55 protein-coding genes and 1 tRNA gene (2 of these 56 running past the window's edge) are annotated in these 57,671 nt (G+C 39.9%); 28 read left to right on the top strand and 28 right to left on the bottom strand.

Translation table 11 applies throughout. The annotated features are described in order from the left end of the window. From feoB to ABJN95_RS03350, 3 genes are all read right to left on the bottom strand, one after another. Positions 1–1,050: the 5' end (the start) of a ferrous iron transport protein B gene (gene feoB / locus ABJN95_RS03360; protein WP_348368582.1), read on the bottom strand. 1,188 nt of this gene lie to the left of the window's left edge; 1,050 of the gene's 2,238 nt are visible here — the first part of the coding sequence; it begins with the start codon at positions 1,048–1,050; its stop codon lies off the left edge, out of view. Next, on the bottom strand, positions 1,047–1,292 hold the full coding sequence (locus ABJN95_RS03355) for a FeoA family protein (RefSeq protein WP_348368581.1): 246 nt from the start codon (positions 1,290–1,292) through the stop codon (positions 1,047–1,049). The genes feoB and ABJN95_RS03355 overlap by 4 nt, the downstream gene beginning before the upstream one ends. 111 nt (positions 1,293–1,403) lie before the next feature. Continuing rightward, positions 1,404–2,087 (bottom strand): SCO family protein, encoded by a 684-nt coding sequence (locus ABJN95_RS03350; RefSeq protein ID WP_348368580.1) that lies wholly within the window; start codon positions 2,085–2,087, stop codon positions 1,404–1,406. Positions 2,088–2,247: 160 nt separating this feature from the next. Between ABJN95_RS03350 and rseP the strand changes: the two genes are divergently transcribed. Both rseP and ABJN95_RS03340 read left to right on the top strand, forming a co-directional pair. After that, positions 2,248–3,564, top strand: coding sequence for an RIP metalloprotease RseP (gene rseP / locus ABJN95_RS03345; RefSeq protein WP_348368579.1), 1,317 nt, complete (start codon positions 2,248–2,250; stop codon positions 3,562–3,564). Positions 3,565–3,730: 166 nt separating this feature from the next. Next, positions 3,731–3,804: transfer RNA gene (locus ABJN95_RS03340), tRNA-Asn, on the top strand. A gap of 165 nt (positions 3,805–3,969) precedes the next feature. On the opposite strand, the gene ABJN95_RS03335 is transcribed toward ABJN95_RS03340, so the two are convergent. From ABJN95_RS03335 to ABJN95_RS03310, 6 genes are all read right to left on the bottom strand, one after another. Further along, positions 3,970–4,359, bottom strand: coding sequence for a hypothetical protein (locus ABJN95_RS03335; protein ID WP_348368578.1), 390 nt, complete (start codon positions 4,357–4,359; stop codon positions 3,970–3,972). A 589-nt stretch (positions 4,360–4,948) separates the two neighbouring features. Then, the gene (locus ABJN95_RS03330) at positions 4,949–6,448 is read right to left on the bottom strand and encodes an aminotransferase class V-fold PLP-dependent enzyme (RefSeq protein WP_348368577.1); all 1,500 of its coding nucleotides are present in this window, start codon (positions 6,446–6,448) and stop codon (positions 4,949–4,951) included. Between the two features lie 25 nt (positions 6,449–6,473). Next, positions 6,474–6,989 carry a MarR family transcriptional regulator gene (locus ABJN95_RS03325; RefSeq protein WP_348368576.1) on the bottom strand — a complete coding sequence of 172 codons (516 nt, stop codon included), beginning with the start codon at positions 6,987–6,989 and terminating at the stop codon, positions 6,474–6,476. A 56-nt stretch (positions 6,990–7,045) separates the two neighbouring features. Beyond that, positions 7,046–7,972 (bottom strand): nitrilase-related carbon-nitrogen hydrolase, encoded by a 927-nt coding sequence (locus ABJN95_RS03320; RefSeq protein ID WP_348368575.1) that lies wholly within the window; start codon positions 7,970–7,972, stop codon positions 7,046–7,048. Positions 7,973–8,174: 202 nt separating this feature from the next. Beyond that, positions 8,175–9,233: a hypothetical protein gene (locus ABJN95_RS03315; protein ID WP_348368574.1), complete on the bottom strand. Its 1,059-nt coding sequence runs from the start codon at positions 9,231–9,233 to the stop codon at positions 8,175–8,177. A gap of 16 nt (positions 9,234–9,249) precedes the next feature. Then, positions 9,250–10,245 (bottom strand): NADP-dependent oxidoreductase, encoded by a 996-nt coding sequence (locus tag ABJN95_RS03310; RefSeq protein ID WP_348368573.1) that lies wholly within the window; start codon positions 10,243–10,245, stop codon positions 9,250–9,252. A gap of 90 nt (positions 10,246–10,335) precedes the next feature. On the opposite strand from ABJN95_RS03310, the gene ABJN95_RS03305 reads away from it, so the two are divergent. From ABJN95_RS03305 to ABJN95_RS03295, 3 genes are read left to right on the top strand one after another with little or no spacing between them, the layout of a single operon-like run. After that, the gene (locus ABJN95_RS03305) at positions 10,336–11,364 is read left to right on the top strand and encodes an alpha/beta fold hydrolase (RefSeq protein WP_348368572.1); all 1,029 of its coding nucleotides are present in this window, start codon (positions 10,336–10,338) and stop codon (positions 11,362–11,364) included. A 10-nt stretch (positions 11,365–11,374) separates the two neighbouring features. Next, entirely contained in the window at positions 11,375–12,139 is a 765-nt protein-coding gene (locus tag ABJN95_RS03300) for a hypothetical protein (RefSeq protein ID WP_348368571.1), read from the top strand. Beyond that, positions 12,132–12,878, top strand: a complete 747-nt coding sequence (locus ABJN95_RS03295) for an SDR family oxidoreductase (RefSeq protein ID WP_348368570.1) — start codon at positions 12,132–12,134, stop codon at positions 12,876–12,878. Before ABJN95_RS03300 ends, ABJN95_RS03295 begins: the two co-directional genes overlap by 8 nt. 472 nt (positions 12,879–13,350) lie before the next feature. Here ABJN95_RS03295 and ABJN95_RS03290 read toward each other — a convergent pair whose 3' ends face one another. The 11 genes from ABJN95_RS03290 to ABJN95_RS03240 are packed head-to-tail and all read right to left on the bottom strand — an operon-like array spanning position 13,351 to position 22,497. Continuing rightward, positions 13,351–14,247, bottom strand: coding sequence for a bile acid:sodium symporter family protein (locus ABJN95_RS03290; RefSeq protein WP_348368569.1), 897 nt, complete (start codon positions 14,245–14,247; stop codon positions 13,351–13,353). Between the two features lie 11 nt (positions 14,248–14,258). Beyond that, on the bottom strand, positions 14,259–15,185 hold the full coding sequence (locus ABJN95_RS03285; protein WP_348368568.1) for a polysaccharide deacetylase family protein: 927 nt from the start codon (positions 15,183–15,185) through the stop codon (positions 14,259–14,261). Then, complete coding sequence (locus tag ABJN95_RS03280) at positions 15,172–16,122, bottom strand: polysaccharide deacetylase family protein (protein WP_348368567.1); 951 nt, start codon at positions 16,120–16,122, stop codon at positions 15,172–15,174. Before ABJN95_RS03280 ends, ABJN95_RS03285 begins: the two co-directional genes overlap by 14 nt. A 3-nt stretch (positions 16,123–16,125) precedes the next feature. Continuing rightward, positions 16,126–16,803 (bottom strand): isochorismatase family protein, encoded by a 678-nt coding sequence (locus ABJN95_RS03275; RefSeq protein WP_348368566.1) that lies wholly within the window; start codon positions 16,801–16,803, stop codon positions 16,126–16,128. A gap of 7 nt (positions 16,804–16,810) precedes the next feature. After that, the gene (locus tag ABJN95_RS03270) at positions 16,811–17,656 is read right to left on the bottom strand and encodes a sulfurtransferase (RefSeq protein WP_348368565.1); all 846 of its coding nucleotides are present in this window, start codon (positions 17,654–17,656) and stop codon (positions 16,811–16,813) included. 4 nt (positions 17,657–17,660) lie between these two features. Next, complete coding sequence (locus ABJN95_RS03265; protein WP_348368564.1) at positions 17,661–18,089, bottom strand: nuclear transport factor 2 family protein; 429 nt, start codon at positions 18,087–18,089, stop codon at positions 17,661–17,663. Positions 18,090–18,093: 4 nt separating this feature from the next. After that, the gene (locus ABJN95_RS03260) at positions 18,094–19,299 is read right to left on the bottom strand and encodes a CaiB/BaiF CoA-transferase family protein (protein WP_348368563.1); all 1,206 of its coding nucleotides are present in this window, start codon (positions 19,297–19,299) and stop codon (positions 18,094–18,096) included. Continuing rightward, positions 19,268–19,837, bottom strand: coding sequence for a carboxymuconolactone decarboxylase family protein (locus ABJN95_RS03255; RefSeq protein WP_348368562.1), 570 nt, complete (start codon positions 19,835–19,837; stop codon positions 19,268–19,270). The genes ABJN95_RS03260 and ABJN95_RS03255 overlap by 32 nt, the downstream gene beginning before the upstream one ends. A 2-nt stretch (positions 19,838–19,839) precedes the next feature. Then, positions 19,840–20,349: a 3-isopropylmalate dehydratase small subunit gene (locus ABJN95_RS03250; RefSeq protein WP_348368561.1), complete on the bottom strand. Its 510-nt coding sequence runs from the start codon at positions 20,347–20,349 to the stop codon at positions 19,840–19,842. Position 20,350: 1 nt separating this feature from the next. Next, the gene (locus ABJN95_RS03245; protein WP_348368560.1) at positions 20,351–21,586 is read right to left on the bottom strand and encodes a 3-isopropylmalate dehydratase large subunit; all 1,236 of its coding nucleotides are present in this window, start codon (positions 21,584–21,586) and stop codon (positions 20,351–20,353) included. Next, complete coding sequence (locus ABJN95_RS03240) at positions 21,586–22,497, bottom strand: hydroxymethylglutaryl-CoA lyase (RefSeq protein WP_348368559.1); 912 nt, start codon at positions 22,495–22,497, stop codon at positions 21,586–21,588. Before ABJN95_RS03240 ends, ABJN95_RS03245 begins: the two co-directional genes overlap by 1 nt. Positions 22,498–22,609: 112 nt before the next feature. On the opposite strand from ABJN95_RS03240, the gene ABJN95_RS03235 reads away from it, so the two are divergent. Beyond that, the gene (locus ABJN95_RS03235; RefSeq protein ID WP_348368558.1) at positions 22,610–24,025 is read left to right on the top strand and encodes an aldehyde dehydrogenase family protein; all 1,416 of its coding nucleotides are present in this window, start codon (positions 22,610–22,612) and stop codon (positions 24,023–24,025) included. A gap of 24 nt (positions 24,026–24,049) precedes the next feature. Further along, positions 24,050–25,054, top strand: coding sequence for a hypothetical protein (locus ABJN95_RS03230; protein WP_348368557.1), 1,005 nt, complete (start codon positions 24,050–24,052; stop codon positions 25,052–25,054). 142 nt (positions 25,055–25,196) lie between these two features. Here the strand turns inward: ABJN95_RS03230 and ABJN95_RS03225 are convergent, their stop codons facing one another. Continuing rightward, the gene (locus ABJN95_RS03225; RefSeq protein WP_348368556.1) at positions 25,197–27,854 is read right to left on the bottom strand and encodes a TonB-dependent receptor; all 2,658 of its coding nucleotides are present in this window, start codon (positions 27,852–27,854) and stop codon (positions 25,197–25,199) included. Positions 27,855–28,119: 265 nt separating this feature from the next. Further along, entirely contained in the window at positions 28,120–28,776 is a 657-nt protein-coding gene (locus ABJN95_RS03220) for an NAD(P)H-dependent oxidoreductase (protein ID WP_348368555.1), read from the bottom strand. A 109-nt stretch (positions 28,777–28,885) separates the two neighbouring features. Here ABJN95_RS03220 and ABJN95_RS03215 point away from each other — a divergent pair, with 109 nt between their 5' ends. Then, positions 28,886–29,767 (top strand): DUF1838 family protein, encoded by an 882-nt coding sequence (locus tag ABJN95_RS03215; RefSeq protein WP_348368554.1) that lies wholly within the window; start codon positions 28,886–28,888, stop codon positions 29,765–29,767. A 57-nt stretch (positions 29,768–29,824) separates the two neighbouring features. Here ABJN95_RS03215 and ABJN95_RS03210 read toward each other — a convergent pair whose 3' ends face one another. Beyond that, the gene (locus ABJN95_RS03210) at positions 29,825–30,652 is read right to left on the bottom strand and encodes an alpha/beta hydrolase (protein ID WP_348368553.1); all 828 of its coding nucleotides are present in this window, start codon (positions 30,650–30,652) and stop codon (positions 29,825–29,827) included. A 160-nt stretch (positions 30,653–30,812) separates the two neighbouring features. Between ABJN95_RS03210 and aceE the strand changes: the two genes are divergently transcribed. Genes aceE through ABJN95_RS03185 form a run of 5 tightly spaced genes read left to right on the top strand, consistent with a single transcriptional unit; the run spans position 30,813 to position 37,635 of the window. Beyond that, entirely contained in the window at positions 30,813–33,488 is a 2,676-nt protein-coding gene (gene aceE, locus ABJN95_RS03205; protein ID WP_348368552.1) for a pyruvate dehydrogenase (acetyl-transferring), homodimeric type, read from the top strand. A gap of 11 nt (positions 33,489–33,499) precedes the next feature. Next, positions 33,500–35,122: a 2-oxo acid dehydrogenase subunit E2 gene (locus ABJN95_RS03200; RefSeq protein WP_348368551.1), complete on the top strand. Its 1,623-nt coding sequence runs from the start codon at positions 33,500–33,502 to the stop codon at positions 35,120–35,122. 35 nt (positions 35,123–35,157) lie between these two features. After that, entirely contained in the window at positions 35,158–35,823 is a 666-nt protein-coding gene (locus ABJN95_RS03195) for a hypothetical protein (RefSeq protein WP_348368550.1), read from the top strand. Between the two features lie 11 nt (positions 35,824–35,834). Then, positions 35,835–36,560: a hypothetical protein gene (locus ABJN95_RS03190; protein WP_348368549.1), complete on the top strand. Its 726-nt coding sequence runs from the start codon at positions 35,835–35,837 to the stop codon at positions 36,558–36,560. Positions 36,561–36,618: 58 nt separating this feature from the next. Next, complete coding sequence (locus ABJN95_RS03185; protein WP_348368548.1) at positions 36,619–37,635, top strand: hypothetical protein; 1,017 nt, start codon at positions 36,619–36,621, stop codon at positions 37,633–37,635. Positions 37,636–37,648: 13 nt separating this feature from the next. Here the strand turns inward: ABJN95_RS03185 and ABJN95_RS03180 are convergent, their stop codons facing one another. From ABJN95_RS03180 to ABJN95_RS03160, 5 genes are read right to left on the bottom strand one after another with little or no spacing between them, the layout of a single operon-like run. After that, positions 37,649–38,653 carry a zinc-binding dehydrogenase gene (locus ABJN95_RS03180; protein ID WP_348368547.1) on the bottom strand — a complete coding sequence of 335 codons (1,005 nt, stop codon included), beginning with the start codon at positions 38,651–38,653 and terminating at the stop codon, positions 37,649–37,651. 5 nt (positions 38,654–38,658) lie between these two features. Next, entirely contained in the window at positions 38,659–39,423 is a 765-nt protein-coding gene (locus tag ABJN95_RS03175; protein ID WP_348368546.1) for a hypothetical protein, read from the bottom strand. Positions 39,424–39,438: 15 nt separating this feature from the next. Further along, entirely contained in the window at positions 39,439–40,137 is a 699-nt protein-coding gene (locus tag ABJN95_RS03170) for a chromophore lyase CpcT/CpeT (RefSeq protein WP_348368545.1), read from the bottom strand. Positions 40,138–40,151: 14 nt separating this feature from the next. Beyond that, positions 40,152–41,381, bottom strand: a complete 1,230-nt coding sequence (locus ABJN95_RS03165; protein WP_348368544.1) for an MFS transporter — start codon at positions 41,379–41,381, stop codon at positions 40,152–40,154. A gap of 30 nt (positions 41,382–41,411) precedes the next feature. Further along, on the bottom strand, positions 41,412–42,692 hold the full coding sequence (locus ABJN95_RS03160; RefSeq protein ID WP_348368543.1) for an MFS transporter: 1,281 nt from the start codon (positions 42,690–42,692) through the stop codon (positions 41,412–41,414). Between the two features lie 426 nt (positions 42,693–43,118). On the opposite strand from ABJN95_RS03160, the gene ABJN95_RS03155 reads away from it, so the two are divergent. The 15 genes from ABJN95_RS03155 to ABJN95_RS03085 form a co-directional block, all read left to right on the top strand. Beyond that, complete coding sequence (locus tag ABJN95_RS03155) at positions 43,119–43,763, top strand: hypothetical protein (protein ID WP_348368542.1); 645 nt, start codon at positions 43,119–43,121, stop codon at positions 43,761–43,763. 90 nt (positions 43,764–43,853) lie between these two features. Next, positions 43,854–44,372, top strand: a complete 519-nt coding sequence (locus ABJN95_RS03150; RefSeq protein WP_348368541.1) for a DUF3598 family protein — start codon at positions 43,854–43,856, stop codon at positions 44,370–44,372. Between the two features lie 49 nt (positions 44,373–44,421). Next, positions 44,422–45,690, top strand: a complete 1,269-nt coding sequence (locus ABJN95_RS03145; RefSeq protein WP_348368540.1) for an aconitase/3-isopropylmalate dehydratase large subunit family protein — start codon at positions 44,422–44,424, stop codon at positions 45,688–45,690. Positions 45,691–45,698: 8 nt separating this feature from the next. Next, positions 45,699–47,051, top strand: coding sequence for an NAD(P)/FAD-dependent oxidoreductase (locus ABJN95_RS03140; RefSeq protein WP_348368539.1), 1,353 nt, complete (start codon positions 45,699–45,701; stop codon positions 47,049–47,051). A 9-nt stretch (positions 47,052–47,060) separates the two neighbouring features. Continuing rightward, positions 47,061–47,588, top strand: a complete 528-nt coding sequence (locus tag ABJN95_RS03135; protein WP_348368538.1) for a hypothetical protein — start codon at positions 47,061–47,063, stop codon at positions 47,586–47,588. 308 nt (positions 47,589–47,896) lie between these two features. Further along, positions 47,897–48,658 (top strand): aldolase/citrate lyase family protein, encoded by a 762-nt coding sequence (locus ABJN95_RS03130; protein ID WP_348368537.1) that lies wholly within the window; start codon positions 47,897–47,899, stop codon positions 48,656–48,658. A 21-nt stretch (positions 48,659–48,679) separates the two neighbouring features. Further along, positions 48,680–48,991, top strand: coding sequence for a hypothetical protein (locus tag ABJN95_RS03125; RefSeq protein WP_348368536.1), 312 nt, complete (start codon positions 48,680–48,682; stop codon positions 48,989–48,991). Positions 48,992–48,994: 3 nt separating this feature from the next. Continuing rightward, on the top strand, positions 48,995–49,828 hold the full coding sequence (locus tag ABJN95_RS03120) for an SDR family NAD(P)-dependent oxidoreductase (protein ID WP_348368535.1): 834 nt from the start codon (positions 48,995–48,997) through the stop codon (positions 49,826–49,828). Positions 49,829–49,922: 94 nt separating this feature from the next. Then, positions 49,923–51,995: a hydantoinase/oxoprolinase family protein gene (locus ABJN95_RS03115; protein ID WP_348368534.1), complete on the top strand. Its 2,073-nt coding sequence runs from the start codon at positions 49,923–49,925 to the stop codon at positions 51,993–51,995. A 1-nt stretch (position 51,996) separates the two neighbouring features. Then, the gene (locus ABJN95_RS03110; protein ID WP_348368533.1) at positions 51,997–53,424 is read left to right on the top strand and encodes an FAD-dependent oxidoreductase; all 1,428 of its coding nucleotides are present in this window, start codon (positions 51,997–51,999) and stop codon (positions 53,422–53,424) included. Positions 53,425–53,557: 133 nt separating this feature from the next. Then, the gene (locus tag ABJN95_RS03105; protein ID WP_348368532.1) at positions 53,558–55,177 is read left to right on the top strand and encodes a hydantoinase B/oxoprolinase family protein; all 1,620 of its coding nucleotides are present in this window, start codon (positions 53,558–53,560) and stop codon (positions 55,175–55,177) included. 41 nt (positions 55,178–55,218) lie between these two features. Beyond that, positions 55,219–56,403 carry a class I SAM-dependent methyltransferase gene (locus ABJN95_RS03100; RefSeq protein WP_348368531.1) on the top strand — a complete coding sequence of 395 codons (1,185 nt, stop codon included), beginning with the start codon at positions 55,219–55,221 and terminating at the stop codon, positions 56,401–56,403. A gap of 6 nt (positions 56,404–56,409) precedes the next feature. Then, positions 56,410–56,763: a hypothetical protein gene (locus tag ABJN95_RS03095; RefSeq protein WP_348368530.1), complete on the top strand. Its 354-nt coding sequence runs from the start codon at positions 56,410–56,412 to the stop codon at positions 56,761–56,763. Beyond that, positions 56,763–57,188, top strand: coding sequence for a nuclear transport factor 2 family protein (locus ABJN95_RS03090; RefSeq protein ID WP_348368529.1), 426 nt, complete (start codon positions 56,763–56,765; stop codon positions 57,186–57,188). Before ABJN95_RS03095 ends, ABJN95_RS03090 begins: the two co-directional genes overlap by 1 nt. Before the next feature lie 16 nt (positions 57,189–57,204). Further along, positions 57,205–57,671 carry the 5' portion of a CpcT/CpeT family chromophore lyase gene (locus tag ABJN95_RS03085; RefSeq protein ID WP_348368528.1) on the top strand. 628 nt of this gene lie beyond the right edge of the window, so only the first 467 of its 1,095 coding nucleotides appear in the window; its start codon is at positions 57,205–57,207; its stop codon lies off the right edge, out of view.

The following is a 57,671-nucleotide window of genomic DNA, read 5'->3' as shown; positions in this document are numbered from 1 at the left end:
GGCTATTTGCGGAATAAAAATAACGATTCCGCCAATACCCGCTAGAATTCCCTCTGCAATAAGATCTGTAAAGGCTCCTGCTGGCAAGGTATTTTTTACCCATTCGCTTGCTGATGCGAAGAAGCTATCTATCATATCCATAGGGTACTCGCTCCACACATAAATTGCTTGAAAAATGGTAAGCAATATGAGGAAGAAAATAAGATAGCCAAAGACTTTATGTGTGAGTATTTTATCTAATGAAGCGCGAAAACCTTTGGCGGCATTCGCATCTACTTTGTAGGCTTCTTTAAGAATACCATTGATAAATTGATATCTCAAAATCGTCTCTTTTTGTTGTAGACGCTTCAATTCTGACTTTGATTTCGTTGCAAAGGAAGAACGATCTTTGATAAGCGTCTTCTCAATGGGCATGAAATTGACATCCTGGGTAATTACCAACCAAAGTTTGTACAAATCCTCGTTAGGAAATGTATTTTGCAGACGTTCGAAATACTCGGGCGCAATTACAGTGGTATCAACATTGGGCAAGGAAGCGAGGCTTTTGTAATCAGCAATGAGTTCTTTCAAACGTTCTATGCCCGTCTCTTTTCTGGTGCTGACCAAGGCAACTTTGGTATTTAGACTTTCCTCCAACTTCTCAATGTCAATAGAAATACCAGTTCGTGACATACGGTCTGCCATATTGATCACCAATATGGTTGGAATTTTCAAGTCTTTAATTTGTGTAAATAGTAGAAGGTTTCGTTTCAGATTTTCCACATCTGAAATGACAAGGGCCACATCAGGATGATCTTTGTCTTTTTTATTGAGTAGCAACTCTACAGCAACACTCTCATCTAAGGAAGTGGTGTTAAGGCTATACGTTCCTGGCAGGTCTAAAATATGAGCCTTAACGCCCCGGGGCAGTTTGCAGATACCTTCTTTTTTTTCAACTGTAATGCCGGGGTAGTTGCCTACTTTTTGATTAAGTCCTGTAAGTTGATTAAAAACCGAAGTCTTTCCGGTGTTCGGGTTTCCTATGAGCGCGACCTTAATCTGTTTACTCATAATAGGGTCGTGTCTTCAATCATTTCCAATTCAATCTGAAGGGCCGTAGATCTTCTTATGGCAATATGAGCTCCGTTAACATTGATATAAATAGGATCTTTAAGGGGCGCTACTTGCACGAGTTCAATTTCATTGCCAGGGAGACAGCCTAGTTCTAGGAGTTTGATAGGAAGTAAATCATCGGCAAACTCCTTGATGATTCCCTTTTGTCCACGTCTTAGATCAGCAACTGTTATACTCAATTTTTATTTAGATTGATTATAAGTAAGAGAGCAAAAATAGGATAAAATATCCTAAAAAATCAAAATTAATGCACCTAATTCCGATAAGGTAACTTTGGAATTTGGAATGTTCTAGTTGGAATTTTGTGCAGCATAGGTCGCTTTAAGAATCTCCAGATCTTTCATCAATTTCTCAACTTCATCTATCTTGGTGCCATCGTAAAAGCCGCGTATACGTTTTTCCTTATCAACCAAAATAAAATTTTCAGTATGAATCATATCAAACGGACCTCCGTCACCATCGGTCTTCACTGCTAAATACGACTTTCGCGCTAGTTCATAAATTTGTTTTTTATCTCCGGTAACAAGGTTCCATTTGCTATCATCAACGCCTTTTTCTAAAGCGTATTTTTTGAGCTGAGCGACAGAATCTATTTGCGGGGTTACCGAATGGGATAAAAGCAATACGTCATCTTCTTTGATACGCTCTTGAAGCTCGAGCATGTTTTTGGTCATGATAGGGCAAATGGTAGGGCAGGTCGTAAAAAAGAAGTCGGCCACATAAATCTTTCCCTGATAGTCCTTTTGGGTAATGCGTTGTCCGTTTTGATTAATGAGCGAGAAGTCAGCAATAGTATGATATTTTCTTTTTTTCTGTAGCGTGCTATCTACCAATTCCTTATTCACCATCGAAGGTTGATATATAGCAAGTGTCTCCTTTGGTTGCAACGCATTGTAAAAGAGGTAAATAATGATGATAGAGATACCAAAAAGTACCCCAAAAAATAGTTTGTATTTACCGAAGAATGAACGCATTTAACTTTTCAACAAAGATACGGCAGTGTTCTAGAGTGTTCAAGAAATTAAGGGAGTTGTGCTGCTAAATCTTTCTTAAAAAGGTACGCTCAAAAATACTTTCTTTTTATAAGACCTTGTAAAGATGTACTTTTGTGCGTTTTAATTTTAGAAAGTCTACATGGAATTGCTGATTCAAATATTAACATTTATACTCATCATTTCAATACTTGTTGTGCTGCACGAGTTTGGTCATTACCTACCCGCGAAATGGTTTAAGATAAAAGTCGAGAAGTTCTATTTATTTTTTGATTGGAAGTTTTCGCTCTTTAAAAAGAAAATTGGGGAAACCGAATGGGGTGTTGGTTGGTTGCCTTTGGGAGGTTATGTAAAGATTGCCGGTATGATCGATGAGAGTATGGACACCGAACAAATGAAGGAAGAGCCTAAAGATTGGGAATTTCGAAGCAAACCTGCTTGGCAACGACTGATTGTCATGTTGGGTGGGGTTACCGTAAATTTCTTGTTGGCTTGGGTTATTTATTCTGGATTGCTGTATAGCAATGGCGATACCTATATTCCTGCCGATAGTTTGAAATATGGTATTTTGGTAGACTCTGTTGGTCAAAAAATCGGTTTGCAAACAGGAGATCAGATCTTAGCTATCGATGGCAAAAAATCCACAAAATTCAGTGATGCATCTTTGGACATATTGTTGGGAGATGAAATTACCGTTAGTAGAGATGGGCAAACGCTTACGATACCCATTGCCGATGAGGGCAAAAAAGATTTATTAAGCCAGGGTCGGGGGTTTTTAAGTTATCGAATGAGGCCCATTGTTGGTAGAACAACCGAAGATTCTGGAGCTCGTATAGCGGGTATTCAATCGGGAGATTTGATCACTGCAGTTAATGGCAAAACGGTTACCTATTACAGTGAGTTTCTCGAGCTGATGAATGGGTATGAAACCCGTGAGACTATTTCCATATCAGCGGATAGAGGAGGTGCTTTAAGAACTTTCGATGTAACCCTGTCTGATGAAGGAAAGGCAGGAATCGCTCCAAGCGTAGATGACCTAAGGGTAACAGACTCATATGGCTTATTAGCTTCCGTTCCTGCGGGCTTTAACCGAACTATTAAAGTGCTTACCGACCAAGTACGTCAATTTAAAATAATATTTAATAGAAAGACAGAAGGGTACAAACAGGTAAAAGGCCCCATAGGGATTGTTGAAATGATGCCCGAAAGTTGGAATTGGGGTTTCTTTTGGGGTTTTCTGGCTATGTTTTCTGTTTGGTTGGCTTTTGTAAACCTATTACCCATTCCGGCGCTTGATGGGGGTCATGTGATGTTTCTGCTGTATGAAATAATCTCAGGAAGGCCACCGAGTGAAAAAACACTTGAAAGAGGCCAAATAGTCGGTTTTATTATCGTTATGGGACTCATGGCGGTTATTTTTGGAAATGATATCTGGAATATCATCAAGCGGTTTTTATAGTCCTTAACAATAATCTTGTCGTTTCAGTTAAATCGCTATTTTTTTGTTTGTGGTATTTTAAAAAACAATTATATTTGCACCCGCCTACGCAAAAAGAAAATAGCTTCGGCCCGCTGGACCGTAACATAATAGTTGATTTTCTTTGTGGGAATTTTTGAAAATATTTTCCTCCTTAGCTCAGTTGGTTAGAGCATCTGACTGTTAATCAGAGGGTCCTTGGTTCGAGCCCAAGAGGGGGAGCAAAAGCCGGTCTTTAGACCGGCTTTTTTGTTTATAATATATAGTTAGTTTCTCCTTTATAAATCTGCTAAACAAAGGTTCTAGTGTGCCTTCATCACTATGGCTTATAGCTATCTTAATTAACGAAGGCATAATTTAAATTCGTAGGGTTAATGCACTTTTCGTTCATTCAAAAGAAAGGCCTGAATTGAAACTAAGTGAATTTTTCGCGATAATAGCGAGCGCAATCACAGGCGCTCCTATAATCCCAATGGTCGCCCAAGTTGATTTGCGTTTGCTTTGTAAAAAGACCTTGTTATCTACATTTTCGCTTATGGCAATTCTTAGCATTTCTCCCCTTTCCTTTTTGAGACCATAAAATTGATCTTCCACCAACACAATCTGTTCAAAATTGTAGGTTTGATTTAAGCTGGTTTTAAGCTTGACACGTTTTTTTGATTGTGCTGCCAGCTGAAGGTTCGTCGGAGTATTGTGATATGCAACACAGCTCTGCAATAACCCCATTGATATGAAGAAAATAGCAATGGTTCTAAGTGAAGATTTTAGTGTTTTCATAATTTCATGTTAGCTGCCTATAGCACAATTAAGTGGAGTGCTATTTTTTTTAAGAAATAGCATGTAAATTGTACTAACCCTTATAAATATAAGCATTTTGCCGTATAACAAGACCTCTGGTTTAGATACACAACGAATGATGGATTTACCAAATAGTTAGATATGAATAGTTAATCGCTGAGGTTTGAGTCAAAAAGGGAGTGCTTTATGCTAAAGGCTTCGGAACTAGTAAGCTTTAGAGCATTTTTTTCACTAATCTTTTTGTAATTCATATGAATTAAATAATTAACAGGCTGATTATAGATGTAGAGGATATGTTTGGCTGTCTTAACGCTAAAGTGCATTGAATGTATTTGCAACCGCTAGAAAAGTTTCTACATTTTTTATAAAATAGAATAGAGTGATCCTATCCTTTCTATTGGCTAAAATGATCTCAGAAATAGGGATACAAGCTAAATTATGTTCAAGAAGGAGACTTTTTACAAGTTTGTCATCACCTTCGGCTGAAATCGCTGAATAATCAACAATTTTAAAAAAAAGAACCTTGACAGAGAGTTAACTGAATAGGGGATAGCATTTCCAGTTGCCGTTATAGGGAAAACCAATCTTTTACACCCTCAATTATTTTTCCATCTCCGCTAAGTTTGCAATCAAACTCGTTACTTACAGGATTGTAAACATAATCATGACTCCAATCTTCAATATGTTCAACAAGCTGTTTTATGGCGCCACAGATGTAAAGTAACTCATCGTCGGAGGTGATAGGGTGTAAAGACAAGCGCACCCATCCAGGTTTATCAGTAAGATCTTGACTTTCAATATTTTGAATCATATTTTTTGACGAATCAGTATTGATATCAAACAAATAGTGACCGTATGTACTAGCGCATGACCAACCGCCCCTGACCTGAATTCCAAAACGGTCATTTAGCAGGCGAACGATTAGATTATAATGCACTCCTTTTACTCCGAAAGAAACCACACCAATGCGTTTTTGATCATTATCACCAAGTATAAATAAGTTTGGAATTTTTCTTAACTCTGAAAAACACAATTGCAGTAGTTCTTCTTCGCGCTTTTCAATTAATTCAGTGCCCATTTTTTCCTTTAGTCGTATGGCCAAAGCAGTGCGCATTACTTGGAGGAATCCAGGTGTTCCACCATCTTCTTTTGTTTCGATATCTGCATGATATCCATACCCACCCCAAGGATTTGTCCATTTTACGTTACCTCCTCCAGGCACATCAGGGCAACTTGTATTGTAGAGTTCTTTGTTGAAAACTAAAATCCCGCAAGTGCCGGGACCTCCTAGAAATTTGTGTGGAGAAAACAAGACAGCGTCTAAGCACTCCTCTTGGTCTTCAGGATGCATATTGATATCAACATAGGGTGCAGATGCGGCAAAGTCAACAATACAAATACCCCCATTTTGATGCATGACTTTAGCAAGTTGATGATATCTAGATATGATTCCGGTAACATTAGAACACCCGGTAAAGGCACCAATTTTTTTCGGGCGATTAGCATATTTCTCAACCTCGGTTCTTAATTTTTCAGGACAGATTAGGTTATTTTCATCACAGGGTACCACAACTACATCTGCAATGGTTTCCATCCAAGGTACATGATTGGAGTGATGTTCCATGTGAGAGATGAAAACTACAGGGCGCTCATGTTCAGACAACTTGATCTGATTTTTTACCGCATCTGGCCAACGAAGCCCCATAACACGTTGCAATCTTGAAAGCACTCCGGTCATTCCAGTTCCAGCGGTTACCAAAATGTCATTCTCGGTAGCATTTACATGCTTTTTAATTATGCTGCGCGCCTCTTTATAGGCATATGTTGAAGCTTTACCTGTTTCACTGGAAAACGAATGGGTATTGGCAACCATTGGGCCAATGACGTTTCGCATGGTATCTTCTATAGGGCCATATAGCCTACCACTAGCAATCCAATCGGCATATAAAAGTTTCTGTGTTCCATATACTGATTCAAAATTTGTGTCAATTCCAATGATATGAGGTCTAAATTGGTCAAAATGTTTTTCCAAAATAGTTTTTTTTTGTTCTTTAAAACCTACAGACATGATATAGCAACTTTAGGTGTAGCGCTTATTCTATTTCTACTAATAACTTGTGGAAAGACAGTATTTTCTCCTCTTCATTTGTGATTTTACCCGTGCATGCTTCTAAAAAGCGTAAGAAAGTTTCTTTTTCTTCTTTATTAAAGCCCTCTGTCAAGAACATAATTACGGCTAAACGGGAAGGTTGTGTTTTATTAACCAAATCAACTCCTTTTTTGGTGAGCTCCAATCGTTTTTTCCGTCGATCGTCACCATCTTCATATTGCTTTATTAAATTCTTATCAAGCAATACATTAATTAGGTTAGTAATATTGGCTCTTGACACGTTCAAAGATTCAGCAAGTTCACTTGCCATTAGCGCCTTTTTGTGCTTCTCTCTTTTGAAGAACGGAAGGTTTGGATTTTCAGCAAGGTGTAAAAGAATAAGCCATTGCTGGGTGGTTAAACCTACTTTTTGGTATACTTCATCACCTATCTTTTTTAGTTGATTAGATAATTCAAAAATGCTGAGTACTATGGATTCTTCAATACTTTTTTCTATCATTTTTCTGTCTCATTAAGTGGGGTATTAAAAGCTTATGCAATATAAGGCACATCCGCTTACTTCTGTATTTTTTTAATAACGTTTAATTGTGTTTTTATAAACAACTCTTTGCTAGGGCTTTCTGTTTTAAAGCTATTTGATGGATAATGTGAATATGTATTATACGATGGCGCATACAACTCGAAACGCTGTCGGGCATTATAATTTTGCATTGATACTTTAGAACGATAGTCCCTTAATGCTCCAACATCTATATAACTATTGGCAACCATACTTCCACCAGTGCCCGCTTCTGATAAAACATGACCTTCATAACTCACTACTTTCGATAAACCATCAGTGGCTGCGAAAGGAAAATCAATTCCTGAAATGCCAGCCGAATTTGCAGATACGACATAGCACATATTTTCAATTGCTCTAGCACGTTTGGCAACTTCTTTATGCGTTAACTGAGGACTTCCTGCTTCTGATGAGGAATGAAGAAAAATTTCCGCTCCACGCATCATTAAACACCTTGCAATCTCGGGATATAGTATCTCTTCAGAAGCTATGCAAGCAAGCTTACCAAGTTTGGTGTCCGCAACTGGAAAAAGAGCATCATCACCATATACTTTTATATAATCGTCCAACACATCATGTGGCGTTGGCGCGAACATGGAATTCAACCTACGATACTTTAAAATCAATTCCCCTTCATCGTCAATAATAAAACTACTTTGAAAATATAAATTTGGAAAATTTTCATCCAACTCATAAAAATTACCAGACAAAAAGATAGATTGCTGCACACAAAACTCTTTCATTTGAGTGAACAGCGCATCATTCGTTGAAAGGCAAGCTTTTTCTCTCCATTGATCTAGACTTTCGCCAAAAGGAAAACTTGTCAAAAAATATTCAGGAAGCACCACCAGTTTTAAATCAGGTCCGATGAAGGCTTTTGAACCTCTTGTCTCTGCCAAAACAGTATTCAAAGACTTTTGCATCAAACTATATGCAGAACTTCTGTCGTTACATTTGTTGATTGCAAAACACTCTGTTTGCAGGGCAAGGGCTTTATATCGTTGACTCAAATGGTGAAGCTTAGGTTACATTACAAGATACAAAAATAGTTAATATTATTAACTATTTTAGTTAAGAAGTTCTTACAATCGATGTACGTCATTTTTTGAAATTAATAAGACGAAATCAATTCGAGGGTTTAAACTCTAGTTTGGTTACTGGTGGATTTTCAGTAGGTTTTTCTTTTTCAATAATTTGCCAACTTACCCCAGCGGTATCTGAAAATACAAAGGAAAATTCTCCGAATTCATTTTTTTGAATTTGAGTGGGCTTTAGTTTATGCGCGAGAACTAATTCATACACCATTTTTAGTTTTGGCGTATAAAATGAATGTAGCGTAATTCCTTTTTCGCCAATCCTTTGATGCTTAGATCTGTTTGTTTTTACTCCATTGGGAATAAAAAATTTCATTTTTCCGCAGATATTATTTGGAGATACAAAACCCTGATACCAATGACTAAAACCAGGCTCCATTTGAAAAACCCTCTTCGGGCCTTTCAACCAATCACCATCTAGGGTTGGTTCTTCTTCCGCTTGTAATCCTAAGGCTGTTGAAAGATATCCCATTTGGTCCATGGTGTCGGCATCAATAATGAAATCGTGATGTGTAAATTCGCTGGTTTTTAGAGGCGTGTCATTGGCAATTGTTCCGTAGCCAGGAATAACGTAACCGTAACGCTGAAAGAAAATATGATTGAAAAATTGGCCGTAAACAGCATTTTCACGCACAATAATTGGACGATTAAAAAAATCTCGTTCACCAGTATTCAATCCGAAGAGGTCATCTGCAATCGGTTCGGTAGGTAGCCAAAGTTTTTTGCCTTCATCTCTAGCGGTCTTGTAAATATCATATAGCCGAAAAATGTCGTGTGTACGCATTACTGCGATACGCGAACCTATAGACTCCACAGGGGCATAACCGACACCATCACCCAAAGGTTTTTCCCATTCCAGTATCCGAAGCAAGCCATGACTATCTATTTTTCCGTTTTGTAAACGATACGAAGCGAGTTTTGAATCTACCCCGTAAATTTTTGATGCATCCTTAGCTGAAATAGTAGCTTGGTCTACTACTTGAAATCCGAAGTCGGCGAAGTACTTTTTGGCGTATTCGGCATCGTCAGTGCCTAAAATCACCTCATAAACACCGCTAATTCCGGTATCAGGCAAGTTCTGTTTTTTCAAAGCTTCGCCCATATAATTAAATCGTCAAGATCAGTTTACCGAAATTTTCACCAGTATATAGCATTTGTAAAGTAGGAAAGTAGTTGTCTAAACCTTCTACAATATGCTCCTTTACATTTATCTTTCCTTCTGCAATCCAATCTGCAATTTCATTTGCAGCATCGGGCCATTCATTTATAAAGTCAAAGACAATAATACCCGTCATATAACCACGAGCAGTGACTATTTTCATATAGTTTGCCGGTCCTTGAATGTTGGCCATATCGTTGTATTGCGAAATAGCACCACAAATGACTACTCGTGCACCATGCGCTAAATTCGCCAAGGCTGTGTTGAGGGTATCACCACCTACATTGTCATAGAAAATATGAATTCCGTTCGGTGCATACTCTTTAAGCTTGGCATCGAGGTTTTCGGTTTTATAATTAATGGCAAAATCAAATCCACATTCGTCTAGCAAGAATTTACATTTCGCATCACTGCCTGCCGAACCAATAACCGTACAACCTTTGATTTTTGCAATTTGCCCAACAGTAGAACCTACTACCCCCGAAGCTGCCGAAACATAAACAATATCTCCACTTTTGGGCTCCCCCCGTCTTAGTAGTCCAAAGTAGGCAGTCATACCTGGCATACCCAATACACCTAAATGATGTGTAAGCCTGCTTTTTGAGACATCGATAAGGCGTATTCCTGTGCCATCAGAAATAGCATGGGTCTGTGCTCCCATCATGCCTTCTACATAGTCACCTACCTTAAATGTATCATTTTTAGATTGAACTATTTTGCCCGCTGAAAAACTGCGCATGACCGTACCCAGTGCTATGCCTTTGATATAAGTTGTTCCGGCATTCATCCACCCCCGTATAGCTGGGTCCATCGATAAGGCTTCTATAGCTACAAGAAACTCGCCGTCATTTAATCCGCGAATCGCTTCGGTTTTCATACCAAAATTACTTTCTTGTATAGCCCCCGATGGTCTGCTTTCTAGTGTTATGAGTGTGTTGGTCATCATCCATTGTTTTAATTTCTTAAATGTAGTCAAAATTAGTTAATATTATAAATAATTAACTATATTAACTAATTATTTAAAAACACGGTTTTGAGTATAGGTAGATTTGTTACAGTCGAAAATAAGAAACTTCATTTTTATATAATGGGTAAGGGGCCTGCATTGGTAATGCTTCATCCTTCACCAAGCAGCGGAGAAACACTACTCCCTTTAGCGAAACATTTGACTTCACACTATACCATTTTCTGTATTGATACCCCTGGTTATGGAAAATCAGATGCACTTACCGAAACTCCTACCAACCTATCAGATTATACTTCATTTTTATTTCAAGCTTTTAAAAAAATAGGGTTGAGCAAACCGGCGATATACGGTTCGGCAACAGGTGCACAATTGGCAGTGCGCTATGGATTGGAGTATCCTGATTCAGTTTCACATATTTTTTTAGATAATTCAGCGCATTTTGAGGATGCTTTGGCTGATAAAATACTTGAACATTACTTTCCAGATTTGACACCGCAGTTAGATGGGAGTCATCTTACCCAAATTTGGACAATCGTTTCGCAAATGTTTCAATATTTCCCTTGGTGTTTCACTACGGATGAATATGCCTTAAATCGCCCACAAATGCCTCTTTTCGTATTACAAATGGTAGCAGTGGATTTCCTAAAGGTTGGTGCGGCCTATGATGTTGCATACAAACTTGCATTTCTTCATGAGCGGGGTGAGTATGTTCAACAATTGAAAGTGCCAACTTCTATTTTTAGATGGAACAACAGTATCATAACCAAATACGTAGACCAACTATTGGCTTATCAATTTGAGGACCATATTCAAGGTTTTATGATTGATGGCGATGCTAAAGAGCGAACACTAAAAATGGCGGGCTTTATGAACGAAAAAGCTTCTAATTTAAAAACATATGATATAGATTTCTCAGCAATACAAGTTCCAGAAAATATAGTATTACTCTATAAAACGTCAAGTAAAGATCCTCCAGCGGTACAAACGGATGGCCAGCATTTGCGGGTCGCATGGCAAGACTTGGTGCAGCAAAATCCAAATAAAACAGCAGAAACCATTCAAACGTATTTAGCAGACTGGTACACAAACAACTAATCAAAGCAAAATGAAAAAGATAGTGGTATTGGTAATGGTGGTCTTCATATCATCCTGTAAAGAAAAAGTTGATGAGTCAAAACCGAATTCAGAAACGACGCAAGCCAAAAACTTAGTTGGCACTTGGGATAATTTTCAGCAATACTGGCTTGAAAATACAGAAACTGATATTCACCGTGTAAAAACTGATGACAAACATCGGCATTTTTCTCTAGACATTTTAGAGGGCGAAAACGGACATTTGAAAGCAGAAATTCGCGAAGGAAGAAATGGTAAGAATCCAATAGAAACGATACCCCTTGCAGATAATATTCTAGAGGATGACAATTTTAGACTGAGTGGCGATACGCTTTACGTAAAAGGAATGCATCATTTTGAGAATAAAGAACCCTATAAGTTTATTCGTGTGCGCAAGTTTTCGGGTTGGATAGAAATGCCATTAAAGCAATATCCAGATAGCATATATCGAAAAAGTAATCTTGAAATTCATGACCAAGGCGGTATGGCCGATATTGATTTTGAAGGCAAGCGATATACTGCAGAATTGACACAGCTCCTTTTCGGACAGAAATTGGCCATTATGAAATTGGCTATTTATGATATGCCATTGGATAGTGTCGAAATCAACAGTCGTTCCATAAGTTATACTTGGTTAAACCCTGAAGCCAAGCGATCAGGTATCAACTTGCGCAAAGTCACTTCAGGTTGGACCCTTATTGAACCTGGTTATATCAACTCAGACAACACCGAGTTTAGTAAAAAGGAAGATGATTAAATCAAAATATCAGGTAGAAAACTCATTTCTTGTTGTGGTAGGCTGCAACAGCGGAATCGGGATACCCCTTATTAAGCAACTTCTGAATGCCGGAGCGACGGTTTTCGGTGTTGATATTCAAAACGAATCGAAAAACACATTTTCAGGTTCCTTTCACTATTTTCAAGCAAATCCTCTTGAAAAAGATAGCCTGTCGAAAGTGGTAAGAGAAATTGAAAGACAAACATCTTATATTGACGGACTAGTGAATCTTTCTGGAACTATTACTCAATTTAAATCTATCGAATCCACCTCATACGAAGAGTGGAATGAAACCTATGATATCAGTTTTAAAAGTTGTTTCAATGCGTGCAAAGCCTTCATGACTTTATTGAAAGCAGGTACTTCCTCTGCTGTAGTCAATATGTCATCAGGCTTAGCTTTTATAGGTCAAAAAAAATATGGTCCGTACAGCGCGGCAAAAGCAGCTGTGGTAAGTTTTAGTAAGACCCTAGCTGCGGAATTGGCTCCTGAAATCAGAGTTAATACTGTTGCGCCTGGCGCGGTGGACACTGATTTTATTTATAAGGAAGATGGCTCTACAAGGTTTGACAAAGAAGCCTATAAGAAAATGGTGCCTTTAGGAGAAATGGCAAAACCCGAGGAGATTGGTTCGGTAATCTTATTCTTGTTGAGCGATGGAGCATCACATATGACAGGCCAATGTTTACACGTAAACGGTGGTGCAGGAATGCATTAGAAAGCTCAAAAGCACGTGTTAAGTTCAAACTCAAAAAATGGTTAAGTTACTTCAACTTTAACCCGTGGCACTTTTTACCAAACCAGCAGCTACGGCTATGGTTTGTTCAGTAATAGCAATACGCTGAGCCGACAGTAACTAAAGTGCCAAGGAGGCAAAATCCTCAAGATTTCCGATTTGCTTTACTGCTGTTTATTCCGACAAGGTTTTTCGAATCTCTTCTTCAGAAATGCCCTTTAGCGCATTTTTTTTGCGAAAAGATTTTCAATGCATTGGGCGGCACGATATGCCTGACCCAAAATATTTAGCGTTTCCCCTGGGTGTCCAATTTCTTGCCACAATGTTTTTACTTAACCAGTCACCGCCAATCGTTATTCCACTAGCTTCCTCAGCTATGCGTTGTTTAGTATTACTTTGCCAAAACCACTTGTAGCCCCTCCCATCAAAAATAATTTGTTCTACAGATGTAAATTCATTCCTTTGCTGCTTTGATTATCATTGCCTTATAAATATAAACCACTCCGATGGCACAAATACTCATTACAACACCATAAACGCCTGGGGTAGCTGCCATCTCTGGACTGTTCAATAGACTTGGAGACATCGCCAGGGTCATTCCCAAAACATTGTTCTGCATCCCACTTTCTATAGAGATTGTTGCAGATTGCTTTGTTGACAGTTTCAGGGTTTTTGCACTAAGAAATCCGATTGTTAAGGTGCCGAAATTAAGAAGTATGACACTGAGAAAGGTGGCTTTCAGAAAAGACCAACTGTCTCCGATTTCCTCTAATTTTAAGACCATAAAAATTAATGCAAGCACAATTACCGCTATAGAACCCCATTTAATGGCAGGTTTACTTTTTTCTGCTGTAGAACGAAATTTGTAGTTGATAAACATCCCTAGAAAAACAGGTAAAGCCGTTAGTTTAAATATATTAAAGATGGTTTTTCCTAATGGAAGTTGAATGCTTTTAGAAGCTTCCCCGAGTATCGCGTCTAAAGAAAGATTAATAATTAAAGGAATCGTAAAAATGGTAATAATACTGCTGATTGCCGTAAGTGTTATAGATAAGGCAGTATCGCCTTTGGATAGATATGAAAATAAATTTGATACCGCTCCTCCAGGGCTACATGCACATACCATTAGCCCCATGGCAATCAATGGTTCCATTGGTACTAACAATACAATTCCGTACGCAATGAGGGGAACCAAAATTATTTGATTCACCAAACCAGTGAAAACTGCTTTTGGGGCAAGGGCAACTCGTGTAAAATCAGGAATTGTTAGGGTCATTCCCATACCGAGCATTACCAAAAAAAGAAGTATTTGGAGAATGGTAGGAGTGTAAGCTGAAAGAAATTCCGTCATCAAAAGGTCGTTTATTGTTGGCTTTTCCAGGTATTGAGAATACTTGCCGCTGAGGTAGACCAAACATCAGCGTGTCCTCCTAATTTTTCAAGAACACGTTCAAGATACTGAATGCGATGGGGTTGCCCTAATACCCACGGGTGAATATTTAAACCCAAGATGCGACCCCCTCCAGATATGCTTTCTCTTAATAAAAATTCAAAAGCATCTTCAACTTGGTCAGCCCAATCTTCTGCAGCATGGAGGTTATTATTGATAATAAAATAATCATCGAGTTCTGTTGGCAAGGGCATTGCTGTCAATGACCCATTCTTAGTTTTGAATTCATAAGGCATATCATCGTTTACCCAGTCGCAAAAATACTCAATACCATGCGCTGCGAGAATATCAGGTGTGTTTTCAGATTCATTTTTTGCCGGACTAATCCATCCCTTAATATCTTGACCCGTTATGTTTCGCAGGCCATCCAAGGATTTTTTGATAAGTTCTTTTTCTTCCGATGGGTCTTGACCACCGTAATGGAGTTTATCCATATCATAACCGTGACACATGATTTCATTAGCACGCTCTTTGATGACACCCACCAAATAAGGAACGCGTTCCGCTAATCTTGTATTCATCGCAAAAGTTGGGGTAATATCATAAGTGTCAAAGGCGTGTAAAAGCCTGTAAATACCCACCCGATTACCATAATCTCGTAAGCTATAATGCCTTAAATCAGGATAAGGTTTTGTCATTCCACCAGGAACCTTGAATGGAATTCCTTTTTGATTCAAAGGAAAAAATTGGAGCCCAACATTAATCCACAGTGCTACCTTCTTTCCATCGGGCCATGCCACTAGCTTTCGATTTTGCAGCATTGACCATGCGTATCTGTCATGGTCCATTCCGTAGCTACGCCTAGGGTATTTTAGGTAATCGTCGTTAAGCGTTGCCATACGTATTGTTTTTAGCGTGTATGTCGGCTAGGGCCACATCGTAATAGTTATCTAAAAAGTATTGTGCAATTTCCTTCCCCGTAGTCACCCAAACATCTGAATGACCCGTAATATATTCGAGTGCTTCCTCATAGGCTTTGATGCGATGAGCATTACTTACCTGATAATTATGGGTGGGAATACACATGATCGTTCCACTCTCTGCACCTTCTTTATATAATCTGTCGAAGTTGTCTTTGAGTTCTTTGCCGTATCTACGCGGGGTGATTTTCTGTACCAAATAAGCAATGGTATCGTTCATTTCTAGTGAATACGGAATGGAAGCAAATTTCTTTCTACTTCTAAGATGAATAGGCGTAGGTTGGTCGTCATGGAACAAATCGCAAGAATAGAAACCTGCTTCCTCGCCAAAAAGTTCCGTGCCTGCTTCCGCAAATAAGTCCAAAGTATTTTCTGAATGTGACAATGCGGGAGCTAAATAACCTGCACATTTTTGACCCGTATGCTTATAAATAGTTTCTATAGAATCTTTAATCATCTCGTACTCTTGTACTTCGGTCATTCCATAGGTATATCTCGTGTTGTAAATACCATGACTAAAGAACTCCCAATCACGCTCTTTGCACATTTCAATGATTTCAGGATGATGGTCACACAAGGCCGTTGACAATGATATCGAACCCCGAATACTATATTTTTCTAAGAGTTCCATCTGGCGCACATGACCTACTCGATTTCCCCAATCACGACTGGAATAGCCTGGCAAGGCAGGACTTGGTTGTGGCCAAGGTTTTCGAAAAGGATTATCTGGTGGATATAATTCGTAAAACTCAATATTCGGAGCTACCCAAAAGGCAACTTTAGCTCCATTTGGCCATTCAATCTTTGGCCTGTTTTGGTAGGGCCAATAATCGTAATATTCTGGGTCTTCCATCATAAGTTATTGACTATTTAACCAAGTGAGTACCTGTTCGAATTCTAATACGTCACAGTATTTCAAAGATAAATCGGTTAGGTTAGCGTAGTGATAGCTCTCATGTTTATCGGCAACACATTCTTCTGGAATAATCGTTCTATAGCCTCGTGATAAGGAGTCTACTCCTGCGGCACGAACGCAACCCGATGTGGAACCACCAGTTAGCACAATAGTATCTATTTGATGCCAAACCAAAAGCGATTGTAGCGGCGTTTCGAAAAAAGGCGAGGGCATCTTCTTTTCATAGAAAACGTCAGTAGAATGATCTAAAATCAAACGGTCATCTAAGGCTGCGCGCTCCGAACCGAATTTAATATTCTGCAAACTATCTGGCGTATCTGTTCGCGTTCCCCAAATTCCCGCGTCAGCTGCAGTATCCATATAGGCAACATTGGTCCATACTACAGGCCAACCTAAGCCTCGAAATTTGGCAGCTAACGCATTTACATAATCGAGTTGTTTTGGGTCAGCTTCATAGGCAGTTTTAAAGAGGTCGGTTCTCGTGTATGCTTTCTGAATATCAATATTGACCAAAGCAGCTTTTTTACCAAAGCCGAACCGCTTTCGAGTAGGATTCGCCTTGACCTCAAAATAAAGTTCTTTGGCGGTTTTATCGGTGGTTTGCATTTTTGTCCCTTTCATCTGTGTGCTAGTTTATAATTTTGGTAGCAATCGTTTTGTTATTCCTACTCCATTCACTCCAAGAGCCTACATAGAGTTTTGGAATTTCCAATCCTGCATGGGCTATTGCTAGAATTGAATGGCAGGCAGTCACACCTGAGCCACAATGAAATATTCTATTTTCCTTGGGGATATCGCCAAACAGCTGGGTGTACTTTTGGTGTAGTTCTTCTGGAGATTTAAATAGTCCGTTGCCATCCAAATTCTCAGCGAAAGGAACATTAACTGCTCCAGGAATATGCCCAGCAATGAGGTCAAGGGGTTCAAATTCTCCATTGTACCTCGGTGTTGCACGAACGTCTACAACGATATGCTTTTCATCTTGGGAAACTTGCTCAACTTCGGCAATTTCTGCTAAGGGAAGCTTCCAGGAATCGACTTGGTACCTCTCAACTGGATTTGGTTTTACATCAGCAGAATTAATCGCGAAACCTTGCTTTTCAGCTTCTTGAATTCCGCCATTCAGTACCTGAACTTTTTCATGGCCGATAGCTTTGAGCATCCACCAGAAACGGGCAGAAGCATTTGCTCCACCTTTATCGTCATAAATTACTATATGACTTTCTTTAGCCATTCCTAAATCCGAAATGGTCTTAGCAAAATCTTCAATTTGAGGAAGTGGGTGTCGTCCGCCATGCGAAGCATCTTCATGTATTTCGGAAAGATCAACATTTAAATCTACAAAAACAGCTCCATCGAGGTGCTTTGCTTGATATTTTGAAAGGGCATCAGAACCACTACTGGCATTTACGATTACGAGATTGCTAGCATCGCGCAACGATAGCAATTCATCTATTTGAATAATAGGAGACATTAGTTTACTTTTTTCGCTCTTTTACTTTTGAAGACTGCATGGAAATTATTTTCCACACATCCTCATGTTTTGTCCATACTACAGTAAGACGGAATTTACCCTTTGGGAAATCTTTGTACTTCCGCTCATTAATGTAGTTTGTAATAACTACTTCATTTGAAACTTCCAAAAATTGAAAATCCGAACTTTCGTAGCTTTCAAAAGTGTTTTTGATATTTTCTAAAGCTACATCCTTTTTGTAAATTTTACCGCTTTGCGAAGTCAATATTAAATCAGGATGATACAAAGCATCCGCGATGGAGACATCGCTATTGAGATGCGCCGTTCGCAGGGCATCGATTTGTTCTTTTATTTTCGTTTCTACTCCCTGAGCAGAGATGAAACTTGATAACAGCAGAGCGATGAAGAGGAATGTTATTTTTTTATAATTCATGGCCCTATTCTGTTTTGACGATGCCTGCTTCCACCATTTTGCTGATGGTAGCTTCATCAATGTTCAATTCTTTTAAAACTTCAGCTGTATGCTCGCCAATTTTCGGGGGGTCCATTCGAATACCCGAGCGTGTTCCTTTATATTCCAGTGGAAATTTGGGAAGCTTTGTTGTTTTTCCATTGGGCATGGTAACATGCAATAAACTATTCCCTTCATTCAGCTGTACATCGTCAAACAAATCTTCAGGTTGACTGATAGGCGCAAAAGGAATATGCCCTTTATCGCAACGGTTAATGATTTCATTTTTGGTCAAGGCTTTGAAACGTTCGTCAAGCGCCGGTAAGAACCAGTCACGCTCATCAATACGTTTGTTATTCGTTTCTAGGCGTTCATCGCTGCCCCAATCGCCCCATTCAAATACTTCACATAGTCGTTTCCAGTGTTTGTCACTAATGATTCCCACAAACACTTTGCTGTTGTCTTTGGTGTCAAATACTTTGTAAATAGACCAGGCACTCACACGCGATGGCATCGGTGGAATCTTATAATCGATCTGGGATGCATATGCCATATGTTGTCCCATTAAGAAAGCACAAGTCTCGAAAAGTGCCGATTTTACAAATCCGCCCTCAGCTGTTTTCTCACGTTCGTACAAGGCTTGAAGAATACCGATGTAGCCAAACATTCCCCCGGTAATATCAATAACGGAAGTTCCAGCACGCAGGGGGTCTCCTTTACGTCCGGTCATGTAAGCAAGGCCACCCATCATTTGAACAACTTCGTCCATTGCGTGTCTTTTCTCGTACGGACCACTTAAAAATCCTTTTAATGAACAATAAATCAATTTGCTGTTAAAGGTTTTGAGTTTTTCGTAACCTAAGCCAAGTCGGTCCATCGTGCCCGGACCAAAATTCTCAACCACAACATCATATTCTTTTACCAAATCATAGATCAGTTGAATGCCTTCTGCTGATTTCAAATCAACCGCCAAACTTTTTTTGTTGCGGTTGTAAAACCAAAAATAGCCGGTGCCGAAACCTTTTAATCTTCTTGTATTATCACCTTTTGTTGGCTCCACATGCACGACTTCAGCACCCATATCGGCCAGTAGTAAACCTGTACATGGCCCCATCACGGCATGTGTGAATTCCAATACTTTAATACCTTTTAGGGGTGCACTATGCATTGTCGATTGTTTTAATAGATTCATATGCTTTTTTTGGAACAACTTCTAACTCAGTTTTGAAGGTGCTGTTCCAGCGGTTAAGAAACCCGAAAAGTGAGATCACGCCCATTATTTCTACAATGGCCGCATCGCAAAAATGCGTTTTCAAATCTTCAAAATCACTATCTGAAACTTGATTGGGTACCATGCCCGATTTTAAGGCAATATTCAAAGCTGATCTTTCTTTATCGGAAAAAAGTGGAGAGGTCTGAAAATTCCAAAGGGACTTCATTTTTTCTTCTGAAATACCACTCTTTTTGGCGCTGAAGGCGGTATGTGCACTGCAATACTCACAACCTGCCGACAGGCTTGAAATATGGCCGATCATTCGTTTTAGACCCGCATCAATATATCCTTCGTCATAAACTGCTTTTGCCAAACTAAAAAAAGAAATCAGCAAATTGGGTTTGTGCGCCATGATTAATCCATCATTCGGTTGAAAGCCCATCCATTTTTCCGCTTGTTTAAAAAGTGGTGCTAACTCACTGGTTTCATAATCTGGTATTGGCGTAATTCTGCTCATTGCTAAAGGGAGTAATCTCCGTGTTTTGTTAGGTAATTTACTAAGCCACCCTCACCTAAGATATTTATCATAATATCGGGGAGTTTAGTGGCAGTGTAGGTCACATCTGTGGTCAAGTCTTTTACAATACCAGACTTTAAATCAATGTCGAGCTCGGCTCCTTTTTGAATGTTGTGATCGGCAATTTCCAAAACAGGCAACCCAATATTAATAGCGTTTCGAAAAAAAATTCGAGCGAAGTCTTTTGCAATTACAACCGAAACCCCCGATTTTTTTATAGCTAAGGGAGCTTGCTCTCTTGAAGAACCACAACCAAAATTGATGCCGGCTACAAGGATATCTCCTTTCTGAACAATCTTGTTAAAATTAGGATCTAAATCTTCAAGTACATGATTGGCTAAGGTGGTCATGTCCAAAGTCTTAGTATATTTTCCCGGAATGATACGGTCCGTATCAATATGGTCACCGTAAACATGTGCTTTCGCTTTGATATTTGTTTTTACGCTACTCATCTTATACCAAGTATTTTTTAGGATTCACAATTTGTCCTTCCAAGGCAGATGCTGCAACCGTTGAAGGAGCCCCCAAATAAATATTTGAATTGGGATTGCCCATTCTTCCTCTAAAATTTCGATTCGCGGCAGATATAACTACTTCTCCATCAGCAGGAACACCCTGGTGCGTTCCTACGCAAGGTCCGCAACCCGAAGTTATCAATGATGCACCAGCTTCAATCAAAGTGCTCATTGTGCCATTACCAATAGCATCTAACAAAACGCTTTGTGATGCGGGCGCAATCACCATGCGCACATCGGGATGTATTTTTTTACCTTTCAGAATTGCAGCGGCAATATCTAAATCCTCCAATCGGCCATTACAGCAGGTTCCAATGAAGGCATAGTTGATTTTCGTGCCTTCATAGTTCGAAATGTTATGCACGTTATCTGGAGATTCTGGGGCACTAACCTGAGGTTCCAATTCAGAGACATCGAAATTAAATGTTTTGACATAGGTGGCATTTGCATCTGGAGTTATGGCTTCATAATCGTAGTCCAATTCCAATCCTTTTGGATGAACAATTCCGGTTTTGGCCCCCATTTCGGACGACATGTTCGCAATGGTCATTCGGCTTGCCAGACTTAAGCCTTCAAAAGCTGCTCCAGTAAATTCAATGGCTTGATAGGTCGCTCCTGAAACGGTTATTTTTCCTACCAAAAACAAAATCAAGTCTTTTGCGGTTACGCCCTCCTGTAGTTTTCCAGAGCAATTGATTTGTATGGTTTGTGGCACTTTCAGCCAGATTTTTCCGGTCAGCATGGTTGCGGCTAAATCCGTAGAACCAACACCACAAGCGAAGGCATTCAATGCTCCATAAGTAGGCGTGTGAGAATCTGCTCCAATAAAAATATCTCCCGGTTTTACATAGGCGTTTTCTACCATGACCTGATGGCAAATACCTTCACCAATTTCAAACAAACGCATGCCTTGTTCTTTTGCAAAGTCGCGCATCATCTTATGCAAATTCGCGATGCGTTCGTTAGGCGAAGGAGCGGCATGGTCAATAATCAGAGCACATTTATCAGGATTGAAAACCTTTTTTCCATCCATCTCGCGAAAGGCTTTTATTGTTAGCGGCCCCGTAGTGTCACTCGCCATACAGCCATCTACTTCACTAACCACGAGTTCACCAGCATATACCTTTTTGCCGACGTGATTAGATATAATTTTTTCTGAAATTGTCTGTCCCATTAAATCATTTTGATGTCTTCCTTGTCAATTAGCTGGTACAACTGTCCTGGGAGTTTATGCCCCATTGTTGTTTCCAATTCTCTACTTATTTCTGCTATTTTATGGATATTCAACCCTGTTTCGTAGCCCATTTGGTGTGCTGCGTGTGCGGTATCTTCTGTGGCTATATTTCCGGTAGCACTCTTTATGAATGGGCATCCGCCTAAGCCGCCGAAGGCTGTATCAAATATGCGAACACCGGCTTCCGTCGCTGCATAAAAATTGGAATACCCCTTGTTTTCTGTATTGTGTAAATGAAGAATCACGGGAATGTCTCCTGCTTTTTCGACCACTTTTTGCATGAGCGCACCCAATTGCTTGGGGTTTCCCATTCCTGTAGAATCAGCCAGCGCCAATTCGTCAATTCCCATATCTAAATGATGGTCTACCATGTCTAAAACGTGGTTTGTGTCAATATGTCCTTCATAACGACATCCAAAGGCACATTGAATTCCTCCTCGAACAGTAATTCCATTCGCTTTGGATAGCTGTACCATTTCTTTGAACGCAGCTTTGGCTTCGTTAAGTGTCAATCTTGCATTCTTTTGACTATGGGTGTTGCTAGCAGAAATGGAGCACGCCAAATGGTCAAGTCCTGCAGCGATACCTCTTTCAACCCCTTTTAAATTCAACACCAAACCACTATAAACCACACCTTCTTTCTTATTCAATTGTTCACAGACTGCTTCTGCGTCAGCCATTTGAGGCACCAACCGGGGATGAACGAAAGAGGTAACTTGAATACGAGTCAAGCCTGCATCTACCAAACGGTCAATATATTCCAACTTTTTTTCCGTTGGAATAACCTCCTCAAGTGTTTGAAATCCATCGCGAAGTCCTTGTTCTTCGAGTATAATTTTGTTTACATTCATAAAGAATTAACTGCTTTCAAAATTAGTTAACTAAGTTAACTAATTTTAATGAAACTAGGTCAGTTTATCCGAAATAATAGTTAACTTTATTAACTAATTTAGAAGTGATACTATGAAGGTACGAAATCCAAGAACGGGAGAATACGACTATGACTTGATGGAAGATGCTACCGAATTGATAGCGGAGAAAGCAGAGGAAACTCGTGCAGCGCAGAAAGCATGGCGAAATCTTACTATTGGCGAGCGTGTTGCGGTCTTACAAAAGTGGTTGGGTAGCTTTACTGAATTTCAAACTGAAATAGCCGAGCAATTGGCTATTGATACCGCACGAAAAAGAATAGCTGCAGTTGAGACAGGAGGTATTATTGGTTTGATGCAAGCTTGGAGTTATCGTGCACCTCAGTTATATAATCCTCCGGCAGAGCGACCTTCTGCCTCCGCAACTACCGTACAAATTCGACAACAATGGGTCCCTTATAGTTTGGTAGGTGTGATTAGTCCGTGGAATTTTCCATTGTTATTGGCTCTCATAGATACCATTCCGGCCTTACTTGCTGGTTGTGGTGTTTTATTGAAGCCAAGCGAGGTTACACCTCGCTTTATGGACGGACTTGAAAAGAGCATTGCTGCGGTTCCTGAATTGGCTGCCGTTTTAAAATTGGTTAGAGGCGGTGCAGAAGCCGGTAAGGCTGTGGTGAATTCAGTCGATGCCATTTGTTTTACGGGGAGTGTGCCTACAGGGAAAAAAATTGGAGCAGTTTGTGCCGAACGCTTTATTCCAGCTTTTTTGGAACTGGGCGGAAAAGACCCAGCAATAGTTTTGAAAGATGCAGATATGGAAGTTACTACCGATGCCATTCTTAGAAGTTGCGTTGGAGCGACCGGCCAGGCTTGCCAGTCTCTAGAACGTATTTATGTAGCTGAGACCATTCATGACCAGTTTGTAAACGAAATCACTGCCAAAGCGGAGACGGTTACCATGACTATTAACCCAGAAGAGGGACAAATGGGCCCCTTAATTTTTCAGGCACAAGCGGAAAAGATACAAGAGCAAATTGATGATGCTTTGTCGAAAGGAGCAAAGCTATACACCGGAGGTAAAGTCGAGGACATCAATGGTGGGCTATGGTGTCGTCCTACGGTATTGACCAACGTCACTCACGATATGAAGGTGATGACCGAAGAGACTTTTGGCCCTGTCATTCCTATTATGGCATTCAAAACGGAAGAAGAGGCGCTTCACCTGGCAAACGATAGTATTTATGGTTTGTCGGCATCTGTTTTTTCCAAAAATAATGACAAGGCTATTGAAATTGCGTCGCAATTGGAAGTTGGCGCTGTAAGTATTAATGACGGCAGCCTAACCAACAAAGTCTATGATGCTGAGAAAAACTCATTTAAAGAATCAGGTATTAATGGCTCCAGAATGGGCGACGCCGGTTTTTTAAGGTTTTTTAGAAAGAAAGCTATACTGATTCAAACCGCACTGCCCGAAAAGATGGCCGATTTTGAGGAAAGCTCCTTTTAAAATTTTAAAATAGCCTATATGCATATGACAAATTCAAGTATGACCTTCTATTTGTTTTTGTTATGCTGGTACACTGTTGTTGGTCAAGGGTCATTACCGGCAAGTACCCCTTCTAACGATTCGATTACTCCTCCCAATATCCAACGGATTAAAATTGCCACCGTGGTTACCAAAGATGTTGATTCCGCTAAAGAGATTTACAGGAATTGGTTGGATTACCAGGTAGTAGAGGAAGGAACCATCTCCCGACAATTGGCGAATAGTTGGGGACGCCCTAAAGCTGCTTATAAGCCATTTGCTATGCTGCAACCAAAGAGTGGTGATGATGTATATCTTAGACTGATAGAGGGTCCCGTACCTAAAGACTATAGAGCCCTAACGACTTTTGGCTGGAACGCTATTGAGATTATTGTTGAAGATCCAGATGCCATTTATGAAAAATTAAAAAATAGCCCTTTTGTACATCTAGGCGGTCCCGACTATTTAGGAGATGGATTATCCTCAATCCGAGCGGTACAATTTAAAGGCCCCTCAGAAGAGGTTTTCTATTTTACTACGGATACGGGTGACCGTACCAAATCTACCTTGTTAACTCCTAGGTCATTCGTCGATAGGCCATTTATTATGGTTCTTGCTGGACCAGACCACAGCACTTTGACTGATTTTTATGTTACAAATTTTGGTGCTCTTGAAACCTTTTCCATTGATACGCCCATCCCTCTTATTGCTGCTGCGCAAAAATTGAAGAAGAATTACGAGTTCCCATTAAGTCTGGTTAGGTTGGGTGCTTTTAGCAATTCAATTGAGATAGATGGTTATCCCAAAACAGCCGGAAGACGTCAGACCGCGAAGGGAGAATTGCCTCCAGGTGTTTCAATAACTTCATTTACAATTCGCAATCTTGATTTAGTAAATTCCGAGTTGTTTGTAAGCCCCCCAATGAAAGTTTTAGGCATGGGATACAATGGAAATCGGATGGCCACAATAATTGGGCCTGCTGGAGAATTGGTTGAGCTTATAGAAGAATAACAACCTTGAATGACAAGCTTGTAAATGCAAAGCGGATGTACCTTAGTAGCATCCGCTTTTTTACTTAACTTAAACTAACTCAAACATAAATCGACAGTAAACTTTATTGGTATAGCAATTTTAGTTTTTCGCCTCCTTCATATTAAAATGAATATCCTACGGTAAATAAAACACGTTTGGGATTTTGAGTTACGGCGAAAGCTAACTGATTCGTATAATTGGGATCTGCTATCGTAGACTGAATCACCTCATCTAAACCGCCTCCAGTAAATATATTCTGAGCATTGGTGCCATCAAATACATTCTTTACCAATAAAGAAAGTCTAATTTCATCATCGCCTAAAGGAAATTTCACGTAGGCCCCTGTATTATATACAGAGAGACTTTGATCGTTGTAAATATTTGCATTATCATAATAAAGTCCTGTATACGTAAACCCACCAAAATTGGCACCCCAATTTTTTCCATTATAAGCCAAATTCAGATTAAAGATGGTCTTAGGTTGTTGCCTTACCTGATTTCCGGAAAGGTCTAGTGCCGTCGCGCCACCTTGATTCACTAGATTTAAATCAAGAGGATTTCCCGCATCATTGATTGCCGTAACCGTAGCATCATCAATACCTTCGATGAAATCATCAAATTCTGAATTTTGAAGCGTAAAACTACCGCTCAGCAACAAACCTTTAACCATTTTAGGTGTATAAGCGAGCGCAATTTCAGCTCCATTAATTTTGTATGAACCAGCAGGACGATCTACAAAACCGCCTACATCGTTATCAAAAATTGTCGATACACTATTATCAATATTGGTGTTAAAATAGGTAGCATCTAGCGTCAAATCTCCAAGGCCAGCTCGGTAGCCTATTTCAAAATTTTTGACCAATTCGTTATCCAAAAATTCATCATCTACTTCATCAACTGTTTGAAAGGTAAATGAACGTGTAAAGTTTGCGTAGACTGCGGAGGTTTCACCCGTTAAATAATTCGCTCCTATTGAGAATGAATAATCGGTTAGCTTTATTTCATTTTCTTCTTCCGTGCCAGGATCAAAGTCAATTGAATTCTCTCTTATTTCTTCCGGATTGTTGTTGATGTATCCCTTTTGCCAATCGTAACGGAAACCGGCGTTGATACTTAATTTTTCATTAAACACCATTTCATCTCCTAAAAATATACCTGTTGCGGTCTCTTCTCTATGCGAAGAAGTGTTTGAAATGTAAACCGTTTGCGGAAGTGTTGGATCACTAAAAGAACCGTTACCAAAACCAAATAAAGTAGTAAATGTAGGTCTCGGACTTACATTAGATCCGTAAAAATAATTAAAGCCTAAACGATCTCTTTTCGCATCACTGTAATACAGCCCAAATGTAAGATTATGCTCAGATGAATCTCCTTGGATTTGTTTGCTAATTCTCGTTTCAGTCAATAGCTCCCTATTTTGATTGAGGGCATTAGCATTTAATCGTGTGGTAGTGTCAGCTTGCTCGAAAATCGTAGTGAGGTTCAAGTCGTTAATATCACGAAGAAAGAAGTCATTGTACCGTATTTTTTCAGAAAAGTACCATTCATTACCTAAATGAAAAGTGGCATCCGCACCGAAATTAATACCTTTAGCTCTTTCTATACTTTCTGCTGGATTCCAAGTTAATGCACCACCACCTGCTGCGTTGGTAACTGGGGCAGTATTAAAGAAAGCTTGTCTTACACCTAGATTTTGGTTCAAAACCATTGATCCTAACGGATTATTGTAGAAAGTACTTCTGGCATTCCAACCTTCCGCCAAACTTTCGTTTTGCATATCCCAAACCGTACCTATGATGTTTTGGAACTGATTATTAAAGTAACCGGTATAGAATCGAATACGACTTTTATCTGATATTAACCAATCAACATTGGCTCTTAGTTGAAAGCCTTTGTCTTTATTCGCTTGCTCTTTAACACCCGAATCTTGAATGACATAGCCACCAATGTTGTACCGGAGCTTATCAGAAAGCGGACCATTAAGATTGAAATCTGCTCTGTAATCTAAGTCGCCGTCATAAATGTGGCCGTCGTTGGCCGTGTTGTTGTATTTGGTGATGGAAAAGGAACCTTTGGTTTCAGTACCACCCGTCTTTGAGATTATGTTAAGAGCCCCAGCAGCTGAGGATCGGCCAAATAGGGTAGCAGCCGCCCCACGAACTACCTCGATACGCTCAACATTAGGATCGAGCCCAAAGAACTCTTGAGTTCCGCCAGATTGATTGGCAATACCTGATACCGGCATACCATCGATTAAGGTAGTTACAAAGTTACCACCTGGGAATCCCCTAATATTAAATCCACCTTTTCTTCCTTGTGATTCATCAATAGTGACCCCTGGGGTGTTTTGAAGGGCCTCTGAGAATGATTCAGGTTTTATAGTTTCAAGTTCTGCTATTCCAACAGTGTTTACTGATGTAGTGGTCTGAAGTTTCCGAACTGGCTTTCTTGTTGAGGATACCACCACTTCATTTAGTAGACTTACATCTTCCTGTAGTTGAACGTTAACTGTTGTTCCCGATACAGTGACTTGTTTGCGGCCGAAACCGATATAGGATACTATAAGTACGTCCCCGTCTGAAGCTTGTATACTGTAATTTCCATTATCGTCAGTGACCACGCCTGTCGATGTGCCCTGAACTTGTACCGTTGCTCCCAAGATGGGAAGATTGTTGTCATCTGTTACAGTTCCCGTTACTGTTCCTTGTGCAAAAACTCCTGCAGAACAGAGCAAAAAACTGAATAAACAGACCAAATTCATAATTTTCTTAGTTCTCATAAGGTTTGAATTACTGGTTTAGAATTAGTTTACTTTGCCCATTTTTAAAGACTTCAGGCTAGAAATTGTCTTGTTTTTTACGTTAAAAATGTCATAAATACTTCACCAATATAATAATTAATTATGTTAATGGTTAATATAATTAACTATTTTTTTAAAAATTTTCCTTTTGATGTTTTTCAAGCAGATTTTTAATGATTTTAATAAAGGGATAGATACTAAAAGGAAGGATTCTTAATAAATACACTCAAATATTGAAAGGATCTTAGGAATGTTCAGCAAAGTTTTGCTTGAGATAATCTTGATATTTCTTGATGATATCTTTGCGCTCATCATCAGATATTCTGGAGACTGAATATCCAATAAAGGGAGAAAGCACTTCAAAGCCAACTAACCCTAAAATTCCTTCATTGATGTTGCGAAGTATATTTTCGAGAGAACGCCCATGTGCTCCCTCCGAAGTATAAAAAGAAGCCGGACTTCCAGTTGTGATACTAAGAAATGCTCTTTTTCCTTTGAATCTACCATCTTTATATAGGCCATAATCCCCTCCGTAGGCAAAACCATAAGCAAGAATTCGGTCTACCCAGCCCTTTAAAATACCAGGCATATCAAACCACCATAAGGGAAAATTGAATATTAAAACATCGGCTTTGATGAGGTCTTCCATTTCTGTTTTTACATCATCTGCAAAGGAATTGGTATTGTTTGCGGTGAATTGTGCTATGGCATATTTGTAATAGGTTGCATCTGATGGATTTTTAAAATCGTGCTTGCCAGCGACGGGATTAAAACCTTTTTGATACAAATCTGAAATAGACACTGAGTGTCCTGCACTTTCAAAGTATTCCGTTGCCACTTTAACCAAACTACTGGAAAAAGAATTCGGATTCTCATGCGCATGCACAATCAAAATTTTCATGGTATTCGGTTTTAATACAAAGGACGAATTAAAATTAGTTAATAAAGTTAACTAATTTTAGGTATATTTAGTGCCTCTCTGATAATTTGAAATATTAAAATTTAGTGTTATGAAGTCATTGCTATACATAGGTATGTTTTTTGTTTTAATAGGATGCAAACAAACAGATAAGTCTGAAGCTTCGATAGAATCTTCCGATTCCCAATCAGAAGCTGTTCATCCATGGGCTGAAAAAGCTTCCTACCAAAATGCGCCGGAAGTATTAAAAGATTGGGTCGATGGTCGTGCGGGTACTGGTGACCCAGTTCACTGGGTAGCAGATGGTGGAGTATATGAATACCCATCAGGTAAAAAATTGTTCGGAATGATTGGTTTCGATAGCTCTACGGTTATTTGGCCTGATGAACCGGGGGAAAAGATTATCCATTTAACAAGAAAGACCTTTGCGTATACCGACCCTGATACCGGAGAGGTGTTAACGGCATACAAAGGTCAACCTGTTACGCCAATAGCCTATCCCTATCAGATGATAACGTATCGCTTGGAGAATGATAGAATTTATGGTGATGTGGAACAAGGGGTTGGTGATCGCGTGCAGACAATAAAATCAGAAGATGGGATTCCCTATAGGAAAATGGGCAGTGGTTATATTTTCAATGCCTCTGTATTTTTAGATTTTCCTTTACCCACAGGGAAACAGTATCAGGCATGGGAAAACTATGACTTCTTTTTTCAGCCAGAGGGCAGTGTCGACGAACCACATCAAATGGCATGGCAACGTTATGGCTCTTTACCTCCTTGGGCAGGAATGCCAGATAAGAAAGCAATTATACAATTGCATTCTTGGCGTGTAGAAAGTCATGATGAATTTCCTGAAAAACTACTGGCATGGGCAAAAAAGGAGAAACCGAAATGGCTGAATCCTCCAAAAGATGTGGCTGAGGTACGAGCACTTCAGCAAGGAGAGGCAGGTGCTGGTTGGGGTAGGTAAAAATGAACCGGCAGAGGTTCAGGCGTCAAATGCAAAATATGTTTTTTGCTGAATGCCCTAAGCGGATAAAAATGCATCAATAATTTCGGCACATTCTTTGGGTTTGTCAAAAAACAAGAATGCGCCACCATTATCTATGACTTGCCTTTCTGCCTTAGGAATTATATCTAAAAGATTTTCTTGATTGCTGACAAACTCGTCTAGTAAACCTTGCAAGAGCAAAACAGGTACGTTTAGATTTTCGAGAGCCGTTAGTCGGTTCCACTTCAAAACGGCATGATGGGCATCATAAGGTCGCATCCGCGTCATCACACTATTTAAAAAAGGTCTTAGAACAACCTTTACATGGGCTTCAGGCATATAGGCTAAATAGCGTTGCCATGCTAATAATAAGGACTCCCCATTTTTATCAAGTTCCACCTTTTTTTTACTTGCCAGATTTTTTGAAAATTCTTTCTTTTCTTCTTCAGATTTTAATCCGCTCGTACCAGAAAGGATGACTTTCTCAGTTCGTTCCGGAAATCGGAAGGCAAAGTTCATGGTCATTAGCGCGCCGCCATGATGTCCAAGAACACTACACTTTTCGATGTTCAAATGTTTTACAACAGCCAAGGCAACATCTGTAAATTCCTCAACGCCAGGTTCGCTGCTTGGGTCACTTGATAAACCATGCCCAGGCAAATCGAAAATGATAAGTTGGTACTTATTTACTAAATAAGGTATAAGTGCGGCATATTCTTCCATGGAGGAAGAAGATTGATGAATCAATAAGAGCGCCGGACCCTCGCCAGCTGTTCCAAAATGAATTTGACCGTTGGCGGTGTCAAGATATCCTCTTTTCAATTGTCTATTTGCTGTTGTCTGAAACAATACTTTTTCGTTCATCTTATTTTCCTTGGTTTAATAGCGCATCATTTAATGTCAAAAATGGGAATCAAGAAATAATTTTATCTCACTAAATATAGTTAATTATATTAATGATTAATAATATTAACTAATTTTTAATTACATTAGTACGGTATAAGCGATGCATAATTAGAGTACTATGAATTCAATAGCCGTAGCAAAAGACCAGGAGTGGCAAGAAGAATTACAGGAATGGATAGCCTCAATTGAAGAGGTTATCGAAGATCAGGGAGATGAACAGGCCGCTGACCTTATTCGAGAATTGCGGGCATTGGCCATTCGTAAAGGAGTGAAATTGGCTGGTGAGGCGTTAAACTCTCCCTATATAAACACAATCAGCGCAAGGCATCAACCACCCTATCCAGGTGATACGGTAATCGAAAATAAAATTGAGAATATCAATCGATGGAATGCGATGGCTATGGTCTTACAAGGCTACGATAGTGGCGAAGGTGTAGGAGGACACATTGCCACCTATGCTTCTGCAGCCAGTATGTATGAAGTAGGATTTAATCATTTCTTTCGGAAAAAATCAGATGATTATGGTGGAGATTTGGTTTCCCTACAACCTCATGCTGCCCCAGGTGTTTATGCCAGAGCACTATTGGAAGGAAGATTGACAGAAACCAATCTGAAAAACTTTAGACGCGAATTGCAGGCCGGTGGCGGATTGCCCTCCTATCCGCATCCAAGAAGATTGCCTGAGTTTTGGGAAATTCCTTCAGCCTCGATGGGTCTTATCGGTGTAAGCGCCATTTACCAAGCACGATTTAAAAAATACCTTGAGAACAGAGGTTTAAAAGAAAAAAACGGGGGAAAAATATGGGCATTTGTTGGAGATGGTGAAATGGATGAGCCCGAAACCTTGGGTACCTTAAACATAGCGGTTCGTGAGCAACTTGATAATCTCGTTTTGGTAGTGAATTGTAATCTGCAACGTTTAGATGGTCCTGTTCGAGGAAATGGAAAAGTGATTCAAGAATTGGAACGTAGTTTTTTAGGTGCCGGGTGGAATGTGACCAAGGTGATTTGGGGTAGTGAATGGGATGCACTTTTAGAACGTGACCAAAAGGGAATCTTGGTTGATCGAATGAACAAAGCACTTGATGGTGACTATCAAATGTATTCGGTTCTTCCAGGTAATGAAGTGCGTCAACACTGGGTGAAAGATAATCCCGAATTGGAGAAACTGATGCATTCTCTTTCGGATGAGGAAATCAGAACGATAAAACGTGGCGGACACGATTATAAAAAGATATATGCCGCTTTTGATAAAGCTGCCAAGCCCAACGGAAAACCTAGTGTAATTCTAATGAAGACACTTAAAGGCTATGGGATGGGAGATTCTGGGGAAGGTAAAAACACCACCCATCAGAAAAAGAATATGAGCGCTGATGAGCGTATCGCTGCTGCCAAAAGATTCGGAATCCCTTTAAGTGAGGCAGATGCTGCTAAAGCTAAATTTTATGTGCCAGACGAGGATAGCGCTGAGATAACTTATCTCAAGAAAAAGCGATATGAGCTTGGCGGTTATTTACCAGAACGGAAAGATGAGGCGCCATCAATTAAGACTCCAGGAGAAGAACTTTGGGGAGAATTTTTCACGGGCACAGCGGGTCGTTCGGTATCAACGACGATGGTTTTGGTACGAATCATTACCAAACTTTTACGTCAAGATGGAATTAAAGAATATATAGTGCCCATAATTCCTGATGAGGCACGTACTTTCGGTTTGGACGGATTGTTCCGCTACGCGGGAATTTACCAACCCAAAGGTCAACTCTACAAACCAGTCGATGCCGATAGTATCTCGTATTATAGGGAAAGTATCGACGGTCAAATTCTTCAGGAAGGTATCTGTGAAGCGGGAGCCATTGCTTCCTTTATGGCAGCAGGGTCGGCCTACTCACTACATGGATTGCCGATGATTCCGTTTTATGTCTTCTATTCCATTTTTGGTTTCCAGCGTGTTGGTGATATGATTTGGGCCTGTGGTGATATGATGTGTAAAGGTTTTTTGATAGGGGGTACTTCTGGAAGAACTACTTTGAACGGTGAAGGGGTTCAGCATCAAGATGGACACTCTCATGTTCTTTCGAGTATCGTTCCGAATATGAAAAGCTATGACCCTTCATTTGCTTACGAATTGGCTTTGATTGTGAAGGATGGAATTCATAGCATGTATGAATTGCAGAAAAAGATATTCTATTATATCACGGTGACCAATGAAAACTATCCCATGCCAATGATGCCGGAAGGAGTAGAAGAAGGAGTAATCAAAGGAATGTACCGTTATGAGAAATCCACCAAAAAAATAGCCAAAGGGCGCAAAGCACATTTAATGGGTAGTGGTTCGATTATGATTCAGGTCATAGAAGCAAAAAACCTTTTGGAAGATATGGGTATTTCAACAGATATCTGGAGTGTCACCAGTTACACCGAATTACAGCGCGACGCACAAGATGTAGAACGTAAAGGATTGCTTTCTGCCGACGGAAAACGACCAAAAGCATACGTTGAAAAATTGTTGGAAAATGAAACTGGTGCGTTTGTATCGGTATCGGATTATGTGAAACAATGGGCACATGGTATTTCTAAATGGATGCCGAAGGCTTACCACGTTCTTGGTACAGATGGCTATGGTTTAAGCGAGGCAAGAATCGATTTAAGAGATTACTTCGAAATCAGTCCGAAATTCATTGCTTTGGCAGCATTGCAACTACTTCGTGATGAAGGAGCCGTTACTGCCAAAGAAGTGAAGGACTTTATCAAGAAGCACAAAATAGATAAAGATAAAATCAATCCAGCAAGCTAAATCTCGAGATAATGACCGAATTAAAACTACCCGAATTGGGGGAAGGCATCGAAAGCGGTACGGTGATAAATATCATGGTTAAGGTAGGAGATGCTGTAAAAAAGGAACAGTCTTTATTGGAAGTCGAAACCGATAAAGTAGTGGTCGAAGTACCTTCAGATGCAGAGGGTATAGTGACTGAGATTTTGGTGAATGAGGGAGATCAAGTTTCCCAAGGTGTTGCTATTATACGTTTGGAGGGAGAAAGTACCTCGGAAGTTGAAGAACCCGGGGTTGAGGAAGTCGCAACCGAATCCGTAAGCATGGCTGTAGTTGCAACGCCTGAAGTAAAATCAGATGTTGTAAAAAAAACTAGGTCGGTCAAACCATCCGTTTTTGAAATAACACTCCCCTCGTTGGGAGAAGGCATTGAAATAGGAACTATTATTGCAATTCATGTCAACGAAGGGGATTCAATTGTTGCTGAGCAAACTTTAATGGAAGTGGAGACCGACAAGGTCGTAGTTGAAGTTCCTGCCGATGTTGGTGGAGAAATCACTAAAATATTGGTTAATATAGGTGATGAAATCCGTGAAGGGACTCCCATTCTAAAAATTTCTGCTAGTGTCGAAGACCATGTTCAGGAGGAATCTATTGTGAAAGCTAAAGAGGAAGCTACCCAAGTGACTACTGTTGTCAATGTGGAAGCCCGCACTAAAGTGGAAAAACTTGTAAATGGCCAAACTAATGATACACGTTCCGGAAAATTCAGAGCTTCTCCATTGGCCAAGAAAATTGCACGTGAAATCGGAATTGATATTGCTTCAATGCCCCTCAAATCTGCTACGAATCGTATATCGGTTAAGGATGTTAAGAATTATGCAAAGGCGCTGAATCAGAATAGAACTAATAATGGGGCTCCAATGGCCATGGCAAGTTTGCCAGACTTATCCAAATGGGGCACTATTCGCAGTGAGTCTATGACAGGTATTATGCAGGCTACGAGCAAAAACATGACAACTTCATGGAGCAATGTTCCACATGCATGGTTGCAAGAAAAAGTAGATATCACCTATTTGGAACAAAGGCGTCAAGCGCATAAAGGTGCTTTTAAAGCTAAAGGAAGTTCATTGACCATTACTGGAATTCTTGTAAAAGTAGTTGCAAAGGCCTTGGAAGATTTCCCAATATTCAATGTGAGTATTGATACTCAGAATTCTGCGATTATATATAAAGACTATATTAATATAGGCGTTGCCGTAGATAGCGATAGAGGTTTGATGGTTCCGGTTTTAAAAAATGCGAATGAAAAAAGTATTACTGCTATTTCTCAAGAATTAGGAACCTTGGCTCAAAAAGTAAAAAACAAAAAAATCGGGATGGATGAACTGGATGGCGGCACCTTTACTATTTCCAATTTAGGCGGAATTGGTACAAGTGCGATTTTTCCCTTGGTAAGCTTCCCGCAAGTTGCCATTTTAGGCGTGGCGGGAAGTCAAACCGAAGCGGTGCATGTTGATGGGCAGTTTCAGCCAAGACTTATTATGCCGTTAACGATAGGCTTTGACCATAGGATAATTAATGGAGCTGATGCCGCACGCTTCTTGCAACATGTGAGGACTTTGTTGGAGGACTGGTTCATGTGGAATCTGTAAAGGACTCCTTTTATCAAATAACTAAAACCAAAACCATGAGTATATTTTTAATTCTAAAATATGTACACATTCTGTTGTTCGTCTTCTGGCTGGGAACCGATATGGGAACTTACTATTCGAGCAAGTTTGTGGTGAATACAAAGTTATCTCCGCCGCAACGCGCAACCGCTTTACAGATCTTGTTGGGTTGTGATTTAGGTCCGCGAATTGCTATGCCTTTGATAATGCCTACTGGAGTTCATATGGCCTCATTGATTGGCTTGATAAAAATAAGTTCAACCGCACTCATCGCTTTTTGGGTATTCAGTCTGCTGTGGTTGGTATTGGTGTTGACGTTGCACTTTAGTAAAAATGAAGCACAGAAAAAGAAATTGAAAACGCTTGATTTTTGGTTGCGTCCTATTATCGTTGTCATAGTCGGGGCAATCGCTATCTATTCACTTGTACAGCCAACCTATATCTTGGCACCCTACTTAAGTTATAAACTTTTGATAGTTTGCGCCCTTATTTTGTTTGGCCTAGGGATTCGATATCATTTAGCAAAGTTTACCCCAGCTTTTATTAAATTGATGCAGGGAGATGAGAGAGATGCCGTGAACACCACTTTAAAAAAGAGTATGGATGCATGTCTGCCCTATGTTTATGGAATTTGGATAGGCACCTCGCTTGCAGCTGCTTTAGGACTTCATTTGTTAGGATAAATAGGAAATCAATGAAACATAAAACCATCCGCGGATACATTCGCTATACAAGCAAAAAACCAGAGCGTTTAGACCAAGAACGAGGGCGTGAGTTTTTTACACTGACAAGGCAAAGTGATGGAGTTCTCTTAATGGATGCGCATTGTGAAATAGATGACGAACCCAATGTAATTCGTGATGTGATGCAGGCAATGCATTTAGATGGTTCACCCATCGATTGTAGTGTTCGCCTTTCAGTTGGAGACCAGTTCGAAGGTACGGGTTGGTTTCGATTTGATGAAAATCATGCAGAGTGCGAAATGTACAATCGTAAAGATGGGCGTGTTAGCAAGAGAATTGAAACCGAAAAAAAAGTTCCTTGGCTACAGTCGCACCCTATTGTAGGTGACGGACTCCTGATGAAACTATATGATATTTCAAAAGGAGTGGGCAAACAAATGATAAAAAATTTCATGCTCACTTCACCAGACCATAGGGGAGCAACAGGCCCCATGCTCTTCAAAATGAAACAGATGAGTATCGAATATTTAGGTGATGAAGAAATTACTATTTCCGCAGGTACATTTAAGGCTCGACATTTTGCTGTGGGCGATACGGCTGGCAGTTTGCTAGAAGAACATCCACCTTATCATGTTTGGGTAACTGCAGATGATGACTATCTATTCTTAAAGGCTGGAGCTGCAGGATACATGCAAACGCATTACGAGTTAGAAAGTGTAGCGTATTTCAATATGTAGGCTACTACATCGTGTTACAACTGAATACTGCTTAGGTTCGTTAGTTAATAATTGGTACATGATACTTCAACAAAATAAAGTATGGCTTAAAATAACGGCATTGATTTGTGCGGTTATTACCATTTCATGTTCAGGTATAAATTCAAATAAAGTAAAGCCTATTCATCTAGATGACATTCACTTTATTGTGACTAATGAAGAGAAGGCGGTTGGGTTTTTTAAAAAGCATTTTGGTGCTCGCGAAATGGCACATCCTGGAACTAGGTTTGACCTCGCTCGTTTTCTTTCACTACAATGGCAAGGTCCAACAATTACGATTACACCAATTGGTCCCTATGCTGATTTACCAACCGAGCGAAATCAACGTTGGCTCGATACAAAACTTATTTTACCTCAATCTGAAAAAATAAGACCGGTTTATGGGGCAAAATGGTTGGCTATCTGCACTGTATCTCTTGATAAGGCGCGTTCGCAACTTCTCAAGGAAGGTGTGGAAATTTCAGAAAAGCATATTTCACTTCCTTTAGAGCCTAACACCCCGGCATTTAGTGTGTACGGGCCTGATGGAGTCGAAATTGTTATTGTGGAGCGGCCTGAATACAACTTTGGGGCTGCTAAGTATGCGATTGACCATATTCAATTTATGGTAAAGGACGTTGAAACCACTCAGGCATATTTTGAAAAAGTATTTGCGGCAAAGCATTTTGCGAGGGGTGAAAAAAGTGTTGGTTTAAAGGTTGCTGATGCAAAATTGATTTTGTCTGAACCAAAAGCTTTGGGAATTCATTCTAAAGATGTTTCATCTAGGCGTGCTGATGGTTCAATTAGAATCGGTTTAGACCATTTGGGTTTTCTCTATGAAAACATCAACATTGCTGCAGAGGAGGCCGAAACCAATGGGTATGCCCCTATTTTTCAACCACAAAGATATATTTACAAAGGAAAGCCAACCGTGTATACTTTTACAGCATTTTCACTGCCTGAAGACTTTAATATAGAGATGGTTCAGGCTGACGGCCGTATTGGTCCGCACTCGTATTACATGCGCCAATGTGATTCGCAAGAAACACCTTAATTGCCATTCTATTTTACATTTTTACCACCACCTTTCCGCAACTTTTTCCTGCCAATAAATATTCAGAAGCGTTGACTATTGATGCTATTCCCTCAAAAGAGCTAGGGTCGACTTTTACTTGTAACGCACCTTTTCGATATAAATCGAACAAGTATTCTCGGCCTTTTTGCTGTTGTTCCCGAAACAGGTGATTCATAAAACAACGTACTGAAGCTCCTTTCCAATAAATACTTTCATAGACTCTCGATCTATTGATTTGTTCAAATTTGGGAGCGGTTAGCTCGGTTGCCAATCCACTTACAACCAAGCGCCCAAGAGGGGCTAAATTTGCTAAGAAAGCATCAAACATATAGGTGCCTACAGAGTCAAATCCAACATCTATCTTATTGGGGTATTCCTCACTTAATACTTTGGCTATATCTTCTTCACGATAATTTATAATGCGGTCGCATGCATTCAAACTTTTTAGTAGTTCTACTTTTTTTGGGTTACCACAAATGGCAACCACATGGCAATTTTTTCTTTTGGATAGTTGAACCACAATATGGCCAAGTCCACCTGATGCTGCTGAAACAACTATGGTTTCTCCGTCTTTTAATTCCGCTGTATTATTTAAAGCCAAGTAAGCTGAAACTCCTGTAGGATTTAAGGTTAAATACTCCGGAGTAGCTTCGGGAATTTTAATTACCTCCGCCTCAGTAATAATTTGATATTCCTGGTAAGCTGTGCCAACTTTAACTGTAGATAGGGCTTGGCCAGTTTTTACACTTTTGACATTCTTTCCGATTTCAACGACTACTCCAACAGTTTCTACACCAAAAACATATGGAAATTTTACATCGATATATGGTACTCTTCCACGGTATAATTCTCTGTCGTAAAGCGCATTGATTCCAATGAATTTATTCTGAATTAATACCTCATGGTCTTCCAATTTAGGAATAGGACGTTCAATAATTTCAGTGGCTTCCCTTATGGAATCTGAAAATTGCGAAATGACCAACTGTGTGTTCTGCATCAGATTTATTTTGTTTTTAATACAAATAGACTATGGGGCAGATCTTCATTGACCTCAAAATCGGTCCAGAATACTTCATTCGAGATTTTTCCATCATAAAAAAGCGCTACATGACCCGCCTGTAACCAAGAATAATCTTTTTTAGAAAAGAACTCTGAATATTCCCTATGATGCCAGCCTCTTGGTGTTTGAAATGCAACTTTTACGATTTTAAAATCTTTTTTATCGATTCCGAAAAAGGTTTCACCCTTGTTAGGGTCAATAAGCTTGAGGGTATATGCTGGTTGTGTTTTAACGGTATCATCGGCAACCAGCTCTAGCGTATAGCCATCGTCCAAGGCATGACGTATTGCGCCATATCCAAAGTTGGAAGCCCAACGATTATCGGCATCCGACTTTTCTTGTTTCCCACTAAGGTCATAGGTGTTTTCACCATCATAGGTCACAATAAAAACAGGGATACTATCTCGAAACGACTCAATACGCACTTTACCATTTGCTTTATGGGCCTCATTTTTAGTCATAGCAAATTCGCGCCACATATTATGAGTTTCATGTTTTACTGGTGCTCCATTCGGATAGAAAATTCCATACCCCGTCAGAGTTAAACTTTTAGGTTTCTGCCAGAAGGCGCCCCCTGCTTTTTCATGCGCTTTTTGCATAATTTGGGTTGCCGTCAAAGGCTCATGTGATTCTTTTTTTACGTTCTGCTCTTTACAACTAAAGAGGAGCAATACATAGCATACCGTTATAAGACTTAGTTGTTTCATTTCTTAGATTTTGTATTATTTACAGGGTTTTTCTTTGAGGTTAATGGTTGGCCCTTTGTCATGTACACCAAAGACGGGTTTACCGTCGCCATCTTTAGCTGAATCATTCAATAGTAAAGCATCTTCTCGTAATATCAAGGTTTCGTTGAGGTACACTTGGGTTTCGAACCTATCGGAATAATAATTACAGTCATTTTCCTTAAGATATCCCTTAAAAACATTTCCTTCTCGTTTCCAAAACACATCGCAGCCGGGTTTTAAGAAAAAATCATCTAGAGATAGGGTCGCAAACATTTCTGGATTTTGATGCCCGTTTTTTAGTTCTCTTGGCTCTTTTGGAGTGTAAATTCGAAGTCGAATGGCTTTTTCCTTTTTGTCAATTTCAAAAGCATATATTCTCTGGCGATACAAATCATCTAAATCATAGTGCTGCGATTGCTGTGCATATAAAGTACGACCAGAGATAAAATCGAGTTGAACTTCTTTAAATATATGATGCGTCTGACGATGACGCTTTTCTGAAGCTAACTTACCAACAGCTTCTTTGTAGACCTGTTGATGATTGTCGTACTCCCCTGGAAACCATTTCAACAGCGTGTCTAAATCTTGTTGTAGTTTATTAACACTAACGTTTTCAGAGGAAAAAGTTGATTTAGGCTCACTACCAAAGGTCAATAGAAGTAAGAGGACTGGAATTGCTAAAAATCTTTTCATAGTGTTTTCTTTAATCAAACAATGCGTCGAATTTTCGGAATAAATAACATAACTAATATTGCTGAAATGATATGTAAAAATGAAACAATTACGAAGACCGGTGAATAGGAGATAGTATCTACCAACCACCCTATTAAAGGGGTAAATAACATGGCGCCAAAGCTACCGGCAGAACCGGAAATTCCCCAAACTGAAGCGGCATCTTTTTTTCCGAATAAGTCAATGGGAAGTGTGAACAAGGATGCTTGTTTGAACTGGGTAGCAAATAGTGAAAAGCTAATTAAGCCAATGGCCCAATACGGAGATTCAATATATAAGCATCCTAAAACGGGAACAACTAAAATCGCTCCTATCCAAATAACCCATTTTCTAGAAGCATCAAGTGAATGTCCGTTTTTCATGAGTTGACCACCCGTCCAGCCACCAAAAAAACTTCCAATATCGGATAGCAGGAAGGGAATCCATGCGAAAAGGCCAATTTCCATTAAGCTAAATCCCTTTACATCGGCCAGCCAAGATGGCAACCAGAACACAAAAAAGTAAAATGCCCCATCGGAAACAAAGCGAGATAAGGTCAGCCCCCAAACTTCTCTGTATTTGAAGTAATGCAACCACGGCAATTTTTGTTCGTGCGCCTCATTTTCTTGCTCTTGTTGAATTAATGTCAATTCTTCTTGTGATATTCTCGGATGTTGCTGAGGTTCATAGTACACCCATCTCCAAAGTAGTAACCAGATAAACCCAATAGCTCCCGTTATGACAAATGCCATTTTCCAACCAAAATCAGTAATAAGCCACGCCATAAGAGGCGGGGCGATGATGGCTCCTAATCCGGGACCCATATTTAAGATGCCTACAGCTTTGGTGCGTTCTTCTTTTGGAAACCATTCTGATATGGCTTTCATAGCCGCTGGGTAGTTTCCTGCCTCGCCAATTCCTAAGAGAAAACGAAATGCGCCTAAGCTTAGCATTCCTTTTCCAAAGGCATGTAGCATATTGGCAATAGACCACCAGATTACCGCAATGGAGAATCCTTTTTTTGTGCCAAGAACATCAATTAAACGACCTGATACCATTTGCATAATGGCATAGGCGAGTAAAAATGCACTGACTATCCAACCATATTGTTCGTTCGAGAGGCCTAAATCTTCTCGAATTACGGGTGCCGCAACGGAAAGCGCTTGTCTATCAATATAATTGATGGTAGTGGCCAAGAAGATTGTGCCAGCAATACACCAACGCATGTTTTTGGTTTTCTGCACAATAGAATAATGCTATGTCTGTTTTGTTTGCTCTAACACGTTTTCAGTTTCAAAAGTCCTGTATCTTCCTAATAATAGTAAGGGAAAAGAACCTACTAAAAAAGCAATCATAGCATATCCTAAAATGGTGTCATAGCTTCCTGTGCTTGTAAAGAATTTCCCAAATATATAAGGTCCAAAACCAGCACCTAACCCAAAAAATGCATATAAGAATCCATATATAGCTGCATAGTTTTTCATTCCAAAATATCGAGAAACCAAATAGGCTAGAAGGTCATATTCCACCCCCGCGCCAAAACCTAGAATACAAACTGAAATTAAGGCATTGGTATATGTCAGATCTGCACCTTGTAGCATATAGCAGGAAATCGCAGGGATGCTTAATAGAACAAAGGCGACTGCCGGCGCCCAGAAACGATCTAGGAGATAACCTCCAACGAGCCTGCCTACAACAACGGCATATCCCAGAAAACTAGCCAATAGAATGGCGTCACCAGTATCAAAGCCTTTGGAACTTAGCATTTTTTCAAGATTTGGAATCGGACCTCCCACAGCAAAAGAAATTACTAAAAAGCAAATTGATAAAAGCCAGAAACGCCAATCGGATAGTGCTTGTTTTACGGTCATGCCCGTTGAATTACTTTTGGTATATCCTGGAACTTCTTTTCTAAGTTGGGCTACTTTGTCAGCAACCTTAGGATCGTCGGTATCTCTGAAGAAAAAATAAGCCAATGGTAGTGATATTAACAAAGGCAATGAGGCAACTCCAATGTAAGCCATATTCCAACCATAATTGTCAATTAACCCTGATGCAAAAAGCTTAGCCAAAGAGCCAAATATTCCTGTTCCCAAAAGGGAAAGTCCAAGTGCAAGTCCTCTATTTTCGTTGAACCAATTGTTGATAGCTCTTGTCCATGTCATGGGCAAAGTTCCTGCTCCGGCAATGGCTAATAGTGCCCAAAGTGCTAAGTATAGGGTTTTGGAACCGTTATTTAGGCTAAAGGCCATGAAGGCCAGACCAAACAATAAAACCGATACCATTGCTGTTTTTCTTGCTCCATATTTGTCTGCAATATAACCCACTAAAGGGCCACAGAATACTGCGCCAATAGTAAAAACAGGCATGGCGGCCATAACGGTATCCATGCCCCAACCAAAGTTTTTTGTCAATGGAATGGCAAAAACACCAATGGTATAAAAGGGTAGTGGTGACATACCAAGGCCAATTCCGAAAGTTGAGGAAAGAATGACCGGCCAGCCGAATTTAAATTCTTTTAGTTTGGAAAAATTCATTGCGTTTTAGTTTTAGTAGTTGGTTAAGTACAGTTGACTTTATTCAATTTTGGAGCGATGATTCAATCAATTTAACAAAAGAAAATCGATTTGTTTCCCTAAGATAGTTTTGTCCAACGGCTTAAAATTTGACATTGTTGGAGTTAAAAACTGCATTTATCCAATATGTAAAGGGTTTTCTTTCGTTTTTCTTATAAGTTCAAAGTCACACTCATTTTTAATTATCTCTAAATTTAATAATTAAGTATGTTAATTATTAATTAAATTAACTATTTTTATGTAAACTGTTGAAAATACCTATCTGTTCTTGTTGAATTAATAGGGGAATTTGATGCTAGTGTGAAGAATTCGAATTTAGATTTTAATGAGATATGTCATGTTATGAAACTGTCGAATAGGCTAATTTCAACAATTCATTTTAGGTGCATGTGCAGAACTATAAAGTATACGATAGTTCATTCTATCATTTTGATTGGTGTTTTCTGTTTTTCAGCTTGTATGGGCGAAGAAAAGGCCAAAGATTCAAACAAGAATGATGTTGTTAATGTTTTGGAAGACAGTTTGACAGATGTTTTTAATCCTCGAGAACATCCTTTAATCTTCAGGAGAACCACTTTGATCGTTAGGGATATAAAAAGGTCTTTGGCCCTCTATAAAGATGCAATGGGCATGGAGATCATCTACGACAAGATTTTGAAGCGGCCGCATCCGACTAAAGATGGAGAGCAATATATTCGACTCGTTTTTTTAAAGGCCGTTGATGAATATTATGGTGTTTTGGGGCTTATGGAATACCAATATGGCGAAACAGGTAAGGTCACCGAGCCTGTGAGTAAGGAAGGATTTAAAGTTCAAAATTCGATAATGCTCTTCAATACAAACGCACTTGAGGAAAGGTTTCCAATTATTGAAAGTACTCCGGGAGTTGAAGTTTATAGATTGCCTACATTACGCGAATATCCTTCTTATGATGGAGAAGGTGTCATCAGGGTTATGGTAAGTATTTTTTATGACCCAGATGGATTTCTGGTAGAGTTTAATGAGCCTCTTGATGACATTAAAACCCAATAATTAAAAAATTAATGATTAATAAAGTTAATAGTTAATTAAATTAACTATTTTAGAGAACTGATTATTAAGTAACCTAATAAATATGTAGTCATGAGTGCACCCGAATTAAAATTATTTCCAAAACATGCGGGTATCTGGGAAGGTACTTACAGAAGAATTGATGCGAATGGTAAACTGGTAGACCAGTGGAAGAGCCGCTTGACATGTGCTATGCTTCCAGATAGAAAGTACCATCAGGTGAATGAATATATGTGGGATGATGGATTTAAGGAAATGCTTGATTTTGGAGTTTGTCCTTTCAACGAAGAGAGCGAGTTGATTTTTGAAAACCCTAGACTTTCTGGTAAAGCTTGGGAGACAGGTGATAGTGTAGTTCTCATATGGGAATATAAGCACAGACCGGGTATGAAGTTGTTCGAACAAATTGACCTGATTGGAAATGACGACCATAGAATCCGTGTTTGGAAATGGTCAGAAGGAGACACCTTTAATGGCATCACCATGATTGAAGAAAGGAAAGTTTGTGGTCAAGACGGTATTGATCCTCAGTTTTGGGTTGACCTCCCAAAGAATAGAACCAACGGTCAAGAGTCAAGGTCTGATAACTAAATGTTACCTAACTATCAACTACTTTTTATAGAATAAAACTACTCTCAATATGGGAATGACCATTACAGAAAAAATTATGGCCCGCAGTAGCGGCAAAGATATTGTGACACCAGGTGAATTGGTCTGGACGGATATTCACTCCGTAATGACCATGGACTTTTTAGGCAGACAATGTTTTGAAAAATTTAGGTCGCTAGGAAAAACCGAAGTCTTTGATAAAGACAAGGTCATTTGTGTTTCTGACCATTTGGTACCTCCTCCAACGCAGCGTTTCGCCAATATGTTGAATGAGTGGCGTGAGGTTGTAAAGCAACATGATATTACTAATTTCTACGATTTGGGTCGTCAAGGTATTGCACATCAAATCATGGTAGAGAAAGGCCATGTTTTACCTGGCACTATAAGCATTGGTACGGATTCACATGCCAATACCTATGGGGCTGTAGGCGCAATGGGCAATGCAATTGGTGTTACAGATGCAGCCGTTGCTATGGCCACTGGAAAAGCTTGGTTTAGAATACCAAAATCCGTAAAGTTTAATATTACTGGTAAATGGCAACCTTGGGTTATGGCCAAAGATTTGAGTCTCCATATTATGGGGATGATGCATTGGAACGGACACCTTCTCTACAAAGCACTTGAGTTTACAGGTCCGGCAATTAGTAGTCTGAGTATGGCTGGTCGTATGACTTTATGTAATATGACCGTTGATTTGGGTGCAAAAAATGGCATCGTGGCACCAGACGTGGTAACGGAAAGGTATTTGCGTAATCGAACGAACGATACATGGGATTTTGTGCAAAGCGATGCCGATGCAGCATACGACATGGTGTATGATATCGATATTTCTGATTTGGCACCTACCTTAGCTATGCCAGGAAAATTAGACGATACGGTTACTGTAGACAAATTGTTAGGTACAAAATTCAACAAGGCTTTTGTAGGTACTTGCACAAATGGAAGGCTGGAAGACATTGCGATCATGGCCGAAATTATGAAAGACAAACAGGTACACAGCGATGTGAATATGATTTTAGTACCTGCGAGTACTGATGTTTATTTAGAAGCCCTTCAGGCAGGTCATTTAGAGACCTTAATTAAAGCCGGTGTTGCAATAGATACGCCTAGTTGTGCATCATGCGCAGGATTACACACTGGTGTAGCAGGAGATGGCGACATCGTTTTAAGTGCTGGTAATAGAAATATGACGGGTCGTATGGGTAGTCGTAATGCGCAAGTATATTTAACATCTCCCTCTGTAGTAGCCGCCTCTGCAATTCGGGGTGAGATTACAGACCCAAGAACATTCGACATTTAAGAATTTAAATGAAAAGAAGGATATTTATTCATAAATCTGGAGTAGCCGGATTAGCCTTAAGTGTTATGCCTATTGCTTGTTTAGAACAAGCACCAAAGCTAGATGCTGAAGTCTTGATCTTAGGGGGAGGACTTTCAGGTTTATATCTGGCTCATCTTTTAGATAAAGCGGGGAAAGATTATTTAGTCTTAGAAGGAAGCAATAGAATTGGAGGTCGTATGTTTTCACGAGAAGATATTGGTCGTGAAGTTGGGGGAAGAGGTATTGGAGATAAATATACTGAAGTGATGAAATTGGTCAAGGAGTTCAATACCGAGATGATTGACATCACAGACTATATGCGTTCGCCAACTGCCATATATGTTGATGGGAAATTGCATGCCAATTGGCCCGACCCAACCACAAACCCAGCCTATTTACAATTTACTGCTTTTGGGAAATCACCTCAGTTAACGGCGTTAAATCAATGGTATCAAAAACCTGAATTAGACGAAACCTATAGCGAACTTTTGAAGCGAAACGGACTCACTGAGACGCAAATAGATTTGGCTAATATCAGTGCAAATTACAACGACCTTCGAGAGACATCTGCTATAAATGCGTACCACAGTTCTGCCTTTCGCAAGTTTAATGGGTCTGAGAGAATCTTGAATTTTAAAGGTGGTTCAAAGCATTTTATAAATGCAATAGCTACTGGTCTTAAAAATGCGGTGTTAACCAATAAAATGGTAAACACTATTGACGATACTGAAAAGGGAGTTGTGGTAGGCTGTGCTGACGGCTCAAAATATCGCGCAAAAAAAGTAGTTTCCACCCTACCTTTTACAACCTTAAGGGATGTTAAAATGAACACCACTTTCAATAGCAATCAAAAAAAGGCAATTAACGAACTGAATTATACAGCTATAACGCAAATACATTTACAACATACGCAGCCATTTTGGGAGCAAGATGAAATGCCTGTTGATATTTGGACAGATACGCCCTTAGAACGTATTATGAATATGAGTTCATCTCCTACTGAAAAAGAGTTGGCTTGCTGGGTGAATGGTATCGGCACAGCTTTTTTTGACAAGATGTCTGAAAAAGAAGTTGCAGAATACACGATTAAAAAGATAAATGAAATACGCCCTTCATCCATTGGAAAAATAGCATATTTAGGCCAACAGAATTGGGGGAAATATCCTTTTAACAAAGGAGCATATGTTGAATTTGGAGTTGGTCAGGCAGCATGGTTTGAAGACATGATTAAACCGGCCGGTAACATGCACTTTGCTGGTGAACATGCCGCTCACGAATCGCGTGGAATGGAAGCAGCAGCCGAATCGGCAAGAAGAGTTTATAACGAATTAACGACTTAAATATAGAACATGATAAAAGGAACATGTTGGGTAGCGGATGATTATGTAATGGCTTATGATATCATTACTTCTGAATATTGGACCTCCGCTATCGATCCAGAGGAGAATAGTAAGATAGTGATGTCTGGGGTAAAAGAAGAATTCAAAAAAGAGAATGCTTTTAAAGATCGAGGCTTTACTTTCATAGTTGCAAATCATAATTTCGCAGGAGGTGGAAAATCTATAGAACATGTCATTACGGGATTGATGGGTGCTGGTATTAAGGCAGTTTTCGCTACAAGTTTTGCCAGATTGCAGTTCAGAAATGCCATCAACTACGGACTCCCCTTTATTACCTCTGATGATGACATGCATCTGGGATGCGAAACGGGCGACGAATTGGAATATGATGCGGCTAAAGGAATAATTAAGAATATTACCAAGGGAACTGAATTTACGTCCGTACCAGTAGCACCCTTCGTTTCTGAAGTGTCCGCAGCTGGTGGTTTGATGAATTTTGTTCGTGATAAAATAGCCAAAGGAGAACCAATTGGCTAAATGATATTTTTAGTTTATTTTAGATTTTTCCATTGCTTCTTTTCTACAATTTGATTTAGAGAATTCAATATTCACGATTAGATCCGAATTTAGGAGAATTTCCTTAAAAAAGCGGGTCACAACATTTGAGATACATCGTATTTTTAATGATTAACTATGTTAATTATTAATTATGTTAACTATTTTTTGTAAATTGTTGCATTGAACAAAAATGGTTGTGAATATTTTACTGGAATAATACCCTTGGTTCCTCATTATATTTGTGCTATTGCAATAGAAGAAAAGCCAACCTTAAGTAATGAAATAACATGAAAGAAAATCAATTAAAGAAAAGAATTAGCGAAGGTAAAGTTGGTTTTGGCGTAATTTCTCCAACCATTGACCCTACGCTATGTGAATATATCGGTCTCCTTGGAATGGATTTCTATATGATTGATGGTGAACATGGAGCTATTACCGCATCGGATATTACAAATATGGTTCGTGCTTGTGAGTTACGAAACACAACGCCCTTAGCCAGAATTAGAAGCGTTGATACCAAGTTGATTCTTCAATATATGGATTCAGGTGTTATGGGAGTCATGATGCCGACAATTGATAATGTTGATGATGTTAAGACCTTGGTTGAAGCCATTAAGTATCCTCCATTTGGCAAAAGAGGATTAGGTCCGGTTAGAGCTGCTGACTATATGCAAGGCGTCATGAGTCAAGCAGATTATGTGAGATTCGCAAATGAGCAAACCTTGGTTATGCCTCAGATAGAAACCATGGAATGCGTAAAAAATCTTCCTGAATTGTGTAAGGTTGACGGTGTGGATGGATTTATTATTGGCCCGAGAGACTTAGCCATGTCCATGGGATATTACGACGGTCCAGCTCATGATGAAGTGAAGCAAGTTTTAGATGAGATCTTCGCTACAATATTAGATTCAGGAAAATGGTTTGGTACTGTTGCGGGCAACGCCGCTGGCGCGGAGGCACTTATTGAAAAAGGTGCTTCTTTGGTTATGAACTCCGTACAAGGTTTAATTAAGACCGCTGGCAACGCCTTCTTACAAGCCCGAAAGTAAAATGAATTAAAAAAGAAAACTATGTCAGCACTTGTTGTTCTATTCAATCTAAAAGATGATTCCGCAAAGGAAACGTATGAAAATTGGGCGAAAACCACTGATGTTCCTACAGCGTCAAGTATGGCTTCTGTAGATGATTTCAAAGTTTTTAGGTTAGGCAATATTATGGGTACCGAAGACCCTTCGCCCTATCAATATTGTGAAGTGTTACAAATCAATGATATGGCAAAATTAGGTGAAGAAGTAGGCTCTGAGGCGATGCAGAAAGTCGCTGCCGAATTTCAAACTTTTGCTGACAACCCTATGTTTATCGTTTCAGAACAAATTGCATAAGTCATGTATAATTTAAAGGGAAAAACAGCTATTGTTACAGGTTCAGGTCGTATTGACGGTATTGGTGAAGCGATTGTCTTAAAATTGGCAGAGCAAGGTTGTAACGTAGTTGTTACCGATATCGGGCTAAGTAAAGGTGAGCAATTTAGTGAAGAACACATTGGCACCACTGATGATATGGAGACTATTGTCAAGAAAGCCAAGAACAAGGGTGTAAATGCGATAGCTATTGTTTGTGATGTTCGTTTCGAAGACCAGGTTGCCCATTTGGTACAGAAGACCAAAGAGACGTTTGGTAGTTTAGATATCATGGTGAATAATGCTGGGGTTGGATACATTATGGAACCCTTCACCGAATTCAAAGAAGAAAGCTGGGATGCTGTTTTGGATGTAAACCTCAAGGGTGCTTTTCTATGTTCGAAACACGCGGCGATAGCAATGATTGATAAAGGTACAGGCGGTGTAATCATAAATATTGCAAGTCAAGCTGCAAAATCAGGATTCCCTTATGCTGCAGCATATACTTCTTCAAAACACGGCATGATTGGTTTGACGCGTTCAAACGCCGTAGAATTAGGACAATATAAAATACGTGTTAACGCTGTTTGTCCAAATCACATCACTACAGGCTTGGGACATTGGCAGAACAAATTTTTCAGTGACAAATTAGGATTGGAATATGATGACTATTTACAAGCTATCGTTGATAAAAACCCTTTAAAAAGAACCGGACTGGTAGAAGATATCGCCAAAGCAGTTGCCTTCTTGGCATCTGACCAGGCGGATTATATTACGGGAGAAGCAATGAATGTCTCTGGCGGAGAGGAATACCATTAAAAACACAAATACAAACTCAAAAATCAAATTTAGAATTATTGATGGAGTCGGTTTTGAAAATTGGGCGTGTATTTGACACATGAACTTGAAATAAATGAAACTAGGAATAGATATAGGAGGAACATTTACAGATTTTGTATTGTTCGACAACAATAGCAGTCAGCTGTATTTCGCTAAGACTTTAACGACCTATCCTGACCCTACTGTTGGTATTTTCAATGGGGTAAAGGAGATAGAGGAAAAGTTTAATTTTCCGGTTAAAAATATAGATGGAATCGTTCATGGAACAACATTAGTGACAAATGCGGTTATTGAACGTAAAGGTGCTAAGACAGCCTTCATTACTACAAAAGGGTTTGAAGATGTTTTGGAAATCGGTCGTGAAATGCGTTATGATATCTACGATATTTTCTTGACGATGCCTAAGCCTTTGGTTCCGCGCAATTTAAGAATGGGTATTGCTGAGCGCGTCGATATCGAAGGGAATGTGATAACTCCTTTAGATGAAGGAACTTTAAAATCCCTCGCTGATACCCTTAAGGAAAATGGTATTGAAGCTGTTGGCATTTGTTTGCTGAATTCTTTTGCGAATACGTCGCACGAAAAAGCAGTGGGAGCTTATCTTTCTAAGAATGTTCCTGATATGTACTTTAGTTTGTCCTCAGAAATTATGCCTGAAATTCGAGAATATGAACGCAGCTCGGCTACAGCAATGAACGCTTATGTGCAGCCGATTACCGATAAATATTTAAAAGATTTAGAAACCCAATTACGCGAAGCAGGGTTTAATGGTAATATCAATATCATGATTTCCAGTGGGAAGCTGACAACGATTGATGGAGCTCGTAAATCGCCTATTCATTTACTAGAATCGGGTCCTGCTGGTGGGGCCATGGCTGGGGTTTTCTATGGAACGCATCTCAAGGAAGAAAATCTACTCTGTTTTGATATGGGTGGTACAACGGCCAAAGCTTGTGTGATTTATGAAGGGAAACCTGAAATTACAAATCACTTTGAGGCAGGTCGTGTTAAACGCTTCAAAAAAGGAAGCGGGTTACCCGTACGTATTCCGGTAATCGACCTCATTGAAATTGGTGCAGGTGGTGGAAGTATTGCCCGGGTTAATAAAATCGGATTACTTACTGTGGGTCCTGATAGTGCTTCTTCGACTCCTGGTCCTGCATGCTACAATTTGGGCGGAGAAGATCCAACGGTTACAGATGCCGATTTGGTGCTAGGGTATTTGAATGCCGACTACTTTCTTGGAGGAGAAATGAAATTGAGTGTTGAGGCGGCGCGAAAAGCTATTGAAACAAAATTGGCAAAACCATTGGGTATTTCGATAGAAGATGCTGCTATGGGCATCCATAGAATTGTGAATGAGAACATGGCCAATGCTGCACGAGTACACGTTTTGGAAAAAGGAATGGACCCACGTCATTTCAATATGATAGGTTTTGGTGGAGCAGGACCAGTGCATTCTTTCGGAGTGGCGAAATTGTTGAATACGAAACGTTTGATTATTCCTGTAGGAGCCGGGGTAACTTCCGCTTTAGGATTTCTAGTGTCTCCTGTGGCCAGCGAAAAAATACACAGTCACATTTCAGAATTGAATGTTTTAGATTGGAATGAAACGAATACCTTTTTAGCTGAGATGGAGCGTGATGGTTACGAGTTCTTGGCAAAATCAGGAATTGCAAAAGAAGAAGCTACAGTGCAACGTGTAGCTGAAATGCGTTATTATGGTCAGGGTCATGAAATTACAATTGAACTGCCTGACGGCGAATTGAGTGAGAGCAGTATTTTGGAAATTGAAAAGCGTTTTGTGAGGGAATATGAATTCCGTTACAACCGCTCAATTGATGGTATGCGAATGGAAATGGTAACCTGGCGCGTAGTTGTGCAGGGGCCAATTCCTGAAATGAAGGTGAAACAATTTTCCACAACTGCAAGTGATGCAGAAGCGTATAAAGGAACGCGCAAAGTTTATTTTGAAGAAACCGGATATTTAGATTGCCCGGTGTATGACCGCTATGCCCTAAAACCCCATGAAAAGTTTGAAGGGCCTGCAATTATTGAAGAAACTGAAAGTACGACAGTTATCGGCCTCAATAGTACTGTTCAAGTAGATAACGACAAGAACATTCTTATCGATTTAGATCAATAAAATGAAGTACGATATTCTTATAGTAGGTGCTGGCACGGCTGGAATGAGTTGTGCAATTACTGCTGCGCAACGCGGATTAAAAGTCGGAGTGGTTGAGAAATCTGACCATGTTGGCGGAGCGATGCATTGGTCGGGTGGCCACATGAGTGCTGGTGGAACAAGACTTCAAGAGGAGAAGGGTATCGAAGATTCAGTTGAGAAACACTTGGCAGATATTTATCGAATAAATGGCAAGTCAGGTGATCTCAGCCTCATTGAATTGGCGGTTCTTGAAGCTCCAAAAACCATAGAATGGTTAGACGAATTGGGAATGGAATGGGCTCCTGAATGCCCCCGAATTATTTATGGTCATGTTGCATATGATACCGCTCGTACGGTATACGGACCCGAAAAGGCAATCAGCATCTATAAGGTATTACTTCCCAAGTGGGATGAAGAAGTGGCTAAGGGAAATATCGAATGTCATTTTGAAAATACCTTCGTTGGTTTGGATAAATCTGAACAACGCTTTGATACCGTTATTTGTTTGACAGCTAACGGACCGTGCACCTATGCTACAAATAATATTGTTATTACTTCGGGGGGCTATGGAAGCAATCCCGCATATTTTCAACAAAAACATCCTGGAATTCCTCTGGTGAGTTCGAGCTATCCCACGGCAACGGCTGATGGGCATGTGATTTTGGAAAAACATGGAGGGCAATTCCGGTTTGGAGAATTTCATTTGCCAAGTTTAGGTGGTATGGAGGAGGAAGCTGGTAGTGGCCGGGTTGATTTTAACAAGAACTGGGCGATGGTACTTACGTCTGTATATCGGCAACCTCGAGATATTTACGTAAATGCATATGGCAAACGTTTTATTAGTGAAGATGAGGTTAGCCCGGAGACAAGAGAGCTCGCGACCATGCAACAGCCAGATTGGTGTTTCTGGGTAGTTTTTGATGAAACTGCTTTGAATTCACCAGACGAAAATGGCAATCACAATCCGATAATGATTGGTCGTTCTGTGGAAGAAATGAAGGAGGAAGCGACAAGAAGTAATGCTTTATGTATGGCAAATACAATTGAAGAACTCGCTAACAAAACGGGATTGCCTTTTGATAATCTTAATCAGACGATTTGCGATTACAACAGTATGGTCGATACAAAAGAAGACCCTGATTTTGGGCGGAGGTATTTAGAAGACCCAATTAAGACAGCGCCATTTTATGCCCTAAAAGTGCATGCGTCGGTATTGGTAACTTTTGGTGGAATTAAGGTGAATAAGGAATTGCAAGTACTGGATTCAGATGGAGAACCTATGCCAGGTATTTATGCCGCAGGAGAGGTATTAGGATTAGGAGCCACCAGCGGCAGCTCATTTTGCAGCGGCATGGCGATTACGCCGGCACTGGGCTTTGGAAGAATTTTAGGAAGAACTTTATCATAAACAAAAGAATCAAACTAGTTTTTGTGTAGCACATCGAGTTTTAAGGAAATAGAGCCTTATTAGGTTAAGATTTTCCCAATAGGAATTCAATTAGACACAAAAATTAGTTAACTTAGTTAACTAATTTTATAACATGCAACAAACGGCAACAACTTTCGACCCGATAGCGCTCAGCATTCTATGGTCTAGACTAATAAGTATTGTTGATGAAGCTGGTACAACTTTGCAGCGTACTTCGTTCTCTACTGTTACGCGTGAGAGCAATGACTTTGCGGTAGTACTAATGGATAAAAAAGGACGTTCTATTGCTCAATCTAGTGTTTCCGTACCTTCTTTTTTAGGGGTTTTACCGATTTTGACAAAAGCCCTTTTGAAAGACTATTTTCCGGAAGATACGTGGAACGAAGGTGATGTTGTTATGACGAATGACCCCTGGCTATGTGCTGGTCATAAACCTGACATTGGTATAGTTTCACCAATTTTCTACCAAGAAAAGTTAATTGGCTTTATTGGTACAATAGCTCATTCACCAGATATGGGTGGACAACTTTGGGGAGCAGGTACGCGCGACCTCTATGAAGAGGGATTGATGGTGCCGCCGACCAAACTAATTTCTGAAGGAAAACCAAACGAAACACTTTTCAATATCTTAGAACACAATGTGCGTGCCGCCGACCAGACTGTGGGCGACATTCGTGCCCAGATCGCGGCAAACGACCAGGGCATTAAGTCATTGATGAAGTTGATGCATGAAAATGATTTGACAGACCTTCAAGATTTGGCAGACGCGGTTATTGATTCTTCTGAAAGAGCTATGAGAGATGCACTTTCGGCTGCTCCTGACGGAAGTTATCATTATTCTTATGATACCGATGGAGATGGTAGAGGTGTTGGTTGTCATTTCGAAATAACCATCACTATAAAAGGAGATGAAATAGTAGCAGATTATACAGGAACCTCAGGTGCTCACTATATGAGTATTAATGCCGTATTAAACTACGCCTTTGCTTATACCGCTTACCCTATAAAGTGTGCCTTCAGTCCTGATGTTCCAAACAACGATGGGTCGTTTTACCCAATCACGGTCACGGCGCCGGAAGGTTGCTTGGTAAACGCTCAAAAACCGTCACCTTTGGGAGCACGAAACATTACCGGTAATATGCTACATTCTGTCGTTTTCGGAGCTTTGGCAAAAGCGGTTCCCGACCAAGTGCAAGCCGATTGTGGTAGCGCTTGTTGGTGCATTGTATTGAATGGTGAACATAAAGGAAAGGAGTTTGTTGAATACTTCTTCTTAAATGGAGGATACGGCGCGAGACCCAATATGGATGGTGAACACGCACTAAGCTTTCCAACTAACGTGGCCAACGTACCCATTGAGGTTTTAGAAACCGATGTAGCTGTATTGGTAACGGAAAAATCACTGCTTCCTAACTCGGCTGGTGGAGGTGAATTTAGAGGAGGTTTGGGGCAACGATTTAGCTTCAAGAACATCGGAGATAAACCGATAAATGTTTCTATGGTTGCTGAAAAGACGGTTACAGCTTCAAAAGGAATCTTAGGTGGAGAAGACGGGTCTATGGGTTCTGTAAGGATTGTTCCTGAACGCGAATTTCCATCCAAAGGATTAGGAAAGTTACATCCAGGTGAAGAGTTGATTTTGACCTTACCCGGAGGAGCGGGTTATGGCAACCCTTCCAATAGAGATAAGGCGGCGATCGATGAAGACAAAATTTTAGGATATATTAGTTAATGAGATTCCCTTGTTAATATGAATAAAAAAAGCATTTAGTTATGGCTAAAAATTTAACACCAGTATGGAACAAAATGGCAAAACACGCCATGCTACCAGAAACTAGACACGACGAGAGGGCGCGTTATAATTTCTTGTCGAATTTAAACAAACATCTGGCTCATGTTTCTCAAGGTAACAAAGTGGCTTTTGAAAAGAGGGTAGAGCCTGCCTTTGAGAAGGAGTATGGTAGACCAATAAAAGACCGTCATGAGCTGAAAGAGGCCATTAGTAAAGATGCGCATTATCAAATATGGTCCTCCTTGAGAAGATGTACTATGGAAATGCGTCAACAAGCTGGGCGTTCTATGGTGCTTCGACAAGCAGAAGAATTGGCCGAGAAGGCAAGAAAATTAAATGAAGGTAAATCCACCTTGATTTTAAATCCCGACGTTGAAGTTCCGGCCTATTTAATGGCAGTTGATAATCACCTAATGCCAGGCAGCTACCATACTGAATTGATTGAAGGTGATGTTACTCCAGCGGCAAATTATGACTCTGGAGTTTTTGTGACTACTGCGGGACTACTAGGAAGATATAACGATGGCGGAGGAAAGGCAATAACCAGTTGGTTAAAGAAAAACCACCCAGAATTCAAACCCAAACGAATTTTAGACATCGGCTGCGGAATGGGACACAATGTCTTACCTATAGCAAAAGCATATCCTGATGCGGAAATAATAGCAATAGATACCGGAGCTCCTATGTTGCGTTATGCACATGCGCGTGCAATTGATTTAGGTATTCAGAACGTTACATGGATTCAAGCTGATGCGGCCAAAACAGAATTTGAGGATGAGTCCTTCGATTGGATTCAGTCTACTATGTTTTTGCATGAGACAGGCGGAAAATCGATCTATACAATTATGGAAGAAATATATCGAATGTTAAAACCTGGAGGCCTGACGCTACATATAGAACAGCCTCAATACACAGATGATATGAGCTTGTTTGAAAAGTTCATTCGTGATTGGGATGCTTATTATAACAGTGAACCGTATTGGTCAAAAATGCACGATATTGACCCTGCTGAATTGATGTCAGAGTCCGGATTTAGAAAAGAAGATTTTATGCAAATTGGAGCGAAAGCTGAAAACGATTTGGTTGAAGGCGGTGAGAACGCTGATGAACCTGAAGATTATGGTCGTTCACCAATTTGGAATGTATTTGGAGCCTTTAAAAAGTAAAACAAAATGATAGACCACATCAAGTTGGCATCGGCCAAGTCAAAAGGAAAACGACCGTATTTTCACAACGATCCTGCGGTTGAACGTGTCTTAAATATAACCATGGCGGTTGCCGGTGAGTTAGCCGTTATGCGAGAACGCATGGATAGCATTGAACGCCTTTTAGAGAAAAAGGGATTGGTAACACGCCAAGAAATTGAAGACTTTGTTCCTGAGAATGAGAAGCAAGAAACGCAACGACAAGAATGGCATAGCGAGTATATTTCAAGAATACTTCGAATAGTACAGCAGGAACAAGAGGAGCTTGAAAACCCAGACAAGGACTTGGAAGAGATTGCCAACGATATCAACAAAATGTAATGGGCATTCTTCAACAAAGAATCCGAAAATTTTGGAACGCCATATCAGAACGTGATATGGATGAAATCAGAAGCGGATACTGCCCCGATGAAGACACCTATGTAGTTTTAGAAGGCCCTCGTTTAGCTACTAAAGGGTTCAATATGATTATGAAAGGGTGGGGAGATTTTGTCACCTCTTCGATTGCCCTGGATAAAATCATTTGGACGGAAGGCCCTTACGAAGAAATAGTTGGTGATATGGGATGGATTAGTGGTGTTACGGACTTGTATATTGCTATAGGTGACAAAGAAATCATGACGACGTTTCGTTCGTCATTTGTAATGAAGAAAATAGATGGTGATTGGAAGATTCGCCATGAACATGTTTCTGCTGCGCATCCTGACCCATACGGAGTCGGAGATTGGCTAAAAAAAGATAAATAACCAACCCATACATTTTATGAAACCCGTTAGGAAAATAGCACTGACCTTTTTTTTAATGGGTTTTTTAGTGTGTCAAGGTCAGCAGAAAGAAGAGAAGGTAAATGCGAGTTCTCCTGAAATGGGGCAATCTTCTAAGACTAAGATAAAGCGTTTAACCGCAACCGTTGAACCTAATCGAAAATTTTCATATCCTGAAAGAGAACTAGAGTATCTCATGCAGATTTGGGAAGGGGAATACGACAATGTTGAGCAGCTTGATTTTGATAAAATACAGCTAAAAGAAGGAGAAGTAGCAAAACATGACAGAGTGCATACATCAGTGCGTCAGTTTCAGAATTCGAACTTCGGGGTAGGTGCTGTTTACATTGAAGAATACAGAAATGACGACCCCACCGCAACTACAAGACAGTGTATATATCAGTTATTGCCTGATGATAAAGAGAAAGCGATTCGAGTTAAAGTATTTCATTTTAAGAAGAGAGC

It is taken from the genome of Maribacter sp., assembly GCF_039974175.1.
Classification (GTDB): Bacteria; Bacteroidota; Bacteroidia; order Flavobacteriales; family Flavobacteriaceae; genus Maribacter_C.
This window is presented reverse-complemented; position numbering and strand designations above follow the sequence as displayed.

Coding starts and splice junctions, on each gene's coding strand:
- ABJN95_RS03350 (WP_348368580.1), bottom strand. CDS start 2,087: ATGCGTTCATTCTTCGGTAAATACAAACTATTTTTTGGGGTACTTTTT.
- rseP (WP_348368579.1), top strand. CDS start 2,248: ATGGAATTGCTGATTCAAATATTAACATTTATACTCATCATTTCAATA.
- ABJN95_RS03335 (WP_348368578.1), bottom strand. CDS start 4,359: ATGAAAACACTAAAATCTTCACTTAGAACCATTGCTATTTTCTTCATA.
- ABJN95_RS03330 (WP_348368577.1), bottom strand. CDS start 6,448: ATGTCTGTAGGTTTTAAAGAACAAAAAAAAACTATTTTGGAAAAACAT.
- ABJN95_RS03325 (WP_348368576.1), bottom strand. CDS start 6,989: ATGATAGAAAAAAGTATTGAAGAATCCATAGTACTCAGCATTTTTGAA.
- ABJN95_RS03320 (WP_348368575.1), bottom strand. CDS start 7,972: ATGCAAAAGTCTTTGAATACTGTTTTGGCAGAGACAAGAGGTTCAAAA.
- ABJN95_RS03310 (WP_348368573.1), bottom strand. CDS start 10,245: ATGACCAACACACTCATAACACTAGAAAGCAGACCATCGGGGGCTATA.
- ABJN95_RS03300 (WP_348368571.1), top strand. CDS start 11,375: ATGAAAAAGATAGTGGTATTGGTAATGGTGGTCTTCATATCATCCTGT.
- ABJN95_RS03295 (WP_348368570.1), top strand. CDS start 12,132: ATGATTAAATCAAAATATCAGGTAGAAAACTCATTTCTTGTTGTGGTA.
- ABJN95_RS03290 (WP_348368569.1), bottom strand. CDS start 14,247: ATGACGGAATTTCTTTCAGCTTACACTCCTACCATTCTCCAAATACTT.
- ABJN95_RS03285 (WP_348368568.1), bottom strand. CDS start 15,185: ATGGCAACGCTTAACGACGATTACCTAAAATACCCTAGGCGTAGCTAC.
- ABJN95_RS03280 (WP_348368567.1), bottom strand. CDS start 16,122: ATGATGGAAGACCCAGAATATTACGATTATTGGCCCTACCAAAACAGG.
- ABJN95_RS03275 (WP_348368566.1), bottom strand. CDS start 16,803: ATGAAAGGGACAAAAATGCAAACCACCGATAAAACCGCCAAAGAACTT.
- ABJN95_RS03270 (WP_348368565.1), bottom strand. CDS start 17,656: ATGTCTCCTATTATTCAAATAGATGAATTGCTATCGTTGCGCGATGCT.
- ABJN95_RS03265 (WP_348368564.1), bottom strand. CDS start 18,089: ATGAATTATAAAAAAATAACATTCCTCTTCATCGCTCTGCTGTTATCA.
- ABJN95_RS03260 (WP_348368563.1), bottom strand. CDS start 19,299: ATGAATCTATTAAAACAATCGACAATGCATAGTGCACCCCTAAAAGGT.
- ABJN95_RS03255 (WP_348368562.1), bottom strand. CDS start 19,837: ATGAGCAGAATTACGCCAATACCAGATTATGAAACCAGTGAGTTAGCA.
- ABJN95_RS03250 (WP_348368561.1), bottom strand. CDS start 20,349: ATGAGTAGCGTAAAAACAAATATCAAAGCGAAAGCACATGTTTACGGT.
- ABJN95_RS03245 (WP_348368560.1), bottom strand. CDS start 21,586: ATGGGACAGACAATTTCAGAAAAAATTATATCTAATCACGTCGGCAAA.
- ABJN95_RS03240 (WP_348368559.1), bottom strand. CDS start 22,497: ATGAATGTAAACAAAATTATACTCGAAGAACAAGGACTTCGCGATGGA.
- ABJN95_RS03235 (WP_348368558.1), top strand. CDS start 22,610: ATGAAGGTACGAAATCCAAGAACGGGAGAATACGACTATGACTTGATG.
- ABJN95_RS03230 (WP_348368557.1), top strand. CDS start 24,050: ATGACAAATTCAAGTATGACCTTCTATTTGTTTTTGTTATGCTGGTAC.
- ABJN95_RS03225 (WP_348368556.1), bottom strand. CDS start 27,854: ATGAGAACTAAGAAAATTATGAATTTGGTCTGTTTATTCAGTTTTTTG.
- ABJN95_RS03220 (WP_348368555.1), bottom strand. CDS start 28,776: ATGAAAATTTTGATTGTGCATGCGCATGAGAATCCGAATTCTTTTTCC.
- ABJN95_RS03215 (WP_348368554.1), top strand. CDS start 28,886: ATGAAGTCATTGCTATACATAGGTATGTTTTTTGTTTTAATAGGATGC.
- ABJN95_RS03210 (WP_348368553.1), bottom strand. CDS start 30,652: ATGAACGAAAAAGTATTGTTTCAGACAACAGCAAATAGACAATTGAAA.
- aceE (WP_348368552.1), top strand. CDS start 30,813: ATGAATTCAATAGCCGTAGCAAAAGACCAGGAGTGGCAAGAAGAATTA.
- ABJN95_RS03200 (WP_348368551.1), top strand. CDS start 33,500: ATGACCGAATTAAAACTACCCGAATTGGGGGAAGGCATCGAAAGCGGT.
- ABJN95_RS03195 (WP_348368550.1), top strand. CDS start 35,158: ATGAGTATATTTTTAATTCTAAAATATGTACACATTCTGTTGTTCGTC.
- ABJN95_RS03190 (WP_348368549.1), top strand. CDS start 35,835: ATGAAACATAAAACCATCCGCGGATACATTCGCTATACAAGCAAAAAA.
- ABJN95_RS03185 (WP_348368548.1), top strand. CDS start 36,619: ATGATACTTCAACAAAATAAAGTATGGCTTAAAATAACGGCATTGATT.
- ABJN95_RS03180 (WP_348368547.1), bottom strand. CDS start 38,653: ATGCAGAACACACAGTTGGTCATTTCGCAATTTTCAGATTCCATAAGG.
- ABJN95_RS03175 (WP_348368546.1), bottom strand. CDS start 39,423: ATGAAACAACTAAGTCTTATAACGGTATGCTATGTATTGCTCCTCTTT.
- ABJN95_RS03170 (WP_348368545.1), bottom strand. CDS start 40,137: ATGAAAAGATTTTTAGCAATTCCAGTCCTCTTACTTCTATTGACCTTT.
- ABJN95_RS03165 (WP_348368544.1), bottom strand. CDS start 41,381: ATGCGTTGGTGTATTGCTGGCACAATCTTCTTGGCCACTACCATCAAT.
- ABJN95_RS03160 (WP_348368543.1), bottom strand. CDS start 42,692: ATGAATTTTTCCAAACTAAAAGAATTTAAATTCGGCTGGCCGGTCATT.
- ABJN95_RS03155 (WP_348368542.1), top strand. CDS start 43,119: ATGTGCAGAACTATAAAGTATACGATAGTTCATTCTATCATTTTGATT.
- ABJN95_RS03150 (WP_348368541.1), top strand. CDS start 43,854: ATGAGTGCACCCGAATTAAAATTATTTCCAAAACATGCGGGTATCTGG.
- ABJN95_RS03145 (WP_348368540.1), top strand. CDS start 44,422: ATGGGAATGACCATTACAGAAAAAATTATGGCCCGCAGTAGCGGCAAA.
- ABJN95_RS03140 (WP_348368539.1), top strand. CDS start 45,699: ATGAAAAGAAGGATATTTATTCATAAATCTGGAGTAGCCGGATTAGCC.
- ABJN95_RS03135 (WP_348368538.1), top strand. CDS start 47,061: ATGATAAAAGGAACATGTTGGGTAGCGGATGATTATGTAATGGCTTAT.
- ABJN95_RS03130 (WP_348368537.1), top strand. CDS start 47,897: ATGAAAGAAAATCAATTAAAGAAAAGAATTAGCGAAGGTAAAGTTGGT.
- ABJN95_RS03125 (WP_348368536.1), top strand. CDS start 48,680: ATGTCAGCACTTGTTGTTCTATTCAATCTAAAAGATGATTCCGCAAAG.
- ABJN95_RS03120 (WP_348368535.1), top strand. CDS start 48,995: ATGTATAATTTAAAGGGAAAAACAGCTATTGTTACAGGTTCAGGTCGT.
- ABJN95_RS03115 (WP_348368534.1), top strand. CDS start 49,923: ATGAAACTAGGAATAGATATAGGAGGAACATTTACAGATTTTGTATTG.
- ABJN95_RS03110 (WP_348368533.1), top strand. CDS start 51,997: ATGAAGTACGATATTCTTATAGTAGGTGCTGGCACGGCTGGAATGAGT.
- ABJN95_RS03105 (WP_348368532.1), top strand. CDS start 53,558: ATGCAACAAACGGCAACAACTTTCGACCCGATAGCGCTCAGCATTCTA.
- ABJN95_RS03100 (WP_348368531.1), top strand. CDS start 55,219: ATGGCTAAAAATTTAACACCAGTATGGAACAAAATGGCAAAACACGCC.
- ABJN95_RS03095 (WP_348368530.1), top strand. CDS start 56,410: ATGATAGACCACATCAAGTTGGCATCGGCCAAGTCAAAAGGAAAACGA.
- ABJN95_RS03090 (WP_348368529.1), top strand. CDS start 56,763: ATGGGCATTCTTCAACAAAGAATCCGAAAATTTTGGAACGCCATATCA.